Raw genomic sequence first — 53,493 nt, 5'->3', positions numbered from 1 at the left:
GGCGCTGTCGCCGTGACCTTTGTCGACACGGACTGGCTGCTGGTCCTCCTCCCCGCCCTGCTGATCGGGATCGCCGTCTATTTCCTGGTCGGACCGAAGGCGAGCGACGAGGATGTCCACGCCCGCCTTACCCCGTTGGCCTTCGGGGCCGTCGCTGGCGGGATCGGCTTTTATGACGGTTTCTTCGGCCCCGGCGCCGGATCATTCTTCGCCCTCGCGCTCGTCACCCTGCTCGGCATGGGCCTGACCCGCGCCACCGCCCATACGAAGGCGCTGAACTTCGCGAGCAATATCGTTTCGGTCGTCGTCTTCGCCGTGGGCGGTCACGTCCTTTGGGCGGCGGGCCTGATCATGGCGACGGGACAGGTCCTCGGCGGCTGGTTGGGCTCTCATGCGGCGATGCGTTTCGGGCCCCGGCTCATCCGCCCCCTGCTGGTCGTCATCTGCCTGGGGATGGTGGTGAAGCTGCTGTCTGACCCCGCCAACCCCATCCACCTCTGGGTCGCCACCCGCCTCTGACGCCGGGCCGCAACGAAAAGAGCCCGACGCAGGCGCGCCGGGCTGAAGTCGTTCGGTGATGGTGGATGTCCTCGATAGAAAAGAAGACATGCTGTTGATCGGCTGGTTTGGTTAATCAAACGTGAATCGTGCCAAATCGGCACATCACGCATCCGGGAACCAGCTGGTCTGCCGCGCCGTCGGCGACAGGGGGCGGGTCAGACGCCACCCCTCGCCCGAGCGCTGTATTTTGCCGAGTTGCTCGCTCGGCGCCGGCCCTGGATAGGCGAAAGCCGCCGCGCCCACGGTGATGGTCGCCGCACGATCCCCGACGCTGGGCAAAGGGGCGCTCCAACGTCCGCCAGCGTCAGCGGCGACCTCGACCGCCGCGCCGCCTTCGGCCGACACCGACACGCGCGCGCCCGGCGCCGCCCGCCCCGCCACCAGCAGCCCTCGCCCGTCGCCGTCGACCGAATCCAGTGCGGGGCCGGCGGACAACCGGCGACTGGCGCCCCCGTCGGTCACCAGGGCGGCCAACGGCGCCTCGTCCACCGCCAGAACCAGTTGCTCCGGTCCCGCTGCTGGAAACTGCCCGACCTGGACCTCTGGTCTCAGCACCATGGCCGAGGGCACGGAGCCGACCAATAGCTCGAACCGTCCGGCGGCATCGGCGCCCGCCGCGAAGGCGCGGTCCTGATCGCCGCGCAAGACCACGCGCGCACCCGGCGGCGCATCGCCGCGGACGATCAGGCCTGCCCCCTGGCGCTCGACCGCCCGGATGCGCGGCGCAGCGGTCCAGCCCCCGTCCTGACGGGCTTCATCACCTGTAGAGCGCTCCACAGGGGCGTTGCAGCCCCCTAGCGCCAATGCGACGCCGATCCCGGCGACGACAATCCGACGTTTCATCCTGACCCGCGTAGCGATATGCCTGTCCCCTCAGATAGCGCGGCCGACGCCGCCCTGTCTTCCTTCCTGTATCGAGGCCCCATGTCTTTGCCGCCCGCCAACATCGCCCCCTTCGACGGCCGCTCGGTCTGCCTGTTCTGCGGCTCGTCCGACGGCGCGGATCCGCAGTATGTCCAGGCCGCCAGCGCCTTCGGCAAGGCGACGGCCGAGGCCGGGTGGCGGCTGGTCTACGGCGGCGGCGGCGTCGGTCTGATGGGCGCCTCCGCGCGTGCGGCGCACGAGGCTGGCGGACGGGTCGTGGGAATCATGCCCGCCTTCCTGCGCAGCCGCGAACGCCTGTTCGACGACGTCGAGACCGTGGTCGTCACCTCGATGCACGAGCGCAAGCAGCTGATGTATGATCAATCGGACGTCTTCGTCGTGGCGCCGGGCGGCATCGGCACCCTGGAAGAAGCCATTGAGCTGCTGTCGTGGAAACGCCTCGACCTCCACGCCAAGCCGGTCATCTTCCTGAACCTGAACGGCTTCTGGGAAAACTACTTCGCGCTGATCCGCCACAGCGTGCAGGAAGGCATGACGCCCGCCAGCTTCCTCGACGCCTACATCAGCGTCGATACCGTCGATGAAGCCGTCGCCGCCATGAAAATGGCCGAGGAAACGCCGCACTTGAAACATGATCGTCGGTAAGTAAACGTGGGTTACTAAACGTCGTTCCGTTACGCGAAACCGCATTGACAGTTTCCAAAGAAAACGGACTATGGCGCCACAAGGGCGTGCGCCCTACCCATATCGGAGACTTGTCCATGCGTGCTCTTCTCGTCGCTGCGGCGCTGTTCGTCGCGGCCCCCGCCTTCGCCGCCGACACCCCGGCCACCAGTCTGACGCTCGCCGACGCCGCCAAGGCTCCAGCCGGCCGCGTCATCGTCGACGGCGCCGCCTGGCGCTGTGAAGGCGCCGCCTGCACCGCCACCGGCGGCAGCAGCCAACCCGCCGCCCGCGCCTGCCGCCGCGTGGTCGCCAAGCTCGGCCCGGTCACGGCCTTCAGCTACAAGGGCGAAGCTCTGGACCAGCAGGCCCTGGCGACCTGCAACGCCGGCTGATTCAGCCGCAACGCCGAAACGAAAAAGGCCGCCTTCGAAAGAAGGCGGCCTTTCTTATGTCCGGCTGACGCCGAAGACCTCAGCCCGCCTCGCCCTTCAGGCGACGCACGATGGCGTCCCGACCGATCAGGGGCGCCATGGCCGCCATGTCCGGGCCGTGCGCCTGTCCGGTCAGGGCCAGACGCAGCGGCATGAACAGCCCCTTGCCCTTGGCGCCGGTCTTCTCCTTCACGGCCGTCGTCCACGCCGACCAGGCGCCCGCGTCGATGACCTCAGGCAGGACCTCCAGCGCTGCGGCGGCGAAGGCGGGGTCCTCGATCACCGGCGTGACAGGCCCGGTGACGATCTTCGCCATGTCCGCCACATCGGCGAACTTGTTCAGGTTCGGCTTCACGGCTTCCCAGAAACCCTCGCCCAGATCGACGCCCAGCGCCGCCAGACGCGGCTGCGCCTCGGCGTAGGTCAGGCCATGCAGCGCCTGGGCGTTCAGCCGGTCCAGATCAGCGGTGTCGTAGCGCGCCGGCGACCGGCCCATCTTGGAGAAGGCGAAGGACTGGCCCAGGGCCTCGACCGAGGTCGCGATCTCCAGATTGTCCGAGGTGCCGATCTTGCCCAGGTGGCTGGTGATGGCGATGGGCTCATAGCCTTCATCGCGCATGTCGCTGATCGACAGCGAGCCCAGACGCTTGGACAAGGCCGCGCCGTCGGCGCCGACCAGCAGCGGCATATGTGCGAATCCGGGGATCTTGGCGCCCAGCGCCTCGAAGATCTCGATCTGCGCCCCGGTGTTGGTGACGTGGTCCTCGCCCCGGATGATGTGGGTGATGTCCATGTCGATGTCGTCGACGACCGACGGCAGGGTGTAGAGGAACAGGCCGTCCTCGCGGATCAGCACCGGGTCCGACATCGAGGCGGTGTCCACCTCGGCGTGACCGCGCGCCAGATCTTCCCAGGCGACGCGCTTGCCGTCCAGCTTGAAGCGCCAGTGCGGACGACGGCCCTCGGCCTCGTACGCCGCCTTCTCGGCCTCGGTCAGGTCCAGCGCGGCGCGGTCATAGATCGGCGGCAGACCGCGCGACAATTGCACCTTGCGCCGACGGTCCAGCTCTTCCGAGGTTTCGTAGCAGGCGTAGAGGCGGCCCGACGCCTTCAGGCGGTCGGCGGCCTCCTCATAGCGGTCAAACCGCTTCGACTGGTTGTAGCGCTCGTCCCATACCAGACCTAGCCAGGTCAGGTCGGTCTCGATGCCGTCCTCATACTCTTGCGTCGAGCGGGCCAGATCGGTGTCGTCGATGCGCAGCACGAAGCTGCCGCCCTGCCCCTTGGCGAACAGCCAGTTCACCAGAGCGGTGCGGACATTGCCGACGTGCAGCTTACCCGTGGGCGACGGGGCGAAACGAACCTTGACGGACATGGGGGATCAACGACCTCGATAGGAAGGCGGCTTGGTCGCGCCGCCGTCCGCTCAAGTCAAGTCGATCCGCCCAATCAGTGCAGATCAGTCGTCGCGATGCACCCGTTCGCGGCGCTCGTGCCGCTCCTGGGCCTCGACCGACAGCGTCGCCGTCGGGCGGGCTTCCAGTCGGCCCAGGCCGATCGGTTCGCCGGTGTCTTCGCAGTAACCGTAAGACCCGTCCTCGATCCGGCGCAGCGCATCCTCGATCTTGGAGATCAGTTTGCGTTGCCGATCGCGAGTCCGGAGTTCCAGCGCCCGGTCGGATTCCGACGAGGCCCGGTCCACCAGATCCGGGTGATTTTCGGTTTCGGCTTTCAGATTAACGACAGTGCCCTTGGACTCGCGGAGGATGTCATCCTTCCACGCCAGAAGCTTGGCCTTGAAGTAGGCCAACTGCCGCTCGTTCATAAACGGCTCGTCGTCGGTGGGACGGTACAAGACCGAGTCCCCCTCGATCACAGACGCTAATGCGTTCATCGCACTCACGCTCATCCATCTGCGCCCCCCTGCGGCGCAATGGCCGTATAGGCAAGGTCGAGAGTCGCGGCAATGGCGTTCGCGAGTCCGCGTTCTTGTTAAGCTGCATTAACCCTTGGCCAGTGTGGCAAATTGCCCTCACCTGCCGACGGATCGCCCCGAATTCATTGGGCTTTCGGGCTGGCTTCAGGCGCGAGCCCGCGCCGCCTCGGCCTTGGCCATCTCGACGGCGGCGCGCAGGTCGATCTGGTCCAGCACGCCCTTCAGACCGGCATCAGCCTCGTCCGGCCGCTCTTCGCGCAGGCTGCGGGCCAGTCTTTCCAGGGCCGGCGCCCCGTCCTGCCCGTTCAGCATCGCCAGTTTCAGCTCGTCCAGCCGGTCCAGCAGGCCGCCGCCGCGCCGAATCGCTCGGCGTCGCCGCTCGGTCGCGTCCTCCACGCCCTGCAGCGCCATCAGCGCTGACACGCCCGCCACGCTGGACGCCGACGAGGTCGCAGCCGCCGAGGCCGGTCCCGCCGCGCCGCCGCTGGCCGGCAGGCTGAAGCCGCCGCCCGCCGCCTTCGCGGGCCGCGAACCCTGGGATGATGTAGCGCCCGAGGGGCCGGTGACCTTCATGATCCATGCTCCCGATCAGACTGGACCATCGGTCAGGACCGTCACTGCTTGGTTAACGCCTCGGCAGAATCTGCCGCCACCTCTCACGCCATCACGGTCCATCCACTGAAATTCAAGGGGATTTTCGACGGCACGAACTTCGCATGGTTAATCGCGAACGCCTCAACAGGACGTCTGTCGTATGCAGAAGTTGCTCACCGCCCTCATCGCCTCCGCTTCCGCCGCCCTGATTCTGGCGACGACGCCGAACGCGGCCGAGGCCCAGTCGCGCATCAAGGACATCGTCTCCATCGAGGGCGTCCGCACCAACCAGTTGGTCGGTTACGGCCTGGTCGTCGGCCTGAACGGCACGGGCGACAGCCTTCGCAACTCGCCCTTCACCCGCCAGTCGCTGGAAGGGATGATGGAGCGTCAGGGCGTCAACATCCGCGGCGCCAACCTGAACACCAAGAACGTCGCGGCGGTCATGATCACCGCCGACCTGCCGCCCTTCGCTACGCCGGGCTCTCGCCTGGACGTCGCCGTCTCGGCCATGGGCGACGCCAAGAGCCTGCTGGGCGGCACCCTGCTGGTCACGGCTCTGCAGGGCGCCGACGGCGAGATCTATGCGGTGGCGCAAGGCTCCGTTCAGACCGGCGCCGTCTCGGCCTCGGGCGGTTCGGGCTCCTCGGTGACGCGCGGCGTGCCGACCGCAGGCCGGATCGCCTCGGGCGGCGTGGTCGAGCGCGAGACGGGCTTTGATCTGTCGGCCATGCCGATCGTGCGCCTGACCCTGCGCAACCCCGATTTCACCACGGCCCAGCGCGTCGCCGCCGCCATCAACCAGACCTATCCCAACAGCGCCTTCGCCGAGAACGGCACCGTCGTCGCCATCCGCGCCCCGCAGACGATGGGCATGGCCGGCTTCGTCAGTCAGGTCGAGAACCTGGCGGTTCGCGTCGACGCTCCCGCCAAGGTCATCATCGACGAGGTCAACGGCGTCATCGTCATGGGCGACGCCGTGCGCATCTCCACCGTCGCCATCGCCCAGGGCAATCTGACCGTCTCGGTCCAGGAAAACCCGATGGTCAGCCAGCCCGAACCCTTCAGCCGCGGCGGTCAGACCGTGGTCGTCCCGCAATCGAACGTCTCGATCGAGGAAGAGACCGGCCGCCAGATGCGGATCGTCAACGGCGGGACCTCGCTTTCGACCCTGGTCAACGGCCTGAACGCCCTCGGCGTCAGCCCGCGCGACATGATCAGCATCCTGCAGGCCATCAAGGCCGCCGGCGCCCTGCAAGCCGACATCGAGGTGATGTGATGATCTCCCCCGCCTCTTCCCTGCTCCCGGCCGACGCCATGGGTCGCCGCGATCAGTCCGCAGACCAGATGCGCAAGACCGCCGAGGATTTCGAGGCCAGCTTTCTGTCGCAGATGCTGAAGCCCATGTTCGAGGGCTTGCAAACCGACGGCCCCTTCGGCGGCGGTGAAGGCGAGACCACTTGGCGCAGCTTCCTGATCGACGCCATGGCCAAGCAAGCGGTCAAGGCGGGCGGCATCGGCCTGGCCGACACCGTCATGACGGAAATGCTCAAGATGCAGGAACAGGCCGGATGACCCCCGACGTCGAGACCTCCACGCTGCGCGCCCGCCAGCTGATCAACCTGACCCGCGCCCTCACCGAGCGTCTCGGCGTGGAGCGCGACGCCTTCCGCTCCCACCGCGCCCAGGACGTCGCCGCCGGCATGGCCGAGACCCAGGAACTGGCCAACCTGTATCGCCGCGAGTCCGCCCAGGCCAAGGCCGCCCCCGCCTTCCTGTCCGTTATCCCCGATGCAGACCGTGACGCCCTGATCGCGGCGACCGAAGCCTTCGAGGCCGTTCTGGCGGACCACGCCCTGACGGTCGACGCCGCGCGTCAGGTGTCGGAAGGCCTGGTTCGCACCATCGCCGCCGAGGTCGCCGGCGCCCGGGCCCAGGGCGCAGGCTATGGCGCTTCCGGGCGCGCCACCGAGGGGGACGGCCGCGCCGTGGCCCTGAACCGTCAGGCCTGAGAAAAACCTTCGCGATCCGCGTTTTCTTAACAGGCTGCCCCGCATGGTCGGCGCATGAGCCTTAAATCCCGCCTCCTTGGTCTGGCCTTCGCCGCCGCCGACGCCTTGATCGAGGTGGATGACAAGGCCCAGGTCACATTCGCCCTGGGCGCGGGGCCCGTCACCGGCCAGGCCTCCGCCGACTGGATCGGGCGACCGCTCATCGAATTGCTGGCGCCCGCCAGCCGCCCCTTGGTTCTCGACGCCTTGGCCGCCCTCAGCGCCGGCGGCCGCAGCGAGCCGCTGGACGTTCTTGCCGACTGCGGCGACGGCCGCGTCCGGCGCGCCGTGTTTCGCGCCTTCATTCTGCCGGAACTGGCGCCGGCGGTCTCCTGCGCCCTGATCTACGACGGCTCGGCCTTCCAACTCCTGCATGAGGACGCGGCCTCGGCCCTGTCGGACGCCGAGGGCTTCATGGCGCTTGCCCGCGACAGTCTCAGCGGCAAGACCAGCGCCGCCCTGCAACGGCTAGCTATGGCCTTCATCGAGGTTCAGGGTCTCAGCGCCGCCAATGACGCGGCCAGCGAACGGGTCGCCGCTCGCATCGGCGCCCGCCTGCAACTGGCCTCGCACGACGGCGTCAGCGCGGGCCAGATCACGACCAACCGCTACGCCCTGATCCGGGACGCCGAGGACGGACGCGATCTCGACGCCGAGGTCCGCGAAGCCGGTCTGGCCGAGGGCCTGACCCTGACCTCGCGCACCAGCGAGGTGGCGGTCGGCTCCGACGCTCTTTGCGCCTTGCGAGCCATGCGCTTCGCGATCGAAGGCTGTCTGAAAGACAACAACGCCCAGCCCGAGCTCAGCTTCGCCGACTCGCTATCGCGCACGCTGAAAGACGCCGACCGCTTCCGCGGCATCGTGCGCGACCGCGAATTCGCGCTCTTCTATCAACCGATCGTCGATCTGAAGACGCGGGCCGTGCACCACTTCGAGGCCTTGGCCCGTTTCGGACAGGCGGGCGGCCCGGCCCCCGCCATCCGCATGGCCGAGGAACTGGCCCTGATCGAAAGCTTCGACCTGGCCGTGGCGGAAAAGATTGTCCATCGCCTGCGCCAACCGGGTTCGGGCCTGCTGAAGATCGCCATCAACGTCTCCGGCGCCTCTCTGGCGAACGACGCCTATGTGGCGGCCCTGTTGCGCATGACGGCGACCGATCCTGAAAACCGGCGACGCCTGATCGTCGAGGTCACCGAAACCGCCGCCCTGGCCGACATCGCCGCCGCCAACCGCCGCATCAGCGCCCTGCGCGACGCGGGCATCAAGGTCTGCATAGACGACTTCGGGGCCGGCGCCGCCGCCTTCGACTATCTGCGCGGTCTGTCCGTCGACACCGTCAAGATCGATGGCGCTCTGGTTCGCGGCGTCGAGGACGACGCACGCACTCGCACCATGATCGGCCATCTGGTCGAATTGTGCGGCTCGCTGGACATGACGACCATCGCCGAAATGATCGAGACCGAGGACGCCGCCCAGGCCGTGCAGGCCTTGGGCGTCGGCTACGGCCAGGGCTGGCTCTTCGGGCGCCCCGAGGCCGAGCCGGTCACCATCGCACCCGTCGCCCAGCGCGCGCGCCGCCAGGGGGTGGTCGACGCCTGGGGATGATGATCAGCCTCAAATCTCACCCTTCCGGCGACCCGCCCCCGCATGCGAGACGCTGATCTTCGCCAGGCGTTTTTCCGCGGCTATCCTACTCGAAGCCGCCAACGTGCCTGAATTCCCGGGATTGGCGCAGGCTTGCGGCTTTAATCGCGCCCAGGTTCCGCGCGGCGTTAGCCTCAGGGACATGACCGGACTCGTCCTCCCACCTCGCCAGCGCTCACTCGCCGATCCCGCGCCCCAGCCTTCTTCGGCGCTCGTCCATGGTGGCCTGCGGCGACCTCCGTCTCCCCGCCCATTGCACCTATTGCACTGTTTTTTTCTCGGCGCCGTGCAATGGCCGCATCAGCCGAACCTCTCGGTCCACCCCCACCTTGTCCAGAAAGTCCCGGTCGTGGCTGACCACGACCAGCGCCCCGTCATAGGCCGCCAGCGCCGCTTCCATGGCTGCAATGGAATCCAGATCCAGATGGTTGGTGGGCTCATCCAGAATCAGAAGCTGCGGCGGCTTCGCCCCGGTCATGACGCAGGCCAGCGCCGCTCTCAGTCGCTCGCCGCCTGACAGGGTTCCGACCGTCCGGTGCGCCGCCGTGTTGCGGAACAGGAAGCGCGCCAGCGCCGCATGAGCCTCGTTCGGCGTTCCCTCCGGGTTCAGCCGCCGCCACGCCTCGATCAGCGTCTCTTCCGGGTCCAGGATCGCCGCCGCCTGATCCAGCAGGGCGGCCGTGACCGGCCGCTCAATTCGCCCGGTCGTCGGCTCCAGTTCGCCGGCGATCAGCTTCAGCAAGGTCGTCTTGCCCGCGCCGTTCGGCCCTGTGATCGCCACCCGCTCCGGCCCGGTCAGCCGCAGCGACACCGGCCCGGTGATCAAGCGCCCCTCAGGACTGCGCCATTCGACCGCCTCCAGGGCCAGCACGGCTTTTCCCGCCGCCAGACCGCTGGAAGGCATGGGCACGGACAGCAGCCGCGCCCGCTCGACCCGCTCGCGCGCCTCGACCAGTTGCGCCTCGACCTCGGCGCGGCGACGCTCGGCCAGCCGTCCTTCCCGCGCCCCGGTTTCCTCGGCCCGCTGCGCCCGGGCGTCCAGCAGGATCTTGGGATCGGACGTCCCTGCCCGATGCGCCCGCCCCGCCTTGTCGCGCTTCGCCTTCTTCTCCAGCGCCGTCTGCGCCTCGCGCGCCGCGCGCCCGGCCTCCCGCTCGGCCGTCTCCAGGTCGCGCTCCGCCGCTGCCCGCTCGGCGTCTCGCCGCTCGACATACAGGTCCCAGCCGCCGCCATAGGTCCGCGCCCCCAGGCTCGACAGCTCCACGATCCGGTCCATCCGCCGCAACAGCCCCCGGTCGTGGCTGACCGTCAGAACCCCGCCCGGCCAGCGCCCCACGACCTCGGCCACCAAAGCTCGCGCCTCGGCGTCCAGATGGTTGGTCGGCTCGTCCAGCACGATCAGGTCCGGCGCCGCCAGCATCAGGCCCGCCAGCCGCAGCCGCGTCTGCTCGCCGCCGCTCAGGCTGGCCGTAAGGCGATCCAGCGCCATCCCCGTCAGCCCGACCTGCGCCAGGGCCTCATCCAGTCGCCCCTCCAGCGTCCAGTCCGCCTCGGCCATGTCCTCGACCGAGCCGTGGCCGGCCAGCACCCGCGCCAGCAGGGCCAGAGGCTCCGCCGCGCCCAGGGTGTCCGCCACGGTCTCGCTGGGCGTAGGCTCATAGGATTGCGCCAGCCAGCCGACCGTACCGGCGCGCGCGAGCGTCCCCTCAGCCGGCTCGGCCAGACCGGCGACAAGGCGCAGCAGCGTCGTCTTGCCCACGCCGTTGCGGCCCACGACGGCCGTGCGCTCGCGCCCGAAGGCGAGGCTCAGATTGTCGAAAAGAGTGTGACCGTCAGGCGTGCGGGCGGCGACGCTGCTGAGCGTCACGAGCGCGGATGCGGACGGGTTGTGGCTTGGGTTGAGCGAGGACATAGGCGAGCACGAAGAGCGGAGCGGAAAGGGCGAAACCGATTTCCAGTGCGCTGATCATGATCGTCGTGCCTCCTCATCAATACGTTGGCTGATTAGAAGGATGGGTGCTGATCTTTCGCAGCGCAACCCCAATTCTCCGGCTGCGCTTTTGCAACGCAGCGACAGCGCCCTATCTTCTGGCCATGACCGCCCCCGACCGAACCGTCGCCTTCCGCATCGACCGCCCCGCCCCCGACCGCACCGAGGCCGCCGCCCGCCGGGCCGAAGCCGTCCAGCGAATCCGGGACGAAACCGGTATCGACGAGACCTTGATCGACACCCTGGTCGAGGGCTTCTACGCCCGCGTCCGCGACGACGGCGTCATCGGCCCCATCTTCGCCGAGCGGATCGCGGACTGGGGCCCGCATCTGGAACAGATGAAGCTCTTCTGGTCCTCGGTCGCCCTGTCCACCGGCGTCTATCAGGGCCGCCCCATGCCGAAACACCTGCCCTTGCCCATCGACGCCCGCCACTTCGACCGCTGGATTGAGATCTTCGAGGCGACCGCTCGCGACCTCTGCCCGCCCGTCGCCGCCGACCACTTCATCGTCCGCGCCCGCCGCATCGCCGAAAGCCTGGAACTGGGCGTCGCCAACGCCAACGGCGTCCTGGTCGGCCCCGGCGAACGCTACCGTCGCCCCGAACCCGCCTGGACGCCCGAAGGCTGAGCGCAAGTTCTCATATTGTTCTTGCTGTTTCCGACGAATTGATCCCCATATAGCGGCGTCGCCCCGGACCGTTTCGGGGTCTTCCGCGTTCCCGGATTCCATGACCGAAAAGCACAACTTCATCCGCGTTCGCGGCGCCCGCGAGCACAACCTCAAGGGCGTGGACGTCGATATCCCGCGCGAGAAGCTGGTCGTGATGACCGGGCTGTCGGGGTCGGGCAAGTCCTCGCTGGCGTTTGACACCATCTACGCCGAGGGCCAGCGCCGCTATGTCGAGAGCCTTTCGGCCTATGCGCGCCAGTTCCTGGAACTGATGGGCAAGCCGGACGTGGACCTGATCGAGGGCCTGTCGCCGGCCATCTCCATCGAACAGAAGACGACGTCCAAGAACCCGCGCTCGACGGTCGGCACGGTCACCGAGATCCACGACTACATGCGCCTGCTGTGGGCGCGCGTCGGCGTGCCCTATTCGCCCGCCACCGGCCTGCCGATCGAGAGCCAGACCGTCAGCCAGATGGTCGACAAGCTGACCGCCCTGCCTGACGGCGAGCGTATCCTGCTGCTGGCCCCGGTCGTTCGCGGCCGCAAGGGCGAGTACAAGAAGGAAATGGCCGAGTGGCAGCGGCAGGGCTTCCAGCGCCTCAAGATCGACGGCGAATTCTACGCCATCGAGGACGCTCCAGCTCTGGACAAGAAGTTCAAGCATGACATCGATATCGTCGTGGACCGCATTGTAACCAAAGAAGGTCTTGAGCCTCGATACGCCGACAGCATCCAGACCGCACTGAACCTGGCCGATGGCATCGCCACGGCGGAATGGGCCAAGGCGGCCGAAGGCGAAGAGCCGCGCCGCATCGTCTTCTCCGAGAAGTTCGCCTGCCCCGTCTCGGGCTTCACCATCAGCGAGATCGAGCCGCGGCTGTTCTCGTTCAACAACCCCTTCGGCGCCTGTCCGACCTGCGACGGCCTGGGGGTCAAGCTGGCCTTCGACGCCGACCTGGTCATCCCCGACCGCGACAAGACCCTGCACAAGGGCGCCGTGGCCCCCTGGGCGCGCGGCCCCTCGCCGCTCTACACCCAGACCCTGCAGTCCCTGGCCCAGCACTACGGCTTCTCGATGGACAAGGCCTGGCGCGACCTACCGGAACAGGCCCAGAAGGTCATCCTGCATGGCTCGGGCGGCGAGAAGATCAAGTTCGTCTATGACGACAACGCCCGCAAATACGAGGTCGCCAAGACCTTCGAAGGCGTCCTGCCCAACCTCGAGCGCCGCTGGCGCGAGACCGACAGCGCCTGGGTCCGCGAGGAGCTGGGCCGCTATCAGTCCGAGACCCCGTGCGAGGTCTGCGGCGGCAAGCGCCTGAAGCCCGAGGCCCTGGCGGTCAAGGTCGGCGCGGCCGACATCGCCGAGATCAGCTGGCTTTCAATTTCAAAGGCCTACCTCTGGTTCTCGACGCTGGAAGAGAGTCTGACGGACAAGCAGCGCGAGATCGGCCGCCGCATCCTCAAGGAGATCACCGACCGGCTTCGCTTCCTGAACAACGTCGGGCTGGACTACCTCAGCCTGTCGCGCAGTTCCGGCACCCTGTCGGGCGGCGAGAGCCAGCGCATCCGCCTGGCGTCGCAGATCGGATCGGGCCTGACCGGCGTCCTCTATGTGCTGGACGAACCCTCCATCGGCCTGCACCAGCGCGACAACACCCGCCTGCTGGAAAGCCTGATGGGCCTGCGCGACCTCGGCAACTCGGTCCTGGTGGTCGAGCATGACGAGGAAGCCATCCTGACCGCAGACTACGTCATCGACATGGGCCCGGCTGCCGGCGTCCACGGCGGCGAAATCTGCGCCCAGGGCACGCCCGCCGAAGTCATGGCCAATCCCAAGTCGCTGACCGGCCAGTACCTGACCGGCGCACGCGAGATCGAACTGCCGCCCGAAGGCCGCCGCCCGGTCGATCGCAAGCGGATGCTGAAGATCAGCGGCGCGACCGGCAACAATCTGAAGAACGTCACCGGCGAAATCCCCGTCGGCCTGTTCACCTGCGTCACCGGCGTGTCCGGCGGCGGCAAGTCCACCTTCACCATCGAGACCCTGTACAAGGCCGCCGCGCGCCGCCTGCACAACGCCTCGGACGCGCCCGCCAACTTCGACCGGATCGAGGGGCTGGAGCAGTTCGACAAGGTCATCGACATCGACCAGTCGCCGATCGGCCGCACCCCGCGCTCGAACCCTGCCACCTATACCGGCGCCTTCAACCCGATCCGCGACTGGTATGCGGGCCTGCCGGAATCCAAGGCGCGCGGCTACGGTCCCGGCCGCTTCAGCTTCAACGTCAAGGGCGGCCGCTGCGAGGCCTGTCAGGGCGACGGCGTCATCAAGATCGAGATGCACTTCCTGCCCGACGTCTACGTCACCTGCGACGTCTGCAAGGGCAAGCGCTACAACCGCGAAACCCTGGAAATTGTCTTCAAGGGCAAGAGCATATCCGACGTTCTGGACATGACGGTTGAAGAGGCCGCGCGCTTCTTCAACGCCGTGCCCTCGATCCGCGACAAGATGCTGACGCTGGAGCGCGTGGGGCTGGGCTACGTCAAGGTCGGCCAGCCCGCCACAACCCTGTCCGGCGGCGAAGCCCAGCGGGTCAAGCTGTCCAAGGAGCTGGCACGCCGCGCCACCGGCAAGACCCTCTACATCCTCGACGAGCCGACGACGGGCCTGCACTTCGAGGACACGCGCAAGCTGCTGGAGGTGCTTCAGGAACTGGTCGACAACGGCAACACCATCGTCGTCATCGAGCACAACCTGGATGTCATCAAGGTCGCCGACTACCTGCTGGACTTCGGTCCCGAGGGCGGCGACGGCGGCGGCGAGATCGTGGCCTTCGGCACGCCGGAACAGGTCGCCGACAACACCGCCAGCTGGACCGGCAAATACCTCAAGGAGGTTCTGGATCGCCACGAAGAGCGCCGCAAGGCGCGCGTGGCCGCCCTGCCCGAGGTCCAGAAGGCCGAAAAGAAGACCCGCGCCCGCAAGAGCGCCTGACCGGATCGGTCAGGCCTCTTGCCTGATCAAACCCGCGGCGCCGCGCCCTTGATCTGCAGATAGGCCGCCGAGAAGGGCGCATACATGATGGCGACCTGCGCCGCCGTCATCACCGCATTGACCACCAGAGACACCGCCAGCATCGGGCCCAGGGCGCCGAGCAGACGCGGGACGCTGGCGCCTTCCATGCCGACCAGACGTTCGGCCCCGCCGACCATCAGGCTGAGCGGAGCCGCTACGGCCGAGCCCAGCAGGCCGACCAGCATGGCCAGGACCCAGGCGATGATCGCCATGCCCAGCAGCGGCCAGAACGCCCTCTTGCCCGTCATGGCGAAGGCTGGCTTCAGCGTGATCCTTCCCTCTGCAAAGGTCGCCGGAACGACCAGGCTGAGGCGAACCGACAGCCACGCCGCCAGGGCGATCAAGGCCAGAGACAGCAGAACCACGCCCAGCCACAAGGCCGGCGCCGCCATGGCGAGCGCCGCCAGCAGACTGACGACCGTGAAGCCCGCAAAGGCGACGCCGAACATGGCGAGCGACACGATCAGACTGGCGCCCAGAACCCGCAGTTCGTCCTTGCCCAGCCGCAGATAACCGAACTGGCGCGACTCCGGCTGAATGACAGCGCGCGCGATGGCGGTGCTTACGACCGCGCTGAACAACAGGCCCAGCGGCGCCGCCCAGGCGATGATGACGCCATAGGCCTGCATCAGCGGCTCCATCGCATCCAGCGGCGGCTCGGTCTGCCCCTCCATCTGAGAGATCAGGGACAGGATGGTGACGAAGTGAGGCCCGACCAGCAGGAACAGCAGGCCGAAGAAGACGGCGTAGGCCGCCGCCCACAACAGGACGGCGAGAGGCGCGCGACGCGTAAGGCGGAAGCCCTCAAAGGCGCAGTCGGTGGCGGAAAAGGTCATGCAGTCGTCCTCGATTCCCGATCAGCCTAGCGCAACCGGACGCGCTTCGTCCTGCGGCGCTTGCGCCAGCAGCGACCGGCAAGCCTCGGCATAGGGGGCCATCATCACCGTGCTCAGGAACCCCTGCAGCCAGGACAGGGGCACGAAGGCCGCCAGCGCCCAGGGGATGAGCACGCCCCAGTCTACGGTTGGCGGCGCCCCCTGCTCCAGCATGGCGGCCAGACTGAAGACATTGAGCCCGGCGGCCAGGAACAGAACCACGGCGACGATCGCCAGCAGGGCCAGCTCTATGGCCAGCACGACCGCGACGATCGCGAGGCTCAGCCCCAGCAGCCTCAGCACCTGCCCCTTGGACAGCCTCCAGCCCTGAACAAAGGCGAAATCGCCGAGGGCCACGCTGGCGGGCATGATCAGACAGGCCCGCAGGATGACGCCCCACACAGCCAGGCCCGCCGCCAACGCCACCGCCAGTCCCACCGCGACCGCCGCTGCTTCCGACACGAACCACAGTCCGGCGCCGACGGCGAAGGCCAGCAGAGCGATCACAATGGCCGCGGCATAAAAGCCTACCACGAGGGCCAACCCGACGACGGCGATGCGCACCTCGTCCATGCCAATCCTCAGTCCGGCGAACGGCGCAGGCCGCTGCGGGAACAGCACCGTGCGGAAGATCGCGGCCGTGACCACGACCCAGATCAGCATCTGCAGGATGTTGGCCAGTCCCGACAGGGCCTGGAACTGGATCATCTGTCCGACGAACTCCGCCGAGGGCTCGTCCCCCGCCATGTCGGTCAGGGCGATGGCGCCGAACAGCCGCAGCATCAGCGCGCCCATCAGCAGCGACGGCGCGACAGACACGATCCCCCACGTCCAGACCTGCAGCGGCCGACGCTTCGACAGCCTGAAGCCGGAGGCCAGGGCCTCGCCTATGGAAAACGCCGTGGTCATGATGGGCTCCTCTTGAGCCCCGTCATACGCCACAGCCGCCCCGCTTCGCCACCCTGCCGCAATGACGGGCTGACGGACGGCGCGCAGCCCGCTAGAAGGCCGCCATGTCGAACGCAGCCTCCTCTCCAAAACCTGTCCACGTCATCGGCGGCGGCCTCGCCGGCTCCGAAGCCGCCTGGCAGATCGCCCAGGCGGGCGTGCCCGTCATCCTGCACGAAATGCGCGGCGTGCCGGGCATCAAGACCGACGCGCACCAGACGGACGGTCTGGCCGAGCTGGTCTGCTCCAACTCCTTCCGTTCGGACGACTGGGAGTTCAACGCCGTGGGCCTGCTGCACGCGGAAATGCGCGCGCTCGGCTCCATCATCATGGAATGCGGCGACGCCCACCAGGTCCCTGCGGGCGGCGCCCTGGCCGTCGATCGCGACGGCTTCTCCCAGGCGGTGACGGCCAAGCTGGAAGCCCACCCCCTCGTGACCATCGTGCGCGAGGAAATCGCCGGCCTGCCGCCTGAGGAGTGGGACAACGTCATCGTCGCCACCGGCCCGCTGACCTCGCCCGCCCTGGCCGACGCCATCCTGAAGATGACCGGCGAGGAAAGCCTCAGCTTCTTCGACGCCATCGCGCCCATCATCCACGCCGACAGCATCGACTTCGACATCGCCTGGCGTCAGTCGCGCTATGACAAGGAAGGCCCGGGCGGCGACGCCGCCGCCTACGTCAACTGCCCGATGGACAAGGCGCAGTACGAAGCCTTCATCGACGCTCTGCTGGGCGGGCCCAAGGCCGAGTTCAAGGACTGGGAGAACGTCCCCTACTTCGACGGCTGCCTACCCATCGAGGTCATGGCCGAGCGCGGCCGCGAGACCCTGCGTCACGGCCCGATGAAGCCTGTCGGCCTGACCAACCCGCGCGACCCCAAGGTCAAGTCCTACGCCATCGTTCAACTGCGCCAGGACAACGCCCTGGGCACCCTGTTCAACATGGTCGGCTTCCAGACCAAGCTGAAGCACGGAGCGCAGGCCGAGACCTTCCGCATGATCCCCGGCCTGCAGAACGCCCAGTTCGCGCGTCTGGGCGGCCTGCACCGCAACACCTACCTGAACAGCCCGCAACTGCTGGACAAGCAACTGCGCATGAAGGCCATGCCGCGCCTGCGCTTCGCTGGTCAGGTGACGGGTGTCGAGGGCTATGTCGAAAGCGCAGCCATGGGCCTGCTGACCGGCCGACTGGCGGCTGCTCAGGCTCTCGGCCGAGACCTGTCAGCCCCGCCGCCGGAAACCGCCATGGGCGCCCTGGTCGAGCACATCACCGGCGGCCACCTGGCCGGCTCCAAGTTCCAGCCCATGAACATCAACTACGGCCTGCTGCCTCCGCTGGAGGCCCCCAAGGTCGACGAGGACGGCAAGCGCATCCATCCCAAGGAACGCGGCCGCGCCAAGAAGCGCCTGCAGAGCATCCGCGCCATGGAGGCTCTGAAGGCCTGGCGGGACGCGGACTGATCGATCTCAGCCGTCGACGTCCTTGAGCATCAGCATCCGGCCGATCAGCCTCTCCTTGTCGTCCGGAAAGCCGCATTCGACATCGACGGTTCTGGGGTTGCGCCATGAGCCAAACACCATGTCGATGACTGGCAGGCCGTAGTTGCTGGCGTGGACGCCTCGCTCATGATGCAATCGATGCATCTCCGGGCGTTGCACGAAGAAGCCCAGCCACTGCGGCGTCCGCAGGTCAGCATGGGCGATCAGGTTGAACAGGGTCACGTACAATAGGGCCAAGCCTGCCGCCGGGGCGTGAACTCCGAGCACCACATAGGCGATCAAGGCGTTGAGCAAACTCGCCAGCAGCGCATCGAACGGATGGACGTAGAAGGCCGTCAGCGCCTCAATCCGCGTGGGACTATGATGCAACTGATGAATCCAGCGCCAGAGACGGTCCGACCGATGGACGGCGCGATGATAGCCATAGGCCACGAAGCTCGAAAGTAGGAAGGCGGCTGCACTTCCCCATCCGACGCCCAACCGATCTCCGAGCCTCAACAGCGAATAGCCGTCGATCCAGTTCTTGAACAGAAAGCCCGCACCAACGACCACGAACAGGTTGGCGGCGTTCAATCCACCCGCGTAGATGCGCCACCGCTTGTCGCATGATGCGCCCGAAGCCGGCGCGATAACCTCTCGCGTGAAGATAACCGAGAAGATGGCGAAGGTCGCGAAATAGACCAGCAGCAGCATGCGCGTCCCCTAATCGCCACACGACACGGCATATTGAGGCCCCGTAGGCGGCCCGAACAAGCGGAAAACGTCTCGCTTCTTGAAATGCGGGCCCTCAGCTCAACTTGGGCAGACCCGGCCGGAACTGCAGCGTCATCGCACCCAGCATCACGACGCCGACGCCCATCAGCACCCAGGCCCCCGTCAGGTCGGCCATGTGGTCCCGCAGCAGACCGGCGGCCAGCGGCGACAGGCTGGCGATGATGTAGCCCCCGCCCTGCACGAAGGCGAGCAGGTCGCCGGACCGAGCAGGGTCGTCGATCTGATCCATGGCGAGGATCAGGGTAAGCGGGAAGATGGCCCCGATGCCCAGCCCCATGACAACTACAACCGGAACCGCCAGCGACACTGGCGCGACCACCAGCCCCGCCAGACCGATCAGGGCCAGCACCAGCGCCATCAGGATCGGCCCGCGCCGGTCAGGGAAGCGAGCGATGACCAGCGAAACGATGATCCCCGCCGCCACCTCGGCCCCGGTCATGCCGCTCAGCAGATAACCGGCCGTCGCCCTCGCCTGCCCCAGATCGACGTAGAAGGGCGGCAACCAGGCCAGCACCAGGGTGTAGGCCGATGTCCCCAGTCCCATGATCAGGATCAGGCTCCACGCCCGGCCCTGCTTCCAGAAGGGGATCTCGGGGTGCGCCACCTCGACCGCGGCCGCCCGGTCCGGTTCCTCCGTCGCCGGATCGCGCGCGGCGATCAGCCAGACGACCGCCGCGACAAAGGCCGGCAGGCTCCACAGCGCCAGCGTCCAGGCCCAGCCGACCGCCTCCGCCAATCCCGCCGCCGTCGCCGCCGCGATCGCCGCCCCGCCCATGATGCCGGTCGTGTAGACGGCCATCACCGTGCCGAACCGCGTCGGAAAGGCCCGCTTGATGACGACCGGCGCCAGGGCCTGGATCAGGGCCACGCCGGCACCCACAACCGCCGCGCTGGCGATCAGACCCGCCGTGTCCCGCAGCACCGCCCGCGCCAGGCAGGCCCCGCCGATCAGCAGCGCGCCCAGCAGGACGCCGCGCCGCTCGCCCAACCGCCGTCGTAGCGGCCGGATCGACAGGGCGCCGAGACCGATCATCGCCACCGGCAGGGTGGTCAGCAGGCTGGCGGCGGTGGAATCCATCCCTGTCGCCGCTTCGATCAGGTCCAGCAAGGGCCCGACCGCCGCCATCGCTGGGCGCAGGTTCAGCGCCAGGGCGAAGATGGCCGCCAACAGCAGCAAGGACGCGCTGCGCGTTGCGTCGATCTCGGACCGTGCGCTCATGACAGGGGACTCCGCTGAGAATTCGCGCTACTCTCTCGACCTCAAGTATCTCGATGTCAAGATAACTCATGCCCGACAGAGCTTCCCGCGCCGCCGCCCAATGGGCCGTCCAGCGTCCCGACATGGAGATGTTGCCGATGGAGGCGCTGGGCCGCCTGCACGAGGCTTCCATCCTGGTCGCGCGGGAACGCCAGGCGCCCCTCTACGCCCGTCATGGCCTGCAACAGGGCGAGTTCGACGCCCTGGCGACGCTGCGCCGCTCGGGCGCGCCCGAGGGTCTGACGCCGACGGCGCTCTTCGAAGCGGCGATGATGTCGTCCGGCGGCATGACGGCCCGCATTGATCGATTGGAGAAGGCCGGACTGGTCGAGCGCCGCCCTCACCCGACCGACCGCCGGGCGACCCTGGTTCGCCTGACGGACAAGGGCTTTGACCTGATCGAAACCATCATGCCCCAACATGAAGCAGCGGCGCGCGACATCCTCACGCCGCTGTCGCCTGATGAACAGAAGACGCTGAACGCTCTGCTGGCCCGCCTGATCGGCGGCCTTTGCGACTAGATGCGACCGCGCAGCACCGCCCAAAGCAGTCGTAGCCGCTTCACTGGCTCCGGGTGATCGAAACCGGCCAGGGCCGCATGGGCCGCCGCCGGAAAGGCGCCAGCGGGCAGTTTCCCAAGCCCGGCGTTGGCGACAGGCCTTAGCGCCCTCGCCTCGTCGCCTCGTCCCGTCTGGGACAGCGCCCACAAGCGCCCGGCCTCGGCAACGGCGGCGTCATGTTCCTCGCCCGCCAGCATCCGCGCCGCGACCTGCATGGGGCTGACGTAGAAGGCGTCCAGATCGTGCGGCTCGCCATGCACCCGGCCGATATGGGCTTCGATCAGGGCGTCGAACGGCGCGCGGTCCAGCCCGTGCCGGGCGACAGCGGCCGTCAGGGCCTCCAGCACGGGATGGCCGACGCGCGGGGTATTAGCGAAGACGCCGTCCATCTGCTCGGCCCACCATGTGTAGCGCATCTCGGCCAGCATGGGCTGGGTGACGCGGGTGGGAATGGCCAGCAGTTCGGCCTCAAGGGCGTAGAGGGCGATCAGGTCCGCGCGCTTCTGCTCGTCCGCCACGAACCGGCTGGACAGCCAGCGGTCGGGATCGGCGGCGCGGACCTGGGCATCAAGATCAACAGTCATCGCGCAAGGCCATCGGCCATTGCGCGACGCGGCGCAAGCCTCAGCCGAACAGCGTCTGATACATGGCCATCGCCGTCAGCATCGGCAGCGACAGCAGCAGGTTGGTGCGGCTGCCCAGCATGGCGATGCGGGCGGCCCGGGCCTTCTTGTCATCATCCACGACGACGATGCCCAGCGCCCGCTTCTGGTTCGGCCAGATCACGCCCCAGACGTTCAGGAACATGACGATGGCCAGCCAGACGCCGATCCCCATCAGGGTGAACTGCTGGTCCCCGGCGTTCAGACCGCCGGCCAGGCCGAGCGTCAGGACTTCGTGGGCGTAGGCGTGGCCACGCGTAAACAGCACCGCGATCCCCGCCAACACCGTCACCAGCGCCGACCAACGGAACCAGAACAGGGCCTCGGGGGCGATATGCTTGCTGACGGCGGGCTTCAGCTCGGCCGGGATCGACGGCATGACCCGGATCTGCACGAAGTTGAAGTAGTAGAGCAGCCCGATCCAGAGGATTCCGGCGACAACGTGCACCCAGCGCAGGACCGCCTGCGCAAAGCCCAAATCAAACCCTCCGGGCGCGATGCGACCGAAGGCGAAGATCATGACCCCCGCCAACAGGATGCTAAGCAGGAAGGTCGTTCTGAAGTTTGAAAGCAGCTTGGCCATGCGCCCCTCCCCGGGTCGGAATCAGGAAGCTTGACCTTACTCCTCCCTCCCCGGCTCGGGGAAGGAGGAGCCTTTTCAGGAAACCGGGCCTTACGGCCGGCTGGCCATGCCGAACTTGACCGGCTTGGCGTCTTCATCGACCGAACCGCCGCGCTTCACGCCCCACAGCAGGATGATCGGCGCCCCGACATAGATCGAGGAGTAGGTGCCGATGACGATGCCGACCATCAGCACGATGGAGAAGCCGAACAGGGCCTCGCCGCCGTAGAGGGCCAGAACCGCCAGCACGCCCACGGCGGTGACGCCGGTGATGATGGTCCGCGACAGGGTCTCGTTCAGCGACAGGTCGATCACCTCGCGCAGCGGCATGGTCTTGTACTTGCGCAGGTTCTCGCGAAGGCGGTCGAAGACCACGACGGTGTCGTTCATCGAGTAGCCGATGACGGTCAGGATGGCCGCCACGGTGTTCAGGCTGAACTCGAACCGGAACAGGGCGATCAGACCAAAGGTCAGCACCATGTCGTGCACCAGGCCCGCCACCGCGCCGAAGCCGAACTGGGGTTCGAACCGGAACCAGATGTAGACGAACATCAGGGCGATCGCGGCCGCCAGGGCCAGCAGGCCATTGACGAACAATTCACCCGATACCTTGGAGCCAACCACGCTGATGCCGGAGTACTTAACTTCGCCCACGGCCTGATCAATGGCGCGTTCGACCTTCTGAACGACAGCGCCCTGGGCCTCGCCTTCCGGAATCTGGAAACGAACGATAGCGCTGCTGTCGCTGTCGATACCCTGGACCTGGACATCGCCCAGCCCCAGTTCACTGACGGCGCTGCGCACCTGGTCGAGTTCAAGCACCTGGCCAGCGGGCTTGGACACCTCCATCGAGGCGCCGCCCCGGAAGTCGATGCCCATGTTCAGGCCGGGATAGAAGCAGCCGACGATCGACGCGACGCAGAGGATCAGCGAGATCACGCCGGCGGCGGGCGCATACTTGACGAACCGGAAGTTCGTCTTCTGCGGAAGCAGTTTGATGAGGGGCCATCCACGCATCGCCATCACTCCGCGATCGGCAGTTTTTTGGGCTTGGCGACCTTGAGCCAATACCCGAGCAGCACCTGGGCGACCATCACCGAGGAGAACATCGAGGTGAAGACGCCGATCGTCAGCGTCCAGGCGAAGCCGCGAACCGGGCCCGCGCCGAACATGAACATGATCAGAGCCGCCACCAGAGTCGTCAGGTTGGCGTCGATGATCGTGCCCATGGCCTTGTTGAAGCCGGCGTCCATCGAAGCGATGACGGATCGACCTGCTCGCGCTTCGTCGCGCATCCGCTCGTAGATCAGAACGTTGGCGTCAACGGCGACGGCGAAGGTCAGCACCAGACCGGCGATGCCAGGCAGGGTCAGGGTCGCGCCGAACAGCGACATGGCGGCGATGATCAGGATGCCGTTCAGGATCAGGCCCAGCACAGACACGCCGCCGAACAGGAAGCCATAGGCGCCGATCATGAAGACGCAGATCAGGATGAAGCCGATGATGGTCGAAACCATGCCGGCCTGAACGGCGTCAGCGCCCAGTTCGGCGGTGACGACGCGGCGCTCCTCCACCTTCAGCGGCGCCGGCAGGGCGCCCCCGTTCAGCAGGTTGACCAGCTCAGCCGCCGACTGGATCGAGAAGTTGCCGGTGATCTGACCCGTGCCGCCCGCGATGGCGCCCTGGATCGTCGGCGCCGAGATGACCTTGCCGTCCAGAATGATGGCGAAGGGCTTGCCGATGTTCTGGGCGGTGGCCTCGCCAAAGCGACGCGCGCCCTGGCCGTCAAAGCGGAAGTCGATGGCCGGACGGCCGTTCTGATCCGATCCCACGCCGGCGCGGGTCAGGTTCTCGCCCGACACCAGGATGCGCTTCTTGACCAGATAGGGCGTGCCTTGATCATCGGTCAGCAGTTCAGCGTCAGGCGGCACGCGGCCGGCCATGGCGTCCTGCAAGCCCGTGCTTGAGGTGTCGACCATCTGGAACGTCAGCTGGGCCGTGCGGCCGACCAGACGCTCCAGCTCCGCAGGATCGCTCTGCCCCGGCGCCTGAACCACGATGCGGTCCGCGCCCTGACGGGTGATGGCGATTTCCTTGGTGCCCGAGCTGTCCAGACGACGACGCACGACCTCTATGGACTGATCCACCGCCGTCGCGCCCATGCCGTTCAGCGTGGCGTCGGTAAAGGCGAAGCGAATGCGGTTGCCGCTCAGGCGCGTAGCCGTGCGGTCCGGCTGGCCGGTCGCGGCCGCGCCGGTCTGCGCCAGCGTGCGCAGTTCGGTCAGGGCCGTGTCGAACTGGCCCGGGTCGGCGATGGTGACAACCACGCCGCCGGCTTCGCGCTGCATGGCGCCGATGTTGATCTGCTGTTCGCGCAGGGCGACCCGCACGTCTTCCATCAGATTGGTGACGCGCTTGTTGCGCATCTCCGGCACATCGACTTCGAGCAGGAGGTAGGAGCCCCCTTGCAGGTCGAGGCCCAGGTTCAGGCCGTTCTTGGGCAGCCAGCCGGGCAGCGCGTCGCGCTGGGCCTGGCTGAGCATGCTCGGGAAGGCCAGCAGCAGCCCGATGACGAGCGACAGCACGACCAGGACGATTTTCCAGCGCGCAAGCTGAATCATGTCAGGGCTCTTTTCGGGCGAGCTTCAGCGGCGAAAGCCGCTCAGCCCTTGTCGTTGGCGGCGATGGCGGTGCGGTTGCGCACTTCGGCGATCATCGACTTGACCACGCGGACGTTCACGCCCTGCGAGATCTCGACCATGGCCTCGGCGTCTTCAACGCGCGTCACCTTGCCGACCATGCCGTTCGACAGGACGACTTCGTCGCCGCGCTTGACGCCGGCGATCAGCGCCTGGTGAGCCTTCATCCGCTTCTGCTGCGGGCGGATCATCAGGAAGTAGAACAGGATGAAGATCGCGACGATCGGCGCGATCTGCACCACGATGGCCATCAGGCCGCCTTCGGAACCAGTAGGCATGGAAACTCCCCGAACCGGGCCGACCTTGAAACGGGGGCCCCATTAAAATGAGGCGCGGAACCTAGGGCGCGCCGTGCCGATTTGCAACGCGGCCTGACGTCTCTGCGCGCAGGCGATGCCGCCCGGACACGCCGGGCGGCCGCAAGTCAGCGCGGCAGGATGCTCAGCGGGTCGACCGCGACGGGGTCGTCGCCGCGCATCTGACGCGTCTCGAAGTGAATCGAGGGCCGGCCGTCGCCCGCCGTCAGGCCCACCGTGCCGACCACCTGGCCCGCCCGGACTTCTGCGCCGTCCCGCACCGTGGCCGAGCCCAGGTGGCCATAGACCGTGCGCCAGCCGTCACGATGGATGATCAGGATGGTCAGCCCCTGCCCCGGCAGGTCGTCGCCGACATAGGCCACGCGCCCGGCGGCGGCGGCCTTGACCTCGGTCCCGGCCGCAGCGCCGATGTTGACGCCATTGTTACGCTCGCCCATGCCGACGGGGCCGAAGCGACGCAGGATATCGCCGCGTACCGGCCATTGCATGGCCAGGGCCTGGCCCAGGGCCGCCCCCTGCGCCGGGGAAGCCGGCGACGAGGACGTTACGGCCGGCGCGCGCGTCGGCGGCGGCAGGGCGGCGTTGCCGCTGGGCGGCGGCGGCGGCGGCGGGATCACGCCGTTGTTGGGTGTTCGCACGCCCACGGGCGACGGGCCCGTGGCGTAGGGGTCGGAGCCGGTGTCGACAGCGCTGTCGGGCAGGACGATGCGCTGGCCCTGGCTGATGGCGCCCCGCGGGCCCAGGCCGTTCAGGTCAATCAGGATCTGCACCGGCGTCTGGAAACGCCGGCCCACGCCCGAAATCGTATCACCCTGCTGAATTACATAGGCCGCGCCCGGCATGACGGGGCCGCTGCTCGAAGGCGTCGGCGTCGTGGTGGTCGGCGCCCCGGTCGAAGGATAGGCCGGACCACCGGCAGGCGGCAGGCCGCCGCCCTCGATGCTCACGGTCGGCGCCCGCACGCCCTCTTCTTCATAAGGCCGCGCCGGCGTCTGCGGCTGGGGTGCAGGCTGGCCATAATAGGGGTTCTGCGGCGTCTGCGTCGGTCCCTGCGGATAGGCCGGCTGCGTCGAAGGAATGCCCGTCGGGCGCGTCGAATAGCGCGGCTCGCTCGGATAGGTCGAACACGCCGTGACCGTCAGCGCTCCGCCGACGACGACCGCCGCCCTGATCCAGCCTGTGAAGCCGCCCATGCGCCCCTCCTTCTTAACCTTGAATTGCCTTGCCCCCGGTGTGCCCCGGAAGCGCAGCCAAGCCAACCCGCCAAACGGCGCCAAAGTGGGGCGGAAAGGTTAACCGGGGGCGGTTCCACTTCCTCGTCATCCCGGAAAACGCGAAGCGTTTATCCGGGACCACCCAGAACACCGCCCCCAGGCGAGAAGGTGACTTCCCACAGATCGTCCCACGTGGGGTTCATCCGTTCGATCAGCTCGAACTTCCAGTCACGACGCCACCGCTTCAGCCGCTTCTCGAAACTGATCGCGGATTCAGCATCATCAAAGACCTGATACCAGACCAGCTTCCGCAGACCCCATTGGCTGGAAAAGCCTGAATAGGTCCGCTCCCGATGCTGCTGGATCCGCCCCAGCAGGTCGGATGTCACGCCGACGTAGAGAACGCCGCGTGTCGTGTTGGTCACGATGTAGACGGTGAAGAGCTTGTCTTCGCGCATGTCGCCAACGGTAGCGCTTCCGGCGGTCCCGGATAAGCCCTTCGGGCTTTCCGGGATGACAAGATGGGATGGCGGACGCCCCTACCCCTCCTTGGCCGTTCCCTCGACCAGGGGCACGAAGCGGACCTCGCACAGGCTCTCGCGGCGGAAGCTGCCGTCGTCCTGGCCGGTATAGCGGTTCAGCATCTGCACCGAGCTGCGTCCCACGGGCGCGACCAGCACCCCGCCCGGCTTCAGTTGCTTCAGCAGCTCTGTCGGCTCGTGCGGCGACGCCGCCGTGACCATGATCCGGTCGAAGGGCGCCTGCTCCAGCCATCCCTGTCCGCCGTCGCCGTGTCGGGTGAAGACATTGTCGACCCCCAGCAGCTTCAGCTTGGCCTCGGCCTCGGTCAGCAGGCTCTTGTAGCGCTCCACCGAATAGACGAACCGCGCCAGACGGCTCAGCACCGCGCACTGATAACCGCTGCCGGTGCCGATCTCGAGCACGCGGTGGCGCGGACCGACCTCCAGCGCCTGGGTCATCAGGCCGACGATATAGGGCTGGCTGATCGTCTGGGCGCAGTCGATCGGCAGGGCCTGGTCCTCCCAGGCCTGATCCAGAAACTTCTCATGGACGAACAGCGACCGGTCGATGGATTCCATCGCCTTCAGCACCCGCGCATCGGTCACCCCCTGCCGCCGCAGCGACAGGATCAACCGGCCCGCGCGGTCGTCCGACAGGCTCATTTTTCCAGCGGTCCCTTGGGTGGGGCGCCGCCCAGCACCTTCTTCAGATCATTGACGCTGCGCATGTGCGTCAGGTCGATATGCAGCGGCGTGACCGAGATGCGGCCTTCGTCCATGGCCCGCAGATCGGTGCCCTCGGCGTGTTCCTGGGGGGCGCCGCGGAAGGCCATCCAGTAGTAGTCCCGGCCGCGCAGGTCGGTCCGACGCACCGCGTGCATCTCGCCGATGTCGCGGAACCCTTGCCGGGTCACCTCGACCGCCTTGACCAGTTCCGGCGGCAGCTTGGGGAAGTTGACGTTCATGACCACGCCGTCCTCCCACGTCTGCTCCAGCAGCTTGGCGATGATGCCGGGCGCGAAGGCTTCGGCCGTCTCCCAGTGGGCCACCACGTCGTCGTGGAAGCGTTCCAGCGACTGCGACAGGGCGATGGAGCGAATGCCGAAGGCCATACCCTGCAGCGCGCCCGCCACCGTGCCGGAATAGCTGACGTCTTCACCGACGTTGTGGCCGCGATTGACGCCCGACAGCACCAGATCGGGCTTCTCGGGCATCAGGTCGTTGACCGCCAGGATGACGCAGTCGGTCGGAGTGCCGGTGACGGCGAAACGCTTGTCGCCCAGTTTGTTGACCCGCAGAGGTTCGGTCAGAGTGATCCCCCGCCCCTTGGCCGACTGCTCGGTCTGGGGCGCGACGACCCAGACGTCGTCCGACAAGGCGCGAGCGATCTTCTCAAGACATTCAAGGCCTTCCGCCTCGATGCCATCGTCGTTGGTGAGGAGGATACGCATTACTTGGAAACCGAACCCACCGTGGTCAGGCCGCCCATATAGGGCAGCAGCGCGTTCGGCACGGCGATCGAGCCGTCCTCCTGCTGATAGTTCTCCATCACCGCGACCAGGGTGCGGCCGACCGCCAGGCCCGAGCCGTTCAGGGTGTGCAGGAACTCGGTCTTCTTCTCACCCGCGCGCTTGAACCGGGCGTCCATACGCCGGGCCTGGAAGTCGCCGCAGTTCGAGCAGGAGCTGATCTCGCGATAGGTGTTCTGGCTGGGCAGCCAGACCTCGAGATCATAGGTCTTCTGCGCCGAGAAGCCCATGTCGCCCTTGCACAGCAGCACCTTGCGATAGGGCAGCTCCAACGCCTGCAGCACCGCCTCGGCGCAACCCGTCATGCGCTCGTGCTCCGCTTCAGAGTCTTCAGGACGACAGATAGAGACCATCTCGACTTTGCTGAACTGGTGCTGGCGGATCAGGCCGCGCGTATCGCGCCCCGCCGACCCGGCCTCAGCCCGGAAACAGGGCGTCAGCGCCGTCAGACGCATCGGCTCGGCCACCTCGTCCTCGCCCAGGATCTGCTCGCGCACGAGATTGGTCAGGGAGACTTCGGCGGTGGGGATGAGGTAGCGACGGTCTGAAAATTCGCCACCCTCAATCCGAGCTACGATAGCCGCAACTTCTCGCTCCGTGACTTCATCACGGATCTGTTCCACTGCGCCTTCATATGCGGCCTCAGCGTCCTCGGCATCCAAACTTTCCTTGAGGTCCGTCTCAATCAAGGCAAGCCTTGCAGCCGCAGCCTTACCGGTAACGTCACCACGATGCTCGCTGACACGGCGAACGGCATCCCAGTCGATAGCTTCCGCTTTGAAAAGGTCTTCCTCAAATTTCGGCAACTGCCCGGTCCCGAACATCGCGTCGTCCTTGACCAAGAACGGCGGGTTCACTTCCAGATAGCCGTGCTTGTCCGTCTGCAAGTCCAGCATGAACTGGCCGATGGCGCGTTCCAGACGCGCCAGTTGGCCCTTCAACACGGCGAAGCGCGAGCCGGACATCTTGGCGGCGGCTTCGAAGTCCAGCAGGCCCAGGGCCTCGCCCAGGTCGGCGTGATCCTTGGCCGGGCCGGTCGTGCGCGGCTCGCCCCACGTCAGGACCTCGACGTTGTCGTTCTCGTCGGCGCCATTCGGCACGTCAGCGGCGGCCAGGTTCTTCAGCCCCGCCAGCAGGTCGCGCAGTTCGGCGCCCTTCGCAGCTTCGGCCTCGCCCGCCTCGGCGATGTCGGTCTTCAGGGTCTCGACCTCGGCTTTCAGCCGATCGGCCTCGGCCATGTCCTTCTTGCCCATGGCGGCGCCGATGGCCTTGGAGGCGGCGTTGCGCTTGGCCAGGGCTTCCTGACCCGTCGTCTGGGCCGCGCGCAGATCGACGTCCAGCGCCAGAATACGATCAACAACGGACTGGGCGTCATCCACCCCGCGCGACGACCAGCCGGCGACGTAGGCTTCGGGATTGTCGCGGATGGCTCGGATATCGTGCATGGCGTCGCTCTTCGGGCGCTCGTTAAGGAGAAGCCGAAGGCTGTAACGCCCAGAGCGGAGTCGGGCAAACCCCTAAGCGCTCTCACCTTCGCCTGACGCCGTCATCCCGGACGCCTCGCAGAGGCGATCCGGGACCCAGGCAGTGGATTTCAGACGCGACAGGCCCTGTATGTCTTTGACGTCTGGGTCCCGGATAGCGGCTGCGCCGCTTCCGGGATGACGGGGGGTGGGCGTCAGCGCTTCGCCTTCACCCTGATCTCCACCCCGATCGCCTTCGACACCCAGTCGCCGCCCGCGTCGGACATCATGCCGAGGTCCAGCAATGTGCGGTCCAGCTCCAGCTTGCCGACCACCGTCGCCACGCCGTCGGCCTCGTCGAAGGTGAAGGGCAGGACCACCGGCACGGTCACGGCCTTGATCCGCAGCGTCCCCGTCGTCTCAAAGCGGTTTCCGCCCAGAGCCTTGAACGTCGTCGCCTCGAACCGCGCGGTCGGATAGGCGGTCGGGTCGAACCACTCCGCCCCGGTCAGGGAACCCTCCTGCGTCGCGTCGCCCGTCCTGGCCGTGTCGGTCCTGACCAGCACCACGGCCTTCGACCCCGCCAGATCGGCCGGATCGAACCAGACCTGACCCTCCCACTGCTCAAACCGCCCCTTGAAGGCCTTGCCCGCGTGAGTGCCGGTGAATTCGATGCGCGAGACCACCGGGTCGATGGTCCAGGCCGTCGCCGTGCCGGGCGTGACCGCCGCCTCGGCCTGAGCGGGCGTCGCTGCAACATGGGCCTCAGCCCCTGCCCCGTCCGCCAGAGGCGCAGGCTTGGCCGCGATGCCGCCCGCCACGGCAAGAGCCGCGATGAAACCCAGCCCGGCCAGACGCTCGGACCGACGCAGCAAGGGCTTCGGCTCAGGCGCCGTCCGTCCCTCGCCGTGCGTCAGCACCGGGATCATGTGGGCCAGAACCCCGTCGCGATTGATGAACTGGTGCTTTAGCGCCGCCCCGACGTGCAGCACGATCAGCACGACCGCGCCCCAGGCCATCAGCCCGTGAGCTCCCATGGCTTGGAAAGCCACGGCCCGGCGCAGCCCCGCCGCCGCCTCGCCGATGAAGGGCAGATGCGGCACGGTGAACAGACCGAACCAACTGGTCGCTACCGCCAGCGGCGTGTCCGTCGCCACCGCCCAGCCCGCCGAGACATAGAGCCAGCGTGTCAGCGGCAAGGCCAGCATCAGGCCATAAAAGGCCGCATGGGTCGCGCGCGCCGCGAACGTCTCCCAGGTCTTCATCTCCGCCGGCATCCCCGGCGTCCGGTGCGTCAGTCGCCAGACCAGCCGCAGCGCCGTCAGCGCCAGGATCAGAAAGCCGACCGACTTGTGAATCTGGAACACCCGATAGGCCAGCGCCTGACTGGCCGGCTCGTTGATCGCCTCGCTCATCCACCAGCCCATCGGGATCATGGCGATGATGGCGACCGCGATGGCCCAGTGCAGGGCGATGGCGACGGGGGTGTAACGGCTGGCGGGCATTACAGAACTCACAAAATACATCCGCCATCCCGGACGCTCTGCAAGAGCGATCCGGGACCCAGACGGCAGAGCTCAGACGCCGTAGCCCTGAGCTCCTATCCGACGCCTGGATCCCGGATCAGCCTGTCGGCTGTCCGGGATGACGGCAGAGGGTCAGAAATCAGGCAGCGGGTGCGGCCGGCGCCACCTGCTGCAGGAACTCGCCGTCAAAGCGGATGGTGGCTTCGTCGCCCACCGGACCCACGGCCATGCCAAAGTCCGAGCGCTTGAACTTGCCTTGAGCCGCGAAGCCGAGGGTCGGGACCTGCATGAAGGGATGCTTCTCGATCTCGCCGCCGAAGGTGGCGTCCAGGGTCACCGGCTTGGTCACGCCCAGGAAGGTCAGGTCGCCCGTCACCTTGGCCGTGCGCGGACCGGTCAGTTCCACCTTGGTCGACTTGAAGGTGATCTGCGGGAAGGCGCCGGCGTTCAGGAAGTTCTTGTTCTTGGCGATGTCCTCGCTCCAGGTCTTGAAGCCCGAACCCGCGTGGGTGCCGGTGTAGTCGCCCGGATAGTTGGCGTCGACCGAGGTCGGGTCGATGCTGACCTCGACGGCGCTGTTGGCCAGGTTGGCCGGGTCCAGCGTGATCTTGGCGTCGAACTTGTTGAAGCGCGCCGTATAGTTGGAAATCGTGTTGTGACCGATCGACCACTGCAGCGAGGCGTGGGTCGGGTCCATAACATAGACGCCGGCCGGGGCCTTCAGATCGACCGGGGCGGTCGAGGCGGCGTCAGCGGCGGGCGCGCCCGACTTGTCGGCGGCGGGGCTGCAGGCGGCCAGCAGGGCGACGGCCGAAACGGCCAGGATGGCGGCTTTGATCTTCATGGGAGGGACCTCGTTGGTTGCTCGGGACTGGACACGAGGCCCAGAAACGGTTCGTTTGCCCGTCGGCGCGCCGCTCGGACTGCAACAGTATAAGTTGCTATTACGGACCTTCAAGTCCCGTTCGTGCAAAAATGCGGATTGAGGTGCGCCCTGCGCGCCGCCCGCCTATCTTGCGACTCACATGCCCATTCGTCGCCTCCCCCCCGAAACCGTCAACCGCATCGCCGCCGGCGAGGTGGTCGAACGCCCCGCCAGCGCCATCAAGGAACTGGTCGAGAACGCGCTGGACGCGGGGGCCTCGCGCGTCGAGATCCAGGCGGACGGCGGCGGCCTGACCCGCATCCTGATCGCCGACGACGGCAAGGGCATTCCGAAAGACGAGCTGCCGCTGGCGGTCGAACGTCACGCCACCTCCAAGCTGGAGCCCGACGACGCGGGCGACGTGGACCTCTTGCGCATCCACACCCTGGGCTTCCGAGGCGAGGCCCTGCCCTCCATCGGCTCGGTCGCGCGGCTGACCATCACGACGCGCGCTCGCGACGAGGCCGACGCCTGGGCCGTCACCGTGGACGGCGGCGATCAGCGCCCGGTCGCCCCCGCCGGCTTCCCAGGCCCGCACGGCGCCCGGGTCGAGGTCCGCGACCTCTTCTACGCCACCCCCGCCCGGCTCAAGTTCATGAAGTCCGAGCGGTCCGAGGCCATGGCCATCTCGGAAGAGATCAAGCGTCAGGCCATGGCCCACGAAGCCGTCGCCTTCACCCTGTCGCTGGACGGCAAGGTCACGCTGCGCCTGCCCGCCGAACATCCGGGCTTTGAGGGCCGCCTGAAGCGCCTCGGCGCCCTCTTGGGTCGCGACTTCGAAGCCAACGCCCTGCTGATCGATCAGGAGCGCGACGGCGTGCGCCTGTCCGGCTATGCGGGCCTGCCCACCTATTCCCGCGGCAATGCGGCGCACCAGTTCCTGTTCGTCAACGGCCGCCCGGTGCGCGACCGCCTGCTGCAGGGCGCCCTGCGCGGCGCCTATGCCGACTTCCTGGCCCGCGACCGGCATCCGGCGGCGGCGCTCTTCCTCGACATCGACCCGCTCTACGTCGACGTGAACGTCCACCCTGCCAAGGCCGAGGTCCGCTTCCGCGACCCCGCCCTGGTGCGCGGCCTGATCGTCGGCGCCCTGCGCCATGCCCTGCACGCCGCCGGTCACCGCGCTTCGACCACGGTCGCCGCCGACGCCCTGTCCGGTTTCCGCCCGCACGTGGGCGAGGCCCTCTACAGCCCCACCTCGGCCTCGGCCCAGTCATTCGGGAACGCCGCGCCGGGCTGGAGCGGCTGGCAGGGTTGGTCGCAACCGGCCGCCGCCGCACAGAACCTGCCCGGCCTCAACGAACGCTCCGCCCGCGTCGAGCACACCTGGAGCGGTGAAGCCGCCGCCCCCAGCTTCCGTACCCTGGGCGAGATCCAGGCCGAGCACGCCGGCCAGATCGCGCCCGGCGCCCAGGCGCCCGCCGACCTGATCGACTACCCCCTCGGCGCCGCGCGGGCCCAACTTCATGGCACCTATATCGTCGCCCAGACCCGCGACGGGCTGGTCGTCGTCGATCAGCACGCCGCCCACGAGCGCCTCGTCTATGAGCGGATGAAGACCCAGATGGCCACCGGCGCCGTCACCCGGCAGGCCCTGCTGACGCCCGAGGTGGTCGAACTCGACCCTTCAGAAGCCGAGCGCGTCGCGGCCAAGGCCGAGGAACTGGCCGAGATGGGCTTGATCGTCGAAGCTTTCGGCGTCGGCGCGGTTCTGGTTCGCGAGACCCCCGCCCTGCTCGGCGACACCGATGTTCAGGGCCTGATCCGCGATATCGCCGACGACCTTTCGGAACATGGCGCCGCCCTGTCGTTGAAGGAGCGCATGGCCGAGGTCTGCGGCACCATGGCCTGCCACGGCAGCGTCCGCGCCGGCCGCGTCCTTTCCGCCCCCGAAATGAACGCCCTGCTGCGCCAGATGGAGGCCACGCCCCACTCCGGCCAATGCAACCACGGCCGCCCGACCTATGTGGAGCTGAAGCTCAACGACCTCGAAAAGCTGTTCGGGCGCAGATAGTTCAATGGGATACAGCGTCCTCTTCGTCTGCCTCGGCAACATCTGTCGCTCGCCGCTGGCCGAGGCCGCCTTCCGCGAAGAGGCCCGCCGCCTGAAGCTGGACGTCGTTATCGATTCCGCCGGCACCGGCGGCTGGCACGTCGGCGATCCGCCCGATCCGCGCGCTCAGGCCGTGGCGCGCAGGAACGGCGTCGACATCTCCGCCCTGCGCGGGCGTCAGGTGAAGCCCGCCGACTTCCGCCGCTTCACCCACATCGTCGCGCTGGACGAGGACAATCTCGCCAACCTGCGCCGTCTCGCCCCGCCGGATACGACCGCCGACCTCAGCCTGCTGCTGGATCACGTCGAGGGTCGCGAGGGTCAACCGGTGGCCGATCCCTATTTCGGCGACGACGACGGCTTCGACGTCACCTGGACGGATGTCACCGCCGGCGCGAAGGGTCTCGCCGCCGCGCTTCGCAGCCTCAAAGCCTGAGCGCCTCGACCACGCTGCTGGCCTTGCCGCCGGACGCCACTTCGCCGCCGCCGATGGCGTAGATCGTCCCGTTCACGCCCGCCGCCGCCAGACCATGGCGCGGCGTGCGCATCGGCGGCCCCGCCGACCAGACGTCACGCGCGGGATCGTAAATCCAGGTTTCCGCAAAGACGCCGCCGCCCCGCCCCTCGAACCATTCACCGCCGAAAGCGACCAACCGGCCGCCGGCTTCCGCCATGGCCAGGCCGCCGCCGACCTGTTTCCCGGTCGCAGGCGAAACCGGGATCGGCGCCAGCGTGTCCCAGCGGTCGGTCGTGGGATCATAGCAGTCCAGCCGCCCCGTGCCGCCGCCCTCGACCGTGCGGCCGCCCGCGATGAACAGCTTGCCGTCCAGCACGGCGCCCGCCGCGCTGTTGCGGGCCATGGGGGCTGGCTGCGCCGTGTCCCAGCGGTTCGCGGCGGCGTCAAAGACCAGATGGGTCGCCACGTCGCCCTGATCGGTCCACTGACCGTTCGCCGCGCCCTTGGGCGAACGACCGGTGACCAGATGCACCCGGTCGCCCAGCGCCAGGCCCACCGTCTCGCACAGACGATCCGGCATCTGGCCCACCTGCGCCCAGACGCCTCTATCCATGGCCCAGACATCCGTCATGGCCGTCCATTCGCCGGCGTCGCGGCGGTCATAGCCGCCGAAGGCCCAGACCCGTCCGGCGGCGGCCGCCAGCATCGGGTGGTGGCGCGGCTGCGGCAGACGGGGTCCCTCGGTCCACGCGTCCGCCGCAACGTCATAGACGGCGGTGCGGTCATTGATGTGCAGGCCGCCTGTGGCGGAGCGGACAAGTCCGCCGGCGACGGTGATCAGACCGTCCAGAGCGGCGCAATAGATCTCCTGGGTCGCCCAGGGCATGGCGGCCTTGGCGGTCCAGCTTTCGGCGGCGAACGAACGCCCGGGCAAGGTCGCCGCGGCGGCGGTCGTGGCGAGAAAGGCGCGGCGATGAATCTGGCTCATACGGCCAGCCTATCCAGATCAGTCGGCCGACGCGACCCTGAGGAAGAAGACGCGCGCGGCGCCATAGTCCCGCACGTCCAGGCGTTCGTAGCCCGGCGTGTCGATGTCCGGCTCGTCCGAGCCGCGCTCGAACACGACCAGCGCGCCCGGCTTCAGCCACTCGCCCTCCAGCAGCCGCGCCAGCGTCTGTTCGCCCAGACCCTTGGCGTAGGGCGGATCGAGGAAGGCCAGATCGAAGGCCTCGCCGGTGGAACCGGGCCGCGGCCCCAGGTCGGTGGCGCTGCGCCGATGCACTCGCCCTCGCCCGAATAGGCCATAGGCGTCCATGTTCTCGCGGATCACGCCGCGCGCGCCGTCGTCGGTCTCCACGAACAGGGCAAAGCTCGCCCCGCGTGAAATGGCCTCAAAGCCCAGGGCGCCGGATCCGGCGTACAGGTCGATAACCCGCATTCCCTGCAGGCTTTCACCCCAGGACGCGTGTTCCAGCACGTTGAAAATGGCCTGGCGAGCGCGGTCCGAGGTTGGACGCGTGTTCTGCCCCTCGGGCGCGAGAATGGCGCGGCCCTTCAGGCTGCCGGCGACGATCCTCATCTCAGTCCTCGCTCGGCGCGTACATGGCCTCGATCTCAGCGCCGGTCAGGCGCGGACGGTCGCCGGCGAAGTCATAGTTGGCGGGCTTGGAGTCGATGTAGATCTCGTCCTCGAAAGCAAACGCGCCGGGGTCGTCGAAGGCCTGGACCGAGACCATGGTCATGCCGCCCGCCTTCAGGCGCCAGAACAGACCCGCGCCGCAGGTAGAGCAGAATTGACGCTCGGCCCATTCCGACGAGGCATAGGTGGCGACGGGGCCGGAGACCTCGAGGCTGTCGCCGCAGTTGACGCTCAGCGAGACCCCGCCCGAAATCCGGCGACAGCTCTCGCAGTGGCAGGCATGCATGCCGCCCTGCGGCGTGGCGGTGAAGGTCACCGCTCCACACAGGCACCGGCCCGCCAGACGCGCGTCCTCCTTGGCCTCGACCATCGTCAGCTCTCCGTTCAGACCCTAGCCGCGGTCGCGGGGACCGCCACGCCCGCCCGAAGGCTTGCCGCCAAAGGGTTTGCCGCCGCCGGGACGCGAGCCGCCCGGCTTGCCGCCGAACCCGCCGGGCTTGCCGCCCGAACGCGGCGCGCCGTCGCGCGGCTTGAAATCGCGCTGGGGACGATCGCTCGAGCCGCCCTCACGCGGCTTGAAGTCCCGCTTGGGCCGGTCGCTGAAACCACCCTCGCGCGGTTTGAAATCACGCTGCGGCCGATCGCCGCCGGAGCGGGCGCCGTCGCGGGGCTGGAAGTCGCGCTTGGGTCGGTCGCCGAAACCGCCCTTGGCGCCGTCGCGTGGAGCGCGACGGTCATCAATCAGTTGCGGTTCCGACCGGTTGAACGGCCGACGCGGACGGTCGGACCACTCGCCGCCCTGGGCGGCTTCCGGCCGGGCGCGCGGCTTGAAGGTCTTGGTGTGCTCGAACCTTGGCGTCGCCTTGGCCCAGCCTTCCTTCTTGGCGGGCCGTTCTCGGCGGTCGACGGCGTCAGCCTGCGCCGCCGTGGCCGCGCGAACGCGGCTGGGCTTGCGCGACGGATCCGACAGGGCCGAACCCGACTTGCCCGTCACGATCGGCGACGAGGTGCGGCGACCCGGAACCGGCGCCGGCGTCGAGACCGCGTTGCCGGTCGGCATGTTCTCGGGACGGATATGATCGGCCAGCATCTCGCGGATCACGCGCGGGCCGATTTCCTCGACCGCCCCGATCGGCAGGGTGCCCAACTGGAACGGACCATAGGCCAGACGGATCAGCCGGTTCACGGTCAGGCCGACCGACTCCAGGACCTTGCGGACCTCGCGGTTCTTGCCCTCGGTGATCGAGACGCTGATCCAGAGGTTGGCCGAGCTGCGCTCGCCGTCCTCTTTTTCCTTGGCCTTGTCGATGGTCGCTTCCATCGGGCCGTAGTGGACGCCGTCGACGGTGCAGCCCGTCTTCAGCTTGTCCAACTCGGCCTGGGTGATGCGGCCACGGGCGCGGGCCCGATAGTGACGCACCAGGGCCGAGTCCGGCATCTCCAGCGCCCGGCTCAGTTCGCCGTCGTTGGTCAGCAGCAGCAGGCCCTCGGTGTTCAGGTCAAGGCGACCGACCGAGATCACGCGCGGCAGGCCGCTGGGCAGAGCGTCAAACACGGTCGGGCGGCCCGCCGGGTCGTTGTGGCTGGTGATCAGACCGGCCGGCTTGTGATAGCGCCAGACGCGCGTCGCCTGGGCGGCGCCCATCGGCTTGCCGTTGACGGTGATCACGTCGTCGCGCGTCACCAGGGTCGCCGGCGTGTCCAGGATGCGGCCGTTGACCGCCACCTTGCCCAGACCAATCAGACGCTCGACCTCGCGACGCGAGGCGATGCCCGCGCGCGCCATGGCCTTGGCGATTCGCTCGCTGCGAAGCGGCGCCGCCGGTTCCTTGGCCGCGTTCGGGCCGCCCTTGCCGGCGCCCTTCACAAAGGGCCTGTCACCGCGATCGTCCTTGCGGTCGGCGCGCGGCGGGCCTTTTCGGTCACCGAAGCCACCCTTGTCAGGGCGCGCGTCGGCGAATTTACGGGGACCGCGCGGGCCGTCGTCTTGACGGGAGCGGGGCTTCTTGTCGTTGTCTTTGGGATGGCGATCCATGATGAGCGGTTCATGAGCATGGCGCTCGACTTGGCGCAAGCGGCGGCGCAAGCTGGCGAAGTGCCCGTCGGCGCGATAATTGTCGACGAAAACACCGGCGAAGTGCTTGGCCGTGGGCAAAACGGCCCCATAACAGCCCATGATCCGACCGCTCATGCCGAGATCGTGGCTTTGCGCGATGCCGCGTCAAAGTTGCAGAATTATCGCCTTACCGACCTGACCCTCTATGTCACGCTGGAACCCTGCGCCATGTGCGCGGGCGCCATCAGCCACGCCCGCATCGGCCGGGTGGTCTGGGGCGCGGACGATCCCAAGGGCGGCGCGGTCATCCACGGCGGGCGGTTCTTCGACCAGCCGACCTGCCACTGGCGGCCCGCGACCGAGGGCGGCGTCATGGCCGAACCGGCCGCCGAAACCCTGCGCGCCTTCTTCCGGGCGCGACGCGGAACGCGCGCCGCCATCGGGCGTTGACTTCCAAGCTTGACCTTGGAGGCGCTCCGCTTGTCGCACCTGATCCTTCGCGCCGCTCCGGCCCTCCTGATTGTCGCCCTGCTGTCGGGCTGTGGCCAGGAGCCGCGCAAGGCGCCGACCGACGGCGACGAGGTGCGAGAACGCGCAATCGAGGCCCAGACCGCGCGCCGTCGCACCGGGGCTGAAGTGCAGGACCGGGCGCTCAACCGGGTCATCCGCACCGTCTATCTCTGCAACAACAGCGAACGCCTGTCGGTCGACTTCGACAATCCGCGGCAGATGGCGACCGTGCGCAACTCTTCGGGCGAAGCGGTCGACCTGTTCCAGGAACGCGCCGCAGACGGCATCTGGTATCGCGCCAGCGGCTACGAGCTGCGCGGCAAGGGCGTTCAGGCCACCTGGACCGCCGACGGCCGCGAGCCGACCGAATGTCGGGCGGTGGACTAACCGAACCTCGCCAGCCGGTCATCCAGGCGACGCCGGACCTCGGGCCAGTCATCGTCAAGCACCACGAACTGAGCCGTATCCCGTATCCGTCCGGTCCAGGTGATCTTGTGCTTGCGCAACACCCCCTCGTCCCTGACCCCCAGCTTGCGGATGGCGGCGGCGCTGGCGGCGTTCAGGGCGTCGGTGATGATCTCGACCCGCACCGCCCCCGCGTCGAACGCATGGCCCAGCAACAGGCGCTTGCACGCCGGATTGACCGGCCCGCCGCGCGCTTCCGGGCGATAGAAGGTGGAGCCCACCTCGCAACGCCGATGCTCGGGCCTGATTTCATACAGGCTGGTCGTGCCGACCACCGCCGCATCGCTTAACCGCCGCACGGCGTAGGCGATGCGCGAGCCGGCGCTCATCGCCTTCAGCGCTGCAGCCCACCAGCTGTCGAAATGTTCGCCATAGGCCGCACTGACCATGCCGTTCCAGGCCTCGGGATCGCAGTCCAGCGCCGCCCTCACTTCGTCTTCCAGCCCCGCATTGAACGACTCCAGCCGAACGAAACGGTCTTCCAGAACGACGGGGCTCAGCTTCACGCCGCCGCACCTTCCTCGATCAGGAAGGCCCGCACCGCGTCCGCATCCACGTTCTTGTCCGTAAACGCGTCGCCGATGGCCCGAGCCAGGATCAGCGTCAGCCGCCCGCCCTCGGCCTTCTTGTCTCCGGCCATCCGCCCGATCAGGGCCGCGGCGCGGAAGCCCTGATCCACGTCGGCCAGCCGCGTCGGCAAGCCCGCCGCCCGGATCCCGGCCTCGGCCTTTTCGACGTCCGCCGCCGGACACAGCCCCTGTCGGGCCGAGAACCGAAACGCCATGGCGCAACCCAGGGCCACCGCCTCGCCATGGGTCAGGGCGTCGCCAAAGCCCAACTCAGCCTCCAGGGCGTGCCCGAAGGTGTGGCCCAGGTTCAGCAGGGCGCGCCGCCCCGCCTCCTTCTCATCCTCACCGACGATCTCGGCCTTGATCTCGACCGAACGGATCACCGCCCGTTCCAGCGCGTCGGGATCGCCCTCGGCGCCCGCAGCCCCCTCCCCGCCCAACCAGTCGAAGAAGGCCGCGTCGCAAATCAGCCCGTGCTTCAGCACCTCGGCCCAGCCCGAGCGCACCTGACGCACCGGCAGGGTGGCCAGGGCCTCGATATCGGCCAGCACCAGTCGCGGCTGATGGAAGGCGCCGATCAGGTTCTTGCCGCGCGGCGTGTCGATGGCCGTCTTGCCGCCGACCGAGGAATCCACCTGGGCCAGCAGGGTCGTCGGGACCTGCACGAAGTCGATTCCGCGCATGAACAGCGCCGCCGCCAGCCCGGCCAGATCGCCCACGACCCCGCCGCCCAGGGCCACGACAAGACTCCTGCGGTCCAGCCCTTCGGCCAACAAGCCGTCCAGCACGGCTTCAAGCTGTTCGAACGATTTGGACGCCTCGCCCGCCGGAACCGTGACGATCCCGGTCGCCAGGCCAGCGCCGTGCAACGATGCGCGCACGGTCTCGCCGTGGATCGCCGCCACCGTCTCGTCGCTGACGATAAAGGCCCGTGTCGGCTTCAGGGCGGCGACGCGACCCCCCGCTTCTTTCAGTAAGCCGCGCCCGACCACGACCTCATAAGCGGCGAAACCCTCGCCGCCGACCCGGATCGTCGTCATCGCTTGCTCTCCTCGCGGGCGTGGCGCCGCAGTTCCTTGTAGATCGCCTCGACCGCCTGACCGTGCGAGCCGCCGCCGACATCCACGGTCACGTCCGCCTCGGCGTAGATGGGATAGCGGGCCTCGGCCAACTGGCTCAGGGCCTCCAGCGGATCGCGGCCGCGCAACAGGGGCCGGGTGTCGCGGCGCTGCACCCGTTCGGCGATCACCTTCAGGTCGGCGCGCATCCAGACGCTGACCGAATGCTTCTTCATCAGCGCGCGCGTCTCGGGGTTCATCATGGCCCCGCCGCCGGTCGCCAGCACGATGGGCGGGCCTTCCAGCAGGCGGCGCATGATTCGCGCTTCGCCCGCCCGGAACTCGGCCTCGCCCCGGCTGGCGAAGATTTCGCTGACGCTCATGCCGGCGGCCGCCTCGATCTCGTGGTCGCCGTCGTGGAAGGGCAGACCCAGCCGTTGCGCCAGTCGGCGCCCCACCGTCGATTTTCCCACGCCCATCAGCCCCACCAGGGTTATGGTGCGGTCGGGCGTCAAGGACGGCGACAGGGGCGAGGAATCGGGCGAGGCGTCGGCAGGCATGGTTCCACTATTCTCTACACGACCCGGCCGTTCGCTCCACACCTGTGTTGAGCGCGCCGCATGACGCCCCAGATCGAGGCCTTTCTGGAAATGATGGCGGTCGAGCGCGACGCCTCGCCCCACACCCTGTCCGCCTATGGCCGCGACCTGACCGACGCCGAGGTCTGGCTGGGCGATGCGGGCGGACTGATGGGGGCCGACGAAAGCGCGCTGGAGGCCTGGTTCGCCGACCTGTCCCGACGCGGCCTGTCGGCGGCCACGGCGGCGCGGCGGCGTTCTTCCGTGCGCCAGTTCTACCGCTTCGCCCTGGGCGAAGGCTGGCGAGCCGACGACCCGTCCCGCCGCATCGACGCCCCCAAACAGGGCCGCAACCTGCCCAAAACCCTCAGCCGCGCAGAGATCGAGGCCCTGCTGGTTGCCGCCGGCGCCGCCGACAGCGCGGCGGGCCTTCGGCTCGTGGCCTTGGTCGAGATGGCTTATGCCTCCGGCTTGCGCGTGTCGGAGCTGCTCGGACTCAGGGTCGAGGCCGTGCGCCGCGATCCCGCCTATCTCATCGTGCGCGGCAAGGGCGGCAAGGAAAGGCTTGCGCCGCTCAACGCCGCCGCCCGCCAGGCGATCAAGGCCTGGCTCGACGCCCGCGACGCCGCGCGCAAGCCGAACACGCCCGACAGCGCCTGGCTCTTTCCGTCGCATGGCAAGACCGGCCACCTGACGCCCCGCCGCTTCGCCCAGTTGCTGGATCAGGCGGCGCTGGCGGCCAACATCGACCCGGCCCGCGTCAGCCCCCACGTCCTGCGCCACGCCTTCGCCACCCACCTGCTGGAAGGCGGCGCCGACCTGCGCGTGGTCCAGACCCTGCTGGGCCACGCCGACATCTCGACCACCCAGATCTACACCCACGTCGCCACCGACCGCCTGGCCCAGGTCGTCCATTCCAGGCACCCCTTGGCGAAGGACGACTGAACCCGGCTTGCCCCGCAGCGTTCACCGCTCTAGTTTCCGCCGCTTTCCGTAGCGCCAACCGCGCTTCTCCTCACGGACGCCTTATGGCCACGCACTACCTCGAATTCGAAAAGCCCATCGCCGAGCTGGAAGCCAAGATCGCGGAGCTGTCGCATCTGGCCCCGACCAGCGGCTCGTTCGAGACCGAGATCGCCGCCCTGCGCAAGAAGGCCGACGCCCTGCGGGTGAAGACCTACGCCAATCTTGATCCGTGGATGCGCACCCAGGTCGCGCGCCACCCGCAACGCCCCCACCTCGTCGACTACCTCGACAGTCTGTTCACCGATTTCGTGGAACTGCACGGCGACCGTCAGTTCGGCGACGATCAGGCGATCATCGGCGGTCTGGCCCGCTTCCGCGGCCAGCCGGTCGTGGTCATGGGCCACGAAAAGGGTCATGACACCCAGACTCGCATCACCCACAACTTCGGCATGGCCCGCCCCGAGGGCTATCGCAAGGCCGTCCGCCTGATGGACATGGCCGAGCAGTTCGGCCTGCCGGTCCTGACCTTCGTCGACACCGCCGGCGCCTATCCAGGCCTGGGCGCCGAGGAGCGCGGTCAGGCTGAGGCGATCGCCCGCTCGACCGAGCGCGGCCTGACCCTGGGCGTCCCCTCCATCGCCACGGTGACGGGCGAAGGCGGTTCGGGCGGGGCCATCGCCATCGCCGCCGCCAGCCGCGTGCTGATGCTGGAGCACTCCATCTATTCGGTCATCTCGCCCGAGGGCGCAGCCGGCATCCTGTGGCGCGACGGCGCCCGCGCCAGGGACGCGGCCATGGCCATGAAGATCACGGCCCCTGATCTGATGGCGATGAAGATCGTCGACCGCGTCATTCCCGAACCCCTTGGCGGCGCCCACACCGCCCGCGAGACGGCCATTCAATCGGTCGGCGACGTGCTGGAAGATGAACTGAAGACGCTGTCCACGCTGTCGGCGGATCAAATCCGCAAGGCCCGCGCCGATCGCTTCTACGCCATCGGTCGTCTGGGCTGATCCCGCACGTTGCACGACGGCCCTGCGCCGTCGAAGCTGGCCCCATGCGATTCGCTTTCTCGTCTTTTCTGCGCGTCAGGGGCCCATCATGCGCGGCATGAACGGGGTCGGCGAGTCGCTACGCGAAAGCGCGGTGTTCAACTTCAACGGCGCGGTGACCATGGTCATCGACGACTCGCCGTTCGCGCTGGAACTGACCGCCCAAGCCGTGCTCGGCTTCGGGATCAAGGTGCGTCACGCCTGCAGCAGCGCCGCCGAGGCCATCTCCGTGCTGCGGGACCATCCCGTCGATCTGATCCTGGTCGACTGCGAGATGCCGGGCATGAGCGGTTATGAGTTCGTGCGGTGGCTGCGTCGTTCAGGGCTGGAGCCCAACGCCTTCGCCCCTGTCATCATGACCGCCGCCCACGTCCGTCGCTCCAAGGTGTCCGAAGCGCGCGACTGCGGCGCCAACTTCCTGATCACCAAGCCGTTCAGCGCTGGCGTCCTGCTGGAACGCATCGTCTGGGTCGCCCGCGACGCCCGCCCCTTCCTCGAGGTCGGCGACTATTTCGGCCCTGACCGGCGCTTTCGTTCGGAACCCTGGGAGGGTCTGGAGCGTCGTTCAGAGGAAATCCGCAAGGCTGAATTCGAAGCCCAACGTAAAGCGTCGATCGAACTATGACCGTCATCACGCACAACCGCCGTCGCTCGCGCCTGTCGACCCTGATCGACCAGCCAGGCGGCGTCAGCGCCGGCGCCGCCCTGGCCCAGGCCAAAGCCAATCTGGCGGAAATGGCCGAACGCAGCCGCGCGGTGATCGAGGAACAGGTCGCGGCCCTCGCGGCGCTGCGGCCCGCCGCGACGCTGGACGAAGCCTCACGCCTTCTGGATCAGGCCTACGATCACTCCAGCGCGGTCATCGACGCCGCCGGTCCCTTCGACCTCAAGGACCTGTGCGCGGCGGCAGCCAATCTGTGCGACCTGATCGACGCCGCGCCCGAGGACAGGCCCTTCGACTGGCGCATCGTCACGGTCCACGCCCAGGCCCTGCGCCTGCTGCTGACCCTGCCGGCCGACGCCGTCGAGGCCCGCACCCAGGTCCTGGCCAGCCTCAAGGACGTGCTGAAAGCCAAGGCGCCCGGCGCGGCTCAGTCGGACTGAGCCAGGCTCTTCGCGCCCCGCGTCTGCTTGCGCCACAGGCTGGCGTATTCGCCGCCCTGACGCGCCACCAGCTCATGATGCGCCCCGCGCTCGACGATCCGCCCAGCCTTCAGCACCAGAATCTGCTCGGCGTCGGCCACCGTTGAGAGACGGTGCGCCACCACCAAGGTCGTGCGCCCCGCCCTCGCCTTCCGCAGCGTCTTCTGGATCGCCGCTTCGGTGCGGCTGTCCAGGGCGCTGGTCGCCTCGTCCAGGATCAGGACGCAGGGGTCGGCCAGCAGCGCGCGGGCGATGCCCACCCGCTGACGCTCACCGCCTGACAGCTTCAAGCCCCGCTCGCCGACCCGCGTCTCCATGCCCTCGGGCAGGTTGCGGATGAAGTCGGCCAGTTCCGCCGCCTCGGCCGCAGCCCAGATGGCCGCATCATCGGCGTCGGGTCGGGCAAAGGCGATGTTGGCGCGGATGCTGTCGTTGAACAGGGCCACGTCCTGCGGCACCAGAGCCACTGCGGCCCGCAGCGAGGCCTGCGTCACCGATCGCGCATCCCGGCCGTCGATCAGCACACGCCCTTCCTGCGGATCGAGCAGACGCAGGGCCAGCTTGACGATGGTGGACTTGCCCGCCCCCGACGGCCCGACCAGAGCCGTGGTCGTCCCCGCCGGAGTGACGAAGCTGACGTCGTCCAGACCCGCCGCCCGGGCGTCATGACGGAAGCCGACCCGATCAAACACGATCTCGGCCCCGCAACCGCCGACGGGCCGCGCCAGGTCCGTGGCGTCAGGTGCGTCGGCGACCTGCGGCGCCTGGCGCGTCACCTTCAGCATCTCTTCCATGTCTATGAAGGACTGACGGATTTCACGATAGGCGAAGCCCAGAATGTTCAGCGGCGCATACAGCGAAATCATGATCAGCACCGCCGCCGTGACGTCGCCTGGCCCCATCCTTCCCGCCGCCGCCTCGAACCCGGCCATGACGGCCATGATCCCCAGGCCGATGTTCATGATCAGACCCTGGATCAGGTTCAACGTCGCCAGCGAAGTGTTGGCCTTCAGCGCCGCATCCACATAGGTCGACAGCGAACGGTCATAGGCCTCGGCCGCACGGCCCTCGGCCCCGAATGACTTGACCGTCTCGTAGTTCAGCAGGGCGTCGACCGACAGGCCCGCCGCCTCGCTGTCGGCGGCGTTCATGGCGCGCCGGTGCTCCAGCCGCCAGTTGGCCATGGCGAAGGTCGCCACCGCATAGACGGCCACCACGCCGATCGCCACCGCGCCGAAACGCCAGTCGTACTTGCCGCTCAGCACCGCCGCCGCCAGCACCAGCTCGACCACGGTCGGGCCGAGGTTGAACACCAGAATGCGCAACAGGAAGTCGACGGCCCGCGAGCCCCGATCCATGGTCCGCGACAGGGCGCCGGAGCGCTTGGTCTGGTGGAAGTCCAGCGACAGGCTCAGGGCGTGCGCAAACGTCTCGGCCGCCGTCCTGCGCTGCGCCGCGGCCCGCACCGGCGCGAACACCACATCCGACAGCTGCGGCGTCGCCGCCGAGAGGAAACGCACCAGGGCCCAGCCCACGGCGAAGGCGGCGAAGCCCCAGCCCACGGCCGCCGCTGCGCCCTGCCCGGCCGCCAGGTGGTTGACCGCCGCGCCCAGAATCAGCGGGGCCGCCACGCCCAGCCCCTTGCCCGTCAGCGTCAGGCCGATGGCCCCGGCGACCCGCCAGGGCAGTTGCGGCGCGCCCGAGCGGCCGACCACGCGCAACAGATCGCCCAGCGCCTGCCAGGTCGGCGGCGCCTCCTGCTTCGCAGGCTCCTGCCCCGCCGCCATGGCCTTGACCGTGGAGTCGCCCCGCCGGCCCGATCGTTCACCGCGCATCGTCATGCTCCAGCATATGGGCGGCGCCGCGCCGGAGCGAAACCGGCACTCAGTTCAGGCTCGCAATCGCTTCCAGAAGTTCGTCCACCGCGCCCTCGGTCGTCGCCCACGAGCAGACGAAGCGCACAGAGCCGTCGTCGAACTGGTAGCAGGCCCACCCCATGGCGTTCAGGCGCTGATGGGCTTCAGCCGGCATCCGCACGAAAACCGCATTGGACTCGACCGGATGCGCCAGCACGAAGGGCGATCCCTCCTCGATCCCGTCGGCCAGACGCTGGGCCATCAGATTGGCGTGGGCCGCTCCCGTCTCCCAGGCGCCGGATTCGAGCAGCCCCAGAATGGGCGCCGCCAGAAAGCGTGTCTTGGACGCCGTCTGCCCGGCCTGCTTCAACCGATTGTCGATGCGCCGCGTCAGGCTCTTGTCGAATATGACCAGGGCTTCTGCGCAGTTGGCGCCCGCCTTGGCTCCGCCGAACACCAGCACGTCAACGCCCAGACGCGGTATGTCCTTCAGGTCAAATCCCGCTGCGGCGGCGTTGGCCAGTCGCGCTCCGTCCATATGGACGCCCAGACCCGCGCGTTTCGCGGGTTCGATCAGGTGACGCAGTTCTTCTTCCGAATAGACGGCGCCATATTCCGTCGCCTGCGTCACGCTCAGGGCGGCCGGCGGCTGACGATGACCGACAACCGGCTCATCCAGTGCCGCGTGCAGGGCCAGGGTGTCGATCTTGCCCGAATAGCCCGGCAGACCGATCAGGCCGACGCCCTGCCCGAAAAAGCCCGGCGCGCCGGTCTCGTCGGTGCAGATGTGGGCCGCATGGTGCGTCAGCACCGCCTCATACGGCTGGGCCAGCATGGACACGGCGATGGCGTTCGCCGCCGTGCCACTGAATACGAAACGCACCTCGGCGTCCGCATCCAGGCGCTGACGGATCATATCCGCAGCCCTCGCCGTGGTCTCGTCAGCGCCATAGGCTCGGGCAAACCCGCCATTGGCCGCGACCAGGGCGTTCAGGGCGTCCGGCGCCATGCCGGCGGTGTTGTCCGATCCGAAGTCGTAGCGCACGCGTCACTCTTCCTGTTGTGCCGGCGCCATGACGACGCGGGCGAATTTGGCGTCCTTGGCCGGGACCTCGACCTGATGCGGGAAAGGTATCTCGATTCCGGCGGCGTCCAGCGCTTCCTTGCCGCCCTGCATCAGGTCGGCCTGCGACTGCCACCAGTCATCGACCTTGACCCAGGCGTGCAGCGTGATCTGCACCGAACTGTCCAGAAGTCCCGTCACGCCGGTCCACGGCGCGGGATCCTTCAACACCTTGGCGTGGGCGACGGCGACGCCCGCCAGAAGATCGCAAGCGTCCTTCAGATTTTCGCCGTAGCCGACCGTGAACTTGATCTCGATCCGGCGGGTCCGTTGCCCGGTCAGGTTGATGATGACGTCGCTCAGGACCTTGGAGTTGGGAATGACGATCTTGTGGTTGTTGGCGTTCGACAGCTGGGTCGTGAACAGGTCCAGCTTCTGCACCGTGCCCGAAGCACCGCCCACGTCGATCACCTCGCCCACGCGATAGGGCCGCAGCATCAGCAGCATGACGCCCGCCGCGACGTTCGACAGCGTCCCTTGCAGAGCCAGACCGACCGCCAGAGAAGCCGCGCCCAGCACCGCGATGATCGAGGTCGTCTGCACGCCCAGCCGTTGCAACACGGCGATCAGGCCGATGATGATGACGACCACGCGAACGACCTGGGCGGCGAAGCTGAGCACCGTCTGGTCATGGCGGAAGGCCCTCAGCCGCCCCAGCACCCGCCGCGTCACCCCCGAGGCCCAGCGGGCGACGAACAGGGTGACGACGAAGATCAGCGTCGCGATCGTCAGATTGATCGCCAGATCGCCGGCCATGTCGGCCAGCTTGGCGAGAATGGCGGCATCGACCGTCAGCCGCTTTTCACCGGCGGCGACCGTCTGCGTCAGGGTTTCGGGCAGGAAAGACATGACCTTGGGTCTAGCGTCTGCCCCCGCGAATGGAAGCCCGGCGGTCAGGGTTTCTTCGACGGCCGGCGTCCTGACGCGACAGATTCAGGCGCTTTCGACGCCCCAGGCGATCAGGCGGCCTGCGCCGCCTCCACCGTCGTGGCCTGATGCAGGGCGATACGCCCGCCCGGCACCTGGGCCATCAACCCGGCCAGGCTGCGGAAATCGATCGGCTTGTTCAAATAGGCGTCAGCGCCGGCCGTCAGCCCGGCCTCGTGATCCTCGCTCCGCGCCGACGCCGACAGGACGACGATGGGCGTATCGACATTGACGCCCGCGCCCTCGCGGATCATCCGCGTGGCCGTCAGCCCGTCCATGACGGGCATGTTCACGTCCATGATGATCAGGTCGAACCTCTGGTTCTTCGCCAGATCGACCGCCAGCTGGCCATTCTCGGCCGTGCTGGTCCGGTGCCCGGCGGAGCCCATCCACGCTTCCAGGATCATGCGGTTGACCGGGTGATCCTCGACCACGAGCACGTCCAGATGATCGCCGCCCTCGACGTCGGCGTCGATTTCCGTGGCGGCCTCGGCGTGGTTCCATTCCACCACCTCGCCCTCGATCGACAGGGTGAAGGTCGAGCCTTCGCCGAGGCTTGAGGTCACCGTGATGTCGCCGCCCATGATATGGGCCATGCGCCGCGCAATGGTCAGGCCCAGCCCCGTTCCGCCGAACTTGCGCGTCGAGGAGTTGTCGACCTGGGTGAAGGGCTGGAACAGACGCTCCAGATCCTCGCGTGAAATGCCCGAGCCGCTGTCTGTGACCGAGAACTCGAATCCGACCCGACGATCCGAGATCCGGCGGCCGCGAACCTTGTAGCGAATTTCGCCCTTGTCCGTGAACTTGACCGCATTCGAAAGCAGGTTCTGCACCACCTGGCACACACGCAGCGGATCGCCCCGCACCACGGCCGGCATCTCGCCCTCGAAGGTCGAGACCAGCGTCAGCCCCTTGGCCTCGGCCTGGGCCTCGAACGGGCCGGTGATGCGACGATGCAGGTCATCGACGTGAATATCCACCACGTCGAAGCTCATCTTGCCGGCCTCGATCTTGGTCATGTCCAGGATGTCGTTCAGCAGGCTCAGCAGGTTGTCGCCTGAATTGCGGATGATCGACAGATACTCGCGCTGCGTGCCTTCCAGCCGGGTCGCGCTCAGCAGTTGGGCCGCCCCCAGAACGCCGTTCATCGGCGTTCGCAGTTCGTGCGAGATCACCCCCAGGAAGCTGGACTTGGCCTCGTTGGCGGCATCCGCCTTGTCGCGCGCGGCTTCCAGTTCCTCGATCAGGTGCGCCTGGTGCTCCTGAAACACCCGGATGCGCTCCTCGCGCAGCATGGTCATGGTGACCAGGACAAACAGGCTGGCTGCGGTGAACGGCACCAGAGCGACAAACGGCCAGAACAGGGGGCCGCCCGCCAGGCTGATGGCGATGATCGCCGCGGCGAGGCCGTACGGCGACGAAATCATGATGGCCTGACGCGGCGAGCTGCGCAGTTGGGCGAAGACCAGCACATAGCCCGACACCAGCAGGGCTATGGCCAGCTCATGACCAAATGCCGAAGGCGAGAACCAGGCCATAAGCGGCGCGACCGCCCAGACCGCCGTGGTGACGGTGGCCACGGCGGGAAAGACCATGCCCCAGCCCCCGCCGGCGCGCTGGCTGACACGCTTTTCAACCTCGCCGCGCAGGGCGCCGGCGGCCAGGGTCGCGACAAACCACGTCAGCCCCGGGACCAAACCCACGGTCACGACCACGCCGATGGCCCAGCTGACGATGATCAGATAGCGCAGGTAATGAGTCTGCAGGATCGCGGTCAGCGCCTGCGCGGCCTCGCCCGGCGCCTGGCCGTCTAAGCCCTTGATCCCGTCACCCACCATTCGCACGCCCCCGCCCTTGCAAATAAGTCTGGGAGCGGACGCTAGGTTGAAGGTTCTAAGACGAAGTGAATACGTTGGTTTACGTAGCGTAACCGTAACTCAGCCGCGGTTCGCTTCGCCGCTGGTCAGGGCGCGTACGGCCAGGGCGTGCACCGGACCAGCCAGTTCCTCGCGCAGCACCGCATTGATCGCCCGCTGTCGCGCAACCCGGCTCTGCCCCTCGAAGGCGTCGGCCACGATGGTCAGCTGGAAATGGCTTTCGCCGCCGTCCTTCGCATCCATGCCGCCCTCGTGGTGGTGCCCCGCGTGCTTCCAGCTGTCGTCCTCCAGCTCGATCCGCTCGGGCTTGAAGGCCGCCGTCAGTTTTTCGCGGATAAGTGCGGCAATGGGGCCGTCTGGCATCGGTCGTTCCTTGAAGCTGTCCAAATCAAGCTTACACTCGGGGCGATGTCCGCGTCATTTGAATACAAGCCTCGCTTCACCGACATCCGCGTGAAGCCGCCCAAGCCCGATGAGGAGAAGGCCGAGGCCGACGTCCTGCACCGGAAGAAGGGCGAGAAGTCGTGCGAGTGGCCGGACTGCACCCGTCCCGCGACGGCGAAGGCGCCCAAGTCGCGCGAGCAGCTCGCCGACTTCTACGAGTTCTGTCAGGCCCATGCCGGTCAGTACAACAAGGGCTGGAACTTCTACGCCGGCATGAGCGAGGGTCAGATCCGCGCCGCCCAGGAAAACGAGGCCATGACCGGCGGCCGTCCCACCTGGGAGATGAAGGCCGGCAAGAACACCCGCGAAGCCGCCGCCTTCGCCGCCAAGATGGGCACGGCCAACAATCAGGGCGCGGGATCATGGCGTGACAGCTTCGGCCTGTTCGGTCGTCGCACCCAGGAGCAGACCGGCCCCGTCGGCGCCGAGGCTCACCGCATCGGCAAGATCGAACTCGCGGCCCTGACCGATCTGGGTCTGAAGCCGGGCGCGGACAAGGCTGCGATCAAGGCCCGCTATCACGAGATGCTCAAACGCTTCCACCCCGACACCAACGGCGGCGACCGCGGCGCAGAGGCCAAGCTTCAGAGCGTCATCAAGGCCTGGAAAGTCTTGAAGAAGGCCGGCCACGCCTGAGGCTTCTCAGCAGGCCGCCCGGCTTGGGCGGGCCGTCGATGCGCGTCATGCTTTCGCCCGCTCCGTCCCAGATTTCCGCAAAGGCGCTGTCGGCGTCGTCCAGCATCATGCGTCTTGTTTCGCTGATGGCTTCCGGCCAACTGTCCGCATCCAGAGCGAACATATGAGGTGTTCCCTCAGACGCGTCATAGACATAGCAGAAGTACTGCACGTTCGTATGCATGGCCCTCTTCCCCGACGGAAGTTATGGACAAATTATTAACACGGACTTGTGGATTACACGAATCACAGAACCGTTGTTTCTGAAGCATCCGGCTCCCATATCCGACGTCTTCGAACCTCAAAGGAGTCGCCCCATGGAAGTCTTGTACCGCGCCCACGCCACGGCCTCGGGAGGCGGCCGCGACGAGGGCCGCTCCGCCACCGACGACGGCAAGATCGACGTCCGCCTGTCCGTCCCGACGGAAATGGGCGGCAAGGGCGGCGACGGCACCAACCCCGAGCAGCTTTTCGCCACCGGCTACGCCGCCTGCTATCTCGGCGCCCTGCGCCTGGTTTCGGGCAAGGCTGGAACCCCGGTCGGACCCGACACCAAGGTTAAGGCCGGCGTAGGATTCGGCAAGAACACGCGCGGCGAGGGCTTCAACCTCGACGTCTCGCTGACGATCACCGACCATGGCCTTGATCAGGCGGTGATCGACGACCTGATCCACAAGGCGCATCAGGTCTGCCCCTACTCCAACGCAACGCGCGGCAACGTCGACGTGGCGCTTTCCGCGGAATAAGCGACACAACCGCCCTCGCGCGTGTTGACCGCGCGCGCGAGGGGGCTAGATGGGGAGCCATGACCTCTCCCCTCGACGCCTCGCCCGATCCCCTGGTCACGCTGGAGCCGCACCGCAAGGTGACGGTCAGGGAGGCGTTCGGCGTGGATTCCGACATGGTCGTGCCTGCCTTCGACACCCGCGACAGCCATGTGCCTGAGATCGACGACAGCTATCGCTTCGATCCGCAGACGACCCTGGCCATCTGCGCCGGCTTCGCCTTCGACCGCCGCGTCATGGTTCAGGGCTACCACGGCACCGGCAAGTCGACCCACATCGAACAGGTCGCCGCCCGCCTGAACTGGCCCCTGGTCCGCGTGAACCTGGACAGCCACATCAGCCGCATTGATCTGGTCGGCAAGGACGCCATCGTCCTCAAGGACGGCAAGCAGATCACCGAGTTCCGCGAGGGCATCCTGCCCTGGTCGCTGCAACGCCCGGTCGCCCTGGTCTTCGACGAATACGACGCGGGCCGTCCCGACGTCATGTTCGTGATCCAGCGCGTGTTGGAGGCCCAGGGCCGCCTGACCCTGCTGGACCAGAACCGCGTCATCCGCCCGAACCGCTGGTTCCGCCTGTTCTCGACCACCAACACCATCGGCCTGGGCGACACCTCGGGCCTCTATCACGGCACCCAGCAGATCAACCAGGGTCAAATGGATCGCTGGAACATCGTGACGACGCTCAACTACCTCGACCACGACGTCGAGGCCGAGATCGTCGCCGCCAAGATCCCCGAGTGGCACGACGCCGAGGGCAAGCGCCGGATCGCCGCCATGGTCCGCGTCGCCGACATGACCCGCAACGCCTTCATGAACGGCGACATCTCCACCGTCATGTCGCCCCGCACGGTCATCACCTGGGCCCAGAACGCCATCATCTTCGGCGGCGACCTGGCCCTCAGCTTCCGCCTGACCTTCCTGAACAAGTGCGACGAGCTGGAACGCCCCACCATCGCCGAGTTCTACCAGCGCGCCTTCGGCGAGGACCTGCCGGAAGCCGCCACGCGCGTGAAGATCGGCTAAAACCTCCCTTCTCCCCTTGTGGGAGAAGGTGGCCCGTCAGGGGCGGATGAGGGGTCTCGCTGCGCCTTGAAGCCATGGCTGCCCCCTCATCCGCCCCTGCGTCCCCCAAAACCCGCTCACCCCGGCGGACGCCGGGGTCCAGTCCTTTGGCTGCAAGCCCCACGCATGAAGCTCTCACTGGGTCCCGGCCTTCGCCGGGATGAGCGGTGAAAGGGCGCAGCCTTCACATCCAGCCCGTCCAATCCCTGAAAATCAGCGGGATTGCGCCGCGCCATCTCCCATTTCCTCGCCGCACCCTCGACATCCCCCATGCTTCCCCTGTCCCGTCGCAA

The 53,493-nt window shown here is 67.8% G+C and carries 57 protein-coding genes (1 of these 57 only partly in view); 22 read left to right on the top strand and 35 right to left on the bottom strand.

Features of this window, described 5'->3' with window-relative positions:
* Positions 1-519: the 3' portion of a TSUP family transporter gene (locus tag B4A39_RS15355; RefSeq protein ID WP_292037451.1), read on the top strand. It extends 270 nt beyond the left edge of the window; the window shows 519 of its 789 coding nt (coding positions 271-789); its start codon lies beyond the left edge, outside the window; the stop codon is at positions 517-519.
* Between the two features lie 144 nt (positions 520-663).
* On the opposite strand, the gene B4A39_RS15350 is transcribed toward B4A39_RS15355, so the two are convergent.
* Positions 664-1,404 carry a hypothetical protein gene (locus tag B4A39_RS15350; protein WP_292037450.1) on the bottom strand — a complete coding sequence of 247 codons (741 nt, stop codon included), beginning with the start codon at positions 1,402-1,404 and terminating at the stop codon, positions 664-666.
* An 81-nt stretch (positions 1,405-1,485) separates the two neighbouring features.
* Here B4A39_RS15350 and B4A39_RS15345 point away from each other — a divergent pair, with 81 nt between their 5' ends.
* Positions 1,486-2,091 (top strand): TIGR00730 family Rossman fold protein, encoded by a 606-nt coding sequence (locus tag B4A39_RS15345; protein WP_292037449.1) that lies wholly within the window; start codon positions 1,486-1,488, stop codon positions 2,089-2,091.
* 116 nt (positions 2,092-2,207) lie between these two features.
* Entirely contained in the window at positions 2,208-2,504 is a 297-nt protein-coding gene (locus tag B4A39_RS15340) for a CC_3452 family protein (protein WP_292037448.1), read from the top strand.
* A gap of 79 nt (positions 2,505-2,583) precedes the next feature.
* Here the strand turns inward: B4A39_RS15340 and gltX are convergent, their stop codons facing one another.
* The 3 genes from gltX to B4A39_RS15325 form a co-directional block, all read right to left on the bottom strand.
* A complete protein-coding gene (gene gltX / locus B4A39_RS15335; protein ID WP_292037447.1) occupies positions 2,584-3,918 on the bottom strand; it encodes a glutamate--tRNA ligase in 1,335 nt (444 codons plus the stop codon).
* Positions 3,919-4,002: 84 nt separating this feature from the next.
* The gene (gene dksA, locus B4A39_RS15330) at positions 4,003-4,437 is read right to left on the bottom strand and encodes an RNA polymerase-binding protein DksA (RefSeq protein WP_292037571.1); all 435 of its coding nucleotides are present in this window, start codon (positions 4,435-4,437) and stop codon (positions 4,003-4,005) included.
* A 186-nt stretch (positions 4,438-4,623) separates the two neighbouring features.
* Entirely contained in the window at positions 4,624-5,052 is a 429-nt protein-coding gene (locus B4A39_RS15325; protein WP_292037446.1) for a flagellar assembly protein FliX, read from the bottom strand.
* 181 nt (positions 5,053-5,233) lie between these two features.
* Between B4A39_RS15325 and B4A39_RS15320 the strand changes: the two genes are divergently transcribed.
* Genes B4A39_RS15320 through B4A39_RS15305 form a run of 4 tightly spaced genes read left to right on the top strand, consistent with a single transcriptional unit; the run spans position 5,234 to position 8,729 of the window.
* Positions 5,234-6,352, top strand: a complete 1,119-nt coding sequence (locus B4A39_RS15320) for a flagellar basal body P-ring protein FlgI (protein WP_292037445.1) — start codon at positions 5,234-5,236, stop codon at positions 6,350-6,352.
* Complete coding sequence (locus B4A39_RS15315; RefSeq protein WP_409449556.1) at positions 6,352-6,648, top strand: rod-binding protein; 297 nt, start codon at positions 6,352-6,354, stop codon at positions 6,646-6,648. Before B4A39_RS15320 ends, B4A39_RS15315 begins: the two co-directional genes overlap by 1 nt.
* Complete coding sequence (locus B4A39_RS15310) at positions 6,645-7,085, top strand: flagellar basal-body protein FlbY (protein ID WP_292037443.1); 441 nt, start codon at positions 6,645-6,647, stop codon at positions 7,083-7,085. The genes B4A39_RS15315 and B4A39_RS15310 overlap by 4 nt, the downstream gene beginning before the upstream one ends.
* Positions 7,086-7,139: 54 nt before the next feature.
* Positions 7,140-8,729, top strand: a complete 1,590-nt coding sequence (locus tag B4A39_RS15305) for an EAL domain-containing protein (protein ID WP_292037442.1) — start codon at positions 7,140-7,142, stop codon at positions 8,727-8,729.
* A 298-nt stretch (positions 8,730-9,027) separates the two neighbouring features.
* Here B4A39_RS15305 and B4A39_RS15300 read toward each other — a convergent pair whose 3' ends face one another.
* Complete coding sequence (locus B4A39_RS15300; protein ID WP_292037441.1) at positions 9,028-10,635, bottom strand: ABC-F family ATP-binding cassette domain-containing protein; 1,608 nt, start codon at positions 10,633-10,635, stop codon at positions 9,028-9,030.
* Positions 10,601-10,738 (bottom strand): hypothetical protein, encoded by a 138-nt coding sequence (locus B4A39_RS15295; protein WP_292037440.1) that lies wholly within the window; start codon positions 10,736-10,738, stop codon positions 10,601-10,603. The genes B4A39_RS15300 and B4A39_RS15295 overlap by 35 nt, the downstream gene beginning before the upstream one ends.
* 124 nt (positions 10,739-10,862) lie before the next feature.
* Between B4A39_RS15295 and B4A39_RS15290 the strand changes: the two genes are divergently transcribed.
* Together B4A39_RS15290 and uvrA are read left to right on the top strand one after the other, a co-directional pair.
* The gene (locus B4A39_RS15290) at positions 10,863-11,387 is read left to right on the top strand and encodes a group III truncated hemoglobin (RefSeq protein WP_292037439.1); all 525 of its coding nucleotides are present in this window, start codon (positions 10,863-10,865) and stop codon (positions 11,385-11,387) included.
* A gap of 100 nt (positions 11,388-11,487) precedes the next feature.
* Positions 11,488-14,427, top strand: a complete 2,940-nt coding sequence (uvrA, locus tag B4A39_RS15285; RefSeq protein WP_292037437.1) for an excinuclease ABC subunit UvrA — start codon at positions 11,488-11,490, stop codon at positions 14,425-14,427.
* Between the two features lie 26 nt (positions 14,428-14,453).
* On the opposite strand, the gene B4A39_RS15280 is transcribed toward uvrA, so the two are convergent.
* Both B4A39_RS15280 and B4A39_RS15275 read right to left on the bottom strand, forming a co-directional pair.
* The gene (locus B4A39_RS15280) at positions 14,454-15,344 is read right to left on the bottom strand and encodes a hypothetical protein (protein WP_292037436.1); all 891 of its coding nucleotides are present in this window, start codon (positions 15,342-15,344) and stop codon (positions 14,454-14,456) included.
* Positions 15,345-15,365: 21 nt separating this feature from the next.
* Positions 15,366-16,292 (bottom strand): hypothetical protein, encoded by a 927-nt coding sequence (locus tag B4A39_RS15275; protein ID WP_292037435.1) that lies wholly within the window; start codon positions 16,290-16,292, stop codon positions 15,366-15,368.
* Between the two features lie 104 nt (positions 16,293-16,396).
* Here B4A39_RS15275 and trmFO point away from each other — a divergent pair, with 104 nt between their 5' ends.
* A complete protein-coding gene (gene trmFO / locus B4A39_RS15270; protein ID WP_292037434.1) occupies positions 16,397-17,794 on the top strand; it encodes a methylenetetrahydrofolate--tRNA-(uracil(54)-C(5))-methyltransferase (FADH(2)-oxidizing) TrmFO in 1,398 nt (465 codons plus the stop codon).
* Positions 17,795-17,800: 6 nt separating this feature from the next.
* Here trmFO and B4A39_RS15265 read toward each other — a convergent pair whose 3' ends face one another.
* Both B4A39_RS15265 and B4A39_RS15260 read right to left on the bottom strand, forming a co-directional pair.
* The gene (locus B4A39_RS15265; protein ID WP_292037433.1) at positions 17,801-18,526 is read right to left on the bottom strand and encodes a sterol desaturase family protein; all 726 of its coding nucleotides are present in this window, start codon (positions 18,524-18,526) and stop codon (positions 17,801-17,803) included.
* A 94-nt stretch (positions 18,527-18,620) separates the two neighbouring features.
* Entirely contained in the window at positions 18,621-19,826 is a 1,206-nt protein-coding gene (locus tag B4A39_RS15260) for an MFS transporter (RefSeq protein WP_292037432.1), read from the bottom strand.
* A 68-nt stretch (positions 19,827-19,894) separates the two neighbouring features.
* On the opposite strand from B4A39_RS15260, the gene B4A39_RS15255 reads away from it, so the two are divergent.
* Positions 19,895-20,386 carry a MarR family winged helix-turn-helix transcriptional regulator gene (locus tag B4A39_RS15255; RefSeq protein WP_292037431.1) on the top strand — a complete coding sequence of 164 codons (492 nt, stop codon included), beginning with the start codon at positions 19,895-19,897 and terminating at the stop codon, positions 20,384-20,386.
* Here B4A39_RS15255 and B4A39_RS15250 read toward each other — a convergent pair.
* From B4A39_RS15250 to B4A39_RS15195, 12 genes are all read right to left on the bottom strand, one after another.
* The gene (locus B4A39_RS15250; protein WP_292037430.1) at positions 20,383-21,009 is read right to left on the bottom strand and encodes a squalene/phytoene synthase family protein; all 627 of its coding nucleotides are present in this window, start codon (positions 21,007-21,009) and stop codon (positions 20,383-20,385) included. The two genes, B4A39_RS15255 and B4A39_RS15250, sit on opposite strands and share 4 nt — an antisense overlap.
* A gap of 40 nt (positions 21,010-21,049) precedes the next feature.
* Positions 21,050-21,670 carry a hypothetical protein gene (locus B4A39_RS15245; protein WP_292037428.1) on the bottom strand — a complete coding sequence of 207 codons (621 nt, stop codon included), beginning with the start codon at positions 21,668-21,670 and terminating at the stop codon, positions 21,050-21,052.
* A gap of 90 nt (positions 21,671-21,760) precedes the next feature.
* Positions 21,761-22,732: a protein translocase subunit SecF gene (secF, locus tag B4A39_RS15240; protein ID WP_292037426.1), complete on the bottom strand. Its 972-nt coding sequence runs from the start codon at positions 22,730-22,732 to the stop codon at positions 21,761-21,763.
* Entirely contained in the window at positions 22,732-24,330 is a 1,599-nt protein-coding gene (secD, locus tag B4A39_RS15235) for a protein translocase subunit SecD (RefSeq protein ID WP_292037425.1), read from the bottom strand. Before secD ends, secF begins: the two co-directional genes overlap by 1 nt.
* 41 nt (positions 24,331-24,371) lie before the next feature.
* Entirely contained in the window at positions 24,372-24,686 is a 315-nt protein-coding gene (yajC, locus tag B4A39_RS15230; protein ID WP_105562350.1) for a preprotein translocase subunit YajC, read from the bottom strand.
* A gap of 146 nt (positions 24,687-24,832) precedes the next feature.
* Positions 24,833-25,918: a M23 family metallopeptidase gene (locus B4A39_RS15225; protein ID WP_292037424.1), complete on the bottom strand. Its 1,086-nt coding sequence runs from the start codon at positions 25,916-25,918 to the stop codon at positions 24,833-24,835.
* A 149-nt stretch (positions 25,919-26,067) separates the two neighbouring features.
* Positions 26,068-26,397 (bottom strand): GIY-YIG nuclease family protein, encoded by a 330-nt coding sequence (locus B4A39_RS15220; RefSeq protein ID WP_292037423.1) that lies wholly within the window; start codon positions 26,395-26,397, stop codon positions 26,068-26,070.
* 81 nt (positions 26,398-26,478) lie between these two features.
* Positions 26,479-27,123, bottom strand: a complete 645-nt coding sequence (locus B4A39_RS15215) for a protein-L-isoaspartate(D-aspartate) O-methyltransferase (RefSeq protein WP_292037422.1) — start codon at positions 27,121-27,123, stop codon at positions 26,479-26,481.
* Entirely contained in the window at positions 27,120-27,911 is a 792-nt protein-coding gene (surE, locus tag B4A39_RS15210) for a 5'/3'-nucleotidase SurE (protein ID WP_292037421.1), read from the bottom strand. The genes B4A39_RS15215 and surE overlap by 4 nt, the downstream gene beginning before the upstream one ends.
* Positions 27,911-29,434, bottom strand: coding sequence for a serine--tRNA ligase (gene serS / locus B4A39_RS15205; RefSeq protein WP_292037420.1), 1,524 nt, complete (start codon positions 29,432-29,434; stop codon positions 27,911-27,913). Before serS ends, surE begins: the two co-directional genes overlap by 1 nt.
* A gap of 233 nt (positions 29,435-29,667) precedes the next feature.
* Entirely contained in the window at positions 29,668-30,957 is a 1,290-nt protein-coding gene (locus B4A39_RS15200) for a YceI family protein (RefSeq protein ID WP_292037419.1), read from the bottom strand.
* Positions 30,958-31,117: 160 nt separating this feature from the next.
* Positions 31,118-31,822, bottom strand: coding sequence for a YceI family protein (locus B4A39_RS15195; RefSeq protein ID WP_292037418.1), 705 nt, complete (start codon positions 31,820-31,822; stop codon positions 31,118-31,120).
* 181 nt (positions 31,823-32,003) lie between these two features.
* Here B4A39_RS15195 and mutL point away from each other — a divergent pair, with 181 nt between their 5' ends.
* Both mutL and B4A39_RS15185 read left to right on the top strand, forming a co-directional pair.
* Positions 32,004-33,917 carry a DNA mismatch repair endonuclease MutL gene (mutL, locus tag B4A39_RS15190; protein WP_292037417.1) on the top strand — a complete coding sequence of 638 codons (1,914 nt, stop codon included), beginning with the start codon at positions 32,004-32,006 and terminating at the stop codon, positions 33,915-33,917.
* Positions 33,918-33,921: 4 nt separating this feature from the next.
* Positions 33,922-34,392, top strand: coding sequence for a low molecular weight protein-tyrosine-phosphatase (locus B4A39_RS15185; RefSeq protein WP_292037416.1), 471 nt, complete (start codon positions 33,922-33,924; stop codon positions 34,390-34,392).
* Here the strand turns inward: B4A39_RS15185 and B4A39_RS15180 are convergent.
* The 4 genes from B4A39_RS15180 to B4A39_RS15165 are packed head-to-tail and all read right to left on the bottom strand — an operon-like array spanning position 34,382 to position 38,087.
* Positions 34,382-35,401 (bottom strand): Kelch repeat-containing protein, encoded by a 1,020-nt coding sequence (locus B4A39_RS15180; protein ID WP_292037415.1) that lies wholly within the window; start codon positions 35,399-35,401, stop codon positions 34,382-34,384. The genes B4A39_RS15185 and B4A39_RS15180 overlap by 11 nt on opposite strands.
* A gap of 18 nt (positions 35,402-35,419) precedes the next feature.
* Positions 35,420-35,992, bottom strand: a complete 573-nt coding sequence (gene rsmD / locus B4A39_RS15175) for a 16S rRNA (guanine(966)-N(2))-methyltransferase RsmD (protein ID WP_292037414.1) — start codon at positions 35,990-35,992, stop codon at positions 35,420-35,422.
* Between the two features lies 1 nt (position 35,993).
* The gene (locus B4A39_RS15170; protein ID WP_292037413.1) at positions 35,994-36,422 is read right to left on the bottom strand and encodes a GFA family protein; all 429 of its coding nucleotides are present in this window, start codon (positions 36,420-36,422) and stop codon (positions 35,994-35,996) included.
* A gap of 21 nt (positions 36,423-36,443) precedes the next feature.
* Entirely contained in the window at positions 36,444-38,087 is a 1,644-nt protein-coding gene (locus B4A39_RS15165; RefSeq protein ID WP_292037412.1) for a pseudouridine synthase, read from the bottom strand.
* Positions 38,088-38,099: 12 nt separating this feature from the next.
* Between B4A39_RS15165 and tadA the strand changes: the two genes are divergently transcribed.
* Together tadA and B4A39_RS15155 are read left to right on the top strand one after the other, a co-directional pair.
* Positions 38,100-38,558, top strand: coding sequence for a tRNA adenosine(34) deaminase TadA (gene tadA / locus B4A39_RS15160; protein ID WP_292037411.1), 459 nt, complete (start codon positions 38,100-38,102; stop codon positions 38,556-38,558).
* 30 nt (positions 38,559-38,588) lie between these two features.
* Positions 38,589-39,005 (top strand): MliC family protein, encoded by a 417-nt coding sequence (locus B4A39_RS15155; protein ID WP_292037410.1) that lies wholly within the window; start codon positions 38,589-38,591, stop codon positions 39,003-39,005.
* Here the strand turns inward: B4A39_RS15155 and B4A39_RS15150 are convergent.
* From B4A39_RS15150 to B4A39_RS15140, 3 genes are read right to left on the bottom strand one after another with little or no spacing between them, the layout of a single operon-like run.
* Positions 39,002-39,589 carry a GNAT family N-acetyltransferase gene (locus tag B4A39_RS15150; protein ID WP_292037409.1) on the bottom strand — a complete coding sequence of 196 codons (588 nt, stop codon included), beginning with the start codon at positions 39,587-39,589 and terminating at the stop codon, positions 39,002-39,004. The genes B4A39_RS15155 and B4A39_RS15150 overlap by 4 nt on opposite strands.
* The gene (aroB, locus tag B4A39_RS15145) at positions 39,586-40,692 is read right to left on the bottom strand and encodes a 3-dehydroquinate synthase (RefSeq protein WP_292037408.1); all 1,107 of its coding nucleotides are present in this window, start codon (positions 40,690-40,692) and stop codon (positions 39,586-39,588) included. Before aroB ends, B4A39_RS15150 begins: the two co-directional genes overlap by 4 nt.
* Entirely contained in the window at positions 40,689-41,270 is a 582-nt protein-coding gene (locus tag B4A39_RS15140) for a shikimate kinase (protein WP_292037407.1), read from the bottom strand. The genes aroB and B4A39_RS15140 overlap by 4 nt, the downstream gene beginning before the upstream one ends.
* A 60-nt stretch (positions 41,271-41,330) precedes the next feature.
* Here B4A39_RS15140 and B4A39_RS15135 point away from each other — a divergent pair, with 60 nt between their 5' ends.
* The 4 genes from B4A39_RS15135 to B4A39_RS15120 all read left to right on the top strand — a co-directional run bounded on the left by B4A39_RS15135 (position 41,331) and on the right by B4A39_RS15120 (position 44,410).
* Positions 41,331-42,233, top strand: a complete 903-nt coding sequence (locus tag B4A39_RS15135) for a site-specific tyrosine recombinase XerD (protein ID WP_292037406.1) — start codon at positions 41,331-41,333, stop codon at positions 42,231-42,233.
* A gap of 83 nt (positions 42,234-42,316) precedes the next feature.
* The gene (locus B4A39_RS15130; RefSeq protein WP_292037404.1) at positions 42,317-43,267 is read left to right on the top strand and encodes an acetyl-CoA carboxylase carboxyltransferase subunit alpha; all 951 of its coding nucleotides are present in this window, start codon (positions 42,317-42,319) and stop codon (positions 43,265-43,267) included.
* 88 nt (positions 43,268-43,355) lie between these two features.
* Positions 43,356-43,931 (top strand): response regulator, encoded by a 576-nt coding sequence (locus tag B4A39_RS15125; RefSeq protein ID WP_292037403.1) that lies wholly within the window; start codon positions 43,356-43,358, stop codon positions 43,929-43,931.
* Positions 43,928-44,410, top strand: coding sequence for a chemotaxis protein CheE (locus B4A39_RS15120; RefSeq protein WP_292037402.1), 483 nt, complete (start codon positions 43,928-43,930; stop codon positions 44,408-44,410). Before B4A39_RS15125 ends, B4A39_RS15120 begins: the two co-directional genes overlap by 4 nt.
* Here the strand turns inward: B4A39_RS15120 and B4A39_RS15115 are convergent.
* From B4A39_RS15115 to B4A39_RS15095, 5 genes are all read right to left on the bottom strand, one after another.
* The gene (locus B4A39_RS15115) at positions 44,398-46,284 is read right to left on the bottom strand and encodes an ABCB family ABC transporter ATP-binding protein/permease (RefSeq protein ID WP_409449557.1); all 1,887 of its coding nucleotides are present in this window, start codon (positions 46,282-46,284) and stop codon (positions 44,398-44,400) included. The two genes, B4A39_RS15120 and B4A39_RS15115, sit on opposite strands and share 13 nt — an antisense overlap.
* A gap of 49 nt (positions 46,285-46,333) precedes the next feature.
* Complete coding sequence (locus B4A39_RS15110) at positions 46,334-47,350, bottom strand: threonine aldolase family protein (protein WP_292037401.1); 1,017 nt, start codon at positions 47,348-47,350, stop codon at positions 46,334-46,336.
* Between the two features lie 3 nt (positions 47,351-47,353).
* On the bottom strand, positions 47,354-48,277 hold the full coding sequence (locus B4A39_RS15105) for a mechanosensitive ion channel family protein (RefSeq protein WP_292037400.1): 924 nt from the start codon (positions 48,275-48,277) through the stop codon (positions 47,354-47,356).
* 110 nt (positions 48,278-48,387) lie between these two features.
* Positions 48,388-50,193, bottom strand: a complete 1,806-nt coding sequence (locus tag B4A39_RS15100) for an ATP-binding protein (protein WP_292037565.1) — start codon at positions 50,191-50,193, stop codon at positions 48,388-48,390.
* A 99-nt stretch (positions 50,194-50,292) separates the two neighbouring features.
* Complete coding sequence (locus B4A39_RS15095; protein WP_292037398.1) at positions 50,293-50,595, bottom strand: BolA family protein; 303 nt, start codon at positions 50,593-50,595, stop codon at positions 50,293-50,295.
* Between the two features lie 45 nt (positions 50,596-50,640).
* On the opposite strand from B4A39_RS15095, the gene B4A39_RS15090 reads away from it, so the two are divergent.
* A complete protein-coding gene (locus B4A39_RS15090) occupies positions 50,641-51,312 on the top strand; it encodes a J domain-containing protein (RefSeq protein WP_292037397.1) in 672 nt (223 codons plus the stop codon).
* Here the strand turns inward: B4A39_RS15090 and B4A39_RS15085 are convergent.
* Positions 51,272-51,535 (bottom strand): hypothetical protein, encoded by a 264-nt coding sequence (locus B4A39_RS15085; RefSeq protein WP_292037396.1) that lies wholly within the window; start codon positions 51,533-51,535, stop codon positions 51,272-51,274. The two genes, B4A39_RS15090 and B4A39_RS15085, sit on opposite strands and share 41 nt — an antisense overlap.
* A 133-nt stretch (positions 51,536-51,668) precedes the next feature.
* On the opposite strand from B4A39_RS15085, the gene B4A39_RS15080 reads away from it, so the two are divergent.
* Entirely contained in the window at positions 51,669-52,097 is a 429-nt protein-coding gene (locus tag B4A39_RS15080; RefSeq protein WP_292037395.1) for an organic hydroperoxide resistance protein, read from the top strand.
* 59 nt (positions 52,098-52,156) lie between these two features.
* Positions 52,157-53,161 carry a cobaltochelatase subunit CobS gene (cobS, locus tag B4A39_RS15075; RefSeq protein ID WP_292037394.1) on the top strand — a complete coding sequence of 335 codons (1,005 nt, stop codon included), beginning with the start codon at positions 52,157-52,159 and terminating at the stop codon, positions 53,159-53,161.
* Positions 53,162-53,493 lie beyond the last annotated feature (332 nt).

Origin of the sequence: Brevundimonas sp. UBA4553 (assembly GCF_002387245.1) — a bacterium.
GTDB lineage: Bacteria > Pseudomonadota > Alphaproteobacteria > Caulobacterales > Caulobacteraceae > Brevundimonas.
This window is presented reverse-complemented; position numbering and strand designations above follow the sequence as displayed.

What these genes read in the sequence shown, in the direction of transcription:
- B4A39_RS15320 (WP_292037445.1), top strand. Translation starts at nt 5,234, where the DNA reads ATGCAGAAGTTGCTCACCGCCCTCATCGCCTCCGCTTCCGCCGCCCTG.
- B4A39_RS15165 (WP_292037412.1), bottom strand. Translation starts at nt 38,087, where the DNA reads ATGGATCGCCATCCCAAAGACAACGACAAGAAGCCCCGCTCCCGTCAA.
- secF (WP_292037426.1), bottom strand. Translation starts at nt 22,732, where the DNA reads ATGGCGATGCGTGGATGGCCCCTCATCAAACTGCTTCCGCAGAAGACG.
- trmFO (WP_292037434.1), top strand. Translation starts at nt 16,397, where the DNA reads ATGTCGAACGCAGCCTCCTCTCCAAAACCTGTCCACGTCATCGGCGGC.
- B4A39_RS15350 (WP_292037450.1), bottom strand. Translation starts at nt 1,404, where the DNA reads ATGAAACGTCGGATTGTCGTCGCCGGGATCGGCGTCGCATTGGCGCTA.
- surE (WP_292037421.1), bottom strand. Translation starts at nt 27,911, where the DNA reads ATGCGTATCCTCCTCACCAACGACGATGGCATCGAGGCGGAAGGCCTT.
- B4A39_RS15130 (WP_292037404.1), top strand. Translation starts at nt 42,317, where the DNA reads ATGGCCACGCACTACCTCGAATTCGAAAAGCCCATCGCCGAGCTGGAA.
- secD (WP_292037425.1), bottom strand. Translation starts at nt 24,330, where the DNA reads ATGATTCAGCTTGCGCGCTGGAAAATCGTCCTGGTCGTGCTGTCGCTC.
- B4A39_RS15215 (WP_292037422.1), bottom strand. Translation starts at nt 27,123, where the DNA reads ATGAGCCTGTCGGACGACCGCGCGGGCCGGTTGATCCTGTCGCTGCGG.
- B4A39_RS15180 (WP_292037415.1), bottom strand. Translation starts at nt 35,401, where the DNA reads ATGAGCCAGATTCATCGCCGCGCCTTTCTCGCCACGACCGCCGCCGCG.
- B4A39_RS15120 (WP_292037402.1), top strand. Translation starts at nt 43,928, where the DNA reads ATGACCGTCATCACGCACAACCGCCGTCGCTCGCGCCTGTCGACCCTG.
- B4A39_RS15220 (WP_292037423.1), bottom strand. Translation starts at nt 26,397, where the DNA reads ATGCGCGAAGACAAGCTCTTCACCGTCTACATCGTGACCAACACGACA.
- uvrA (WP_292037437.1), top strand. Translation starts at nt 11,488, where the DNA reads ATGACCGAAAAGCACAACTTCATCCGCGTTCGCGGCGCCCGCGAGCAC.
- B4A39_RS15090 (WP_292037397.1), top strand. Translation starts at nt 50,641, where the DNA reads ATGTCCGCGTCATTTGAATACAAGCCTCGCTTCACCGACATCCGCGTG.
- cobS (WP_292037394.1), top strand. Translation starts at nt 52,157, where the DNA reads ATGACCTCTCCCCTCGACGCCTCGCCCGATCCCCTGGTCACGCTGGAG.
- B4A39_RS15170 (WP_292037413.1), bottom strand. Translation starts at nt 36,422, where the DNA reads ATGGTCGAGGCCAAGGAGGACGCGCGTCTGGCGGGCCGGTGCCTGTGT.
- B4A39_RS15290 (WP_292037439.1), top strand. Translation starts at nt 10,863, where the DNA reads ATGACCGCCCCCGACCGAACCGTCGCCTTCCGCATCGACCGCCCCGCC.
- serS (WP_292037420.1), bottom strand. Translation starts at nt 29,434, where the DNA reads ATGCACGATATCCGAGCCATCCGCGACAATCCCGAAGCCTACGTCGCC.
- B4A39_RS15185 (WP_292037416.1), top strand. Translation starts at nt 33,922, where the DNA reads ATGGGATACAGCGTCCTCTTCGTCTGCCTCGGCAACATCTGTCGCTCG.
- B4A39_RS15195 (WP_292037418.1), bottom strand. Translation starts at nt 31,822, where the DNA reads ATGAAGATCAAAGCCGCCATCCTGGCCGTTTCGGCCGTCGCCCTGCTG.
- mutL (WP_292037417.1), top strand. Translation starts at nt 32,004, where the DNA reads ATGCCCATTCGTCGCCTCCCCCCCGAAACCGTCAACCGCATCGCCGCC.
- B4A39_RS15100 (WP_292037565.1), bottom strand. Translation starts at nt 50,193, where the DNA reads ATGGTGGGTGACGGGATCAAGGGCTTAGACGGCCAGGCGCCGGGCGAG.
- B4A39_RS15125 (WP_292037403.1), top strand. Translation starts at nt 43,356, where the DNA reads ATGCGCGGCATGAACGGGGTCGGCGAGTCGCTACGCGAAAGCGCGGTG.
- B4A39_RS15280 (WP_292037436.1), bottom strand. Translation starts at nt 15,344, where the DNA reads ATGACCTTTTCCGCCACCGACTGCGCCTTTGAGGGCTTCCGCCTTACG.
- B4A39_RS15200 (WP_292037419.1), bottom strand. Translation starts at nt 30,957, where the DNA reads ATGCCCGCCAGCCGTTACACCCCCGTCGCCATCGCCCTGCACTGGGCC.
- tadA (WP_292037411.1), top strand. Translation starts at nt 38,100, where the DNA reads ATGAGCATGGCGCTCGACTTGGCGCAAGCGGCGGCGCAAGCTGGCGAA.
- B4A39_RS15105 (WP_292037400.1), bottom strand. Translation starts at nt 48,277, where the DNA reads ATGTCTTTCCTGCCCGAAACCCTGACGCAGACGGTCGCCGCCGGTGAA.
- gltX (WP_292037447.1), bottom strand. Translation starts at nt 3,918, where the DNA reads ATGTCCGTCAAGGTTCGTTTCGCCCCGTCGCCCACGGGTAAGCTGCAC.
- B4A39_RS15275 (WP_292037435.1), bottom strand. Translation starts at nt 16,292, where the DNA reads ATGACCACGGCGTTTTCCATAGGCGAGGCCCTGGCCTCCGGCTTCAGG.
- B4A39_RS15260 (WP_292037432.1), bottom strand. Translation starts at nt 19,826, where the DNA reads ATGAGCGCACGGTCCGAGATCGACGCAACGCGCAGCGCGTCCTTGCTG.
- B4A39_RS15340 (WP_292037448.1), top strand. Translation starts at nt 2,208, where the DNA reads ATGCGTGCTCTTCTCGTCGCTGCGGCGCTGTTCGTCGCGGCCCCCGCC.
- B4A39_RS15255 (WP_292037431.1), top strand. Translation starts at nt 19,895, where the DNA reads ATGCCCGACAGAGCTTCCCGCGCCGCCGCCCAATGGGCCGTCCAGCGT.
- B4A39_RS15325 (WP_292037446.1), bottom strand. Translation starts at nt 5,052, where the DNA reads ATGAAGGTCACCGGCCCCTCGGGCGCTACATCATCCCAGGGTTCGCGG.
- B4A39_RS15310 (WP_292037443.1), top strand. Translation starts at nt 6,645, where the DNA reads ATGACCCCCGACGTCGAGACCTCCACGCTGCGCGCCCGCCAGCTGATC.
- dksA (WP_292037571.1), bottom strand. Translation starts at nt 4,437, where the DNA reads ATGAACGCATTAGCGTCTGTGATCGAGGGGGACTCGGTCTTGTACCGT.
- B4A39_RS15295 (WP_292037440.1), bottom strand. Translation starts at nt 10,738, where the DNA reads ATGATCAGCGCACTGGAAATCGGTTTCGCCCTTTCCGCTCCGCTCTTC.
- B4A39_RS15115 (WP_409449557.1), bottom strand. Translation starts at nt 46,284, where the DNA reads ATGCGCGGTGAACGATCGGGCCGGCGGGGCGACTCCACGGTCAAGGCC.
- B4A39_RS15315 (WP_409449556.1), top strand. Translation starts at nt 6,352, where the DNA reads ATGATCTCCCCCGCCTCTTCCCTGCTCCCGGCCGACGCCATGGGTCGC.
- B4A39_RS15085 (WP_292037396.1), bottom strand. Translation starts at nt 51,535, where the DNA reads ATGCATACGAACGTGCAGTACTTCTGCTATGTCTATGACGCGTCTGAG.
- B4A39_RS15345 (WP_292037449.1), top strand. Translation starts at nt 1,486, where the DNA reads ATGTCTTTGCCGCCCGCCAACATCGCCCCCTTCGACGGCCGCTCGGTC.
- B4A39_RS15140 (WP_292037407.1), bottom strand. Translation starts at nt 41,270, where the DNA reads ATGCCTGCCGACGCCTCGCCCGATTCCTCGCCCCTGTCGCCGTCCTTG.
- B4A39_RS15250 (WP_292037430.1), bottom strand. Translation starts at nt 21,009, where the DNA reads ATGACTGTTGATCTTGATGCCCAGGTCCGCGCCGCCGATCCCGACCGC.
- B4A39_RS15080 (WP_292037395.1), top strand. Translation starts at nt 51,669, where the DNA reads ATGGAAGTCTTGTACCGCGCCCACGCCACGGCCTCGGGAGGCGGCCGC.
- B4A39_RS15095 (WP_292037398.1), bottom strand. Translation starts at nt 50,595, where the DNA reads ATGCCAGACGGCCCCATTGCCGCACTTATCCGCGAAAAACTGACGGCG.
- rsmD (WP_292037414.1), bottom strand. Translation starts at nt 35,992, where the DNA reads ATGAGGATCGTCGCCGGCAGCCTGAAGGGCCGCGCCATTCTCGCGCCC.
- B4A39_RS15225 (WP_292037424.1), bottom strand. Translation starts at nt 25,918, where the DNA reads ATGGGCGGCTTCACAGGCTGGATCAGGGCGGCGGTCGTCGTCGGCGGA.
- B4A39_RS15245 (WP_292037428.1), bottom strand. Translation starts at nt 21,670, where the DNA reads ATGGCCAAGCTGCTTTCAAACTTCAGAACGACCTTCCTGCTTAGCATC.
- B4A39_RS15135 (WP_292037406.1), top strand. Translation starts at nt 41,331, where the DNA reads ATGACGCCCCAGATCGAGGCCTTTCTGGAAATGATGGCGGTCGAGCGC.
- B4A39_RS15265 (WP_292037433.1), bottom strand. Translation starts at nt 18,526, where the DNA reads ATGCTGCTGCTGGTCTATTTCGCGACCTTCGCCATCTTCTCGGTTATC.
- yajC (WP_105562350.1), bottom strand. Translation starts at nt 24,686, where the DNA reads ATGCCTACTGGTTCCGAAGGCGGCCTGATGGCCATCGTGGTGCAGATC.
- B4A39_RS15305 (WP_292037442.1), top strand. Translation starts at nt 7,140, where the DNA reads ATGAGCCTTAAATCCCGCCTCCTTGGTCTGGCCTTCGCCGCCGCCGAC.
- aroB (WP_292037408.1), bottom strand. Translation starts at nt 40,692, where the DNA reads ATGACGACGATCCGGGTCGGCGGCGAGGGTTTCGCCGCTTATGAGGTC.